This is a genomic window from Blautia sp. DFI.9.10 (assembly GCF_024461705.1).
GTDB lineage: Bacteria > Bacillota > Clostridia > Lachnospirales > Lachnospiraceae > Blautia_A > Blautia_A fusiformis.
In genome coordinates, this window is record NZ_JANGAA010000009.1 from 57,672 (window position 1) to 115,342 (window position 57,671).

Consider the following 57,671-nt stretch of genomic DNA (forward strand, 5'->3'; position numbering starts at 1 on the left):
TTAACGATCCTGTCTTCCAGAGAATGGAATGTAATGATACAGATCCTTCCTCCGTCATCCAGGAGATCGATCATGCCGTCCAGGGAATCCCGGAGCACGTCAAGCTCCCGGTTGAGCTCAATACGTATTGCCTGGAAAGTCCTCTTGGCCGGATGTCCTCCTGTAGCCTGTATTTTCATGGGGATCGCACCCCGTATGATCTCTGTCAGTTCTCCGGTTGTCCGGATCGGTGCCTGCTCTCTGGCAGCCACAATGTGTTTCGCTATATTTTTGGCAAATTTATCTTCGCCGTAATCGCGGATAATCCGATACAGCTCCCGTTCCTCATAACCGTTGACTATATCACCGGCTGTACGGCTCTGTCTTCTGTCCATTCGCATGTCCAGAGGAGAATCGTACCGATAGGAAAAACCTCTCTCTTCATTATCCAGCTGATAAGATGACACTCCCAAATCCAGCAGGATCCCGTCCACCTTCTCAATGCCACGGGATCTCAGCTCATCTGCCATGTAACAATAATTGCTGCGAATGATTGTCACCTGATTAAAGGCTGACAGCCGTTCACTCGCAGCAATTATCGCATCCTGGTCTTGATCTATGCCAATAAATCTCCCCTTGGCAGAAAGTTTCTTACACACCTCTGTGGCGTGTCCCGCTCCTCCTAAAGTGCCATCCACATAGATTCCATCCGGCTTTACCCTTAAGCCGTCAATGGTCTCATTGAGTAATACAGATTTATGCTTAAATTCCATATCCGTCTCCTGTGGGATTTCTACCTGCGTTATGCTCAAATGACGATTCCTATGTTCTGCATGCTTTCCGCAATGCTGTCCATATCATCATAATTGCAGTTCTCGCTCCACTTCTCTTTGCTCCAAACCTCGATCCGGTTCAGATTACCCGTAAGCACCACATCCTTATCCAGACCAGCGAACTGGCGCAGCGTCTGCGGCACCAAGATTCTTCCCTGCTTATCCAGCTGACATGTTGTAGCTCCGGCTACAAAGAAACGTGAAAAGGTTCTTGCGTCTTTATTTGTAAGTGGTAATGCTCGGAGTTTCTCTTCAAAAGCAACCCATTCATCCATCGGATAAATAGAAAGGCAACCATCCAACCCTCTTGTCAGTACGAACTCTTCCCCTAAGAGTTCCCTGAACCTGGAAGGGATGATCAGACGCCCCTTCGCGTCGATCGTATGATTATACTCGCCCATGAACATGAAACCCACCTACTCTCGTGAAACACGATTCTCCCCTTCGTGCTTCCAGGGTGCAAATGGTGTGTTCTGCCACTCATCCCCATTCGCTACCACTATTCACCACTTTCTACCACTTATGTAATCATTCTAAACTATTTACCATGAAAAAACAAGTGCATATCCAAGTTTTTTTTCATTTCATGAAATATCCACAGGTTTTTTTTCAACCTGTTTATTTTCTGTGCATTATTATGAAATGAAAAAGCTTCCGGACAGTCGCCGGAAGCTTTTTTCTGACTTTATGTTCTGTTATTTTATGACATTTTAAAGACCTTTGAACGCAAAGGAAAATTTCATCTTTCCATTGGTATCCAGAAGGTATTCCGGATGGGTGCGGGCACCCCAGCTGTCATCTCCTCCAACACCCATCTGCGCCTTTGCGGCACGGACAACGGTATAATGGATTGCCGGAAGCTCATAGGGATGCATGGCATTTTCCATTTCATGAGGAGTATATGGAAGTGCAGAGAACATCATCGGGCCGTTTTCTTTATCCATCTCAAAGAGCATTCCTCTGCCCTTTCTGTCTGTGATCTTTGCCCAGCGTACTTCCTCCTTGTTTCCGCATTCCTGCGGCACAAGATAGCGTGCCATATTGTCTGTCACGAGATTCTCATAAATACCCAGCTTTGCGCCATGCTTCCGGTCTGCATAAGTCTCTGCCGGTCCCAGGCCGTACCACTGAACATGATCATAATCCGCATTGAATTTAAAGAGTACTCCGAACTCCGGCATATCACCCAGCTCTTTTACAGGATCATAGGTCAGCGTTGTCTTTACTCTTCCATCTCCGGTTACCTCATAGGCAAGACGGCATTCACTGGCAGGCGTAGTTGGCAGTATGTAGGTAAAAGCAACCTCCACGCTGTTTTCGTGAACCGTTGTCTCCGGAGCATTGGCTGGACCATACATGCCTTTTCGGTAATCCTTATGACTTGCGTACATACTGGCGATCTTCCACTGTGCATAGCGCATCTGCATCAGACTTCCGCAATCATTATCTGTAGGTGCTCTCCAGAAGTTGGGCTTCGGAATCGCTTCGATCATTTCTCTTCCTGCATATTTATACGAAACCAAACCACCATTGAGAACGGAGAACAGCACTTCGAAATTTTCCCCGCGGACACCGATGTTATGAAGGCTTCTCACAAGCTCCACGCCACACGCAGGAGCTTCCGGTGTTCCTTCCACCTGATAAACATACTGGCCGAAAGCAACCTCATGTCCTGCCTCTGCCCAAAGTGTTTTTTCTCTGAGAAGGAAGGCTACGGTTACCGTATATTCGCCCTGGCGCTGCTGTTTTCCAAATGGAAGTCTGTAGGTCTGTTGGCTTAAAGGCTCCACCGCTGTATCCAGTGTCTCTGTGCGGAGAACATGACCGTTCTTTGCAAGAGTTACTTCACATCGGAATGTGTCCGTATTTACAAAAAGATTTTTGTTGATGATCTTAACAGAATCCTCACTTACCTGCGCAGTGATATTCTGGTAGTTGAATTTTACCTCCTGCATCTTTGGTGAAGCATCTCTGTCTCCGCCGTATGCGATACCGTTTCCACTGAAATTATAATCTGTAGGACGTTCACCGAAGTCTCCGCCGTATGCCTGGAATTCTTTACCGTAACGGTCTTTTTTGTAAATAGACTGATCAATGTAATCCCAGATAAAGCCACCCTGATATTTCGGTTCTGTATCTGTAAGATCTGTATATTTATGCATTGCACCGCAGGAATTTCCCATTGCATGGGTATACTCACAGCAAATAAACGGCTTGCTGTCATCCTTTGCAAGGAACTCCCGGATCGCTTCTACGGAAGGATACATCTGGCTTTCCATGTCACTAGTGGCATTGTAGCTGCGGTCATGGAAAACCCCCTCATAATGTACCAGTCTTGTAGGATCATTCTTGTGGTAGAACTCAGACATCTCAAAGATATCTTTTCCACCAAAGGATTCATTTCCACAGGACCAGATCAGGATCGCCGGGTGGTTCTTGTCACGCTGATACATGGAATTTACACGGTCCAGCATCATGCCCAGCCATTCCGGTTTGTTGTGCGGAACGATATCCGTGTGATCTCCGGTAAATTCTGCTATATCCCAGGTTCCGTGAGATTCCAGATTGTTTTCTGCGATCATGTAAATACCATATTCATCACAGAGACGGTAGATCGGAGATGCATCCGGATAATGACAGGTACGGATCGCATTGATGTTGTTCTGTTTCATGGTCACGATGTCTTTGAGCAGTTCCTCCCGGGACACATGTCTTCCTGTGACAGAGCTGAACTCATGGCGGTTCACACCCTTGAATACGATACGTTTTCCGTTAAGGGTCATGATACCATCCTTCATTTCAAAACGGCGGAAACCGACTTTCTCCGGGATGATCTCCTGGAGCTTTCCGCTTTCATCACTGATCTCCAGCTCCAGATCATAGAGATTCGGCTCTTCTGCACTCCAGAGAAGGGGATCCTGAATCTCCCAGGTACAGGTATCCTCTCCGTTCAGAGATCTTTCCTCCTGCAAAAGGATCTCTCCCTTTCTGGAAAGTGTAAGCTTCATTTTTCCTTTTCCCCAGGTACTGGTCACGATCTCAAGCTCGGCTTTTTTGAGAGTTTCATCCGGAATGGCACGGATCCTGAGATCATATACATGGACATCCGGTACCGTAAACAGATAAACATCTCTGTAAATTCCGGAAAAACGGTAAAAATCCTGATCCTCGCACCAGCTGCTGGCTGTCCATTTAAACACCTGTGCCGCCAGCTTGTTCTCGCCGTCCTTCAGATATTCCGTAAGCTCGAATTCTGACGGAGTAAAAGAATCTTCACTGTATCCCACAAATTTTCCATTGAGCCACAGAGCCAGGCCGCTCTCTGCTCCCTGGAATGAAACAAATACTCTTTTTCCTTTCATGCTCTCCGGCACATGGAAATATCTCACATAGCTTGCCACCGGGTTAAAACGTTCCGGGATCTGTCCCGGATGAAGTTCTTCATGGCCTTCCCACGGATACTGGACATTGGCATACTGCGGTGCATCATATCCTTCCATCTGGATATGTGCCGGCACATAAATGTCCTCCCAGTCCTTACAGGAATATGCTTCTTCCTCAAAGCCTGGGATAGCAGATGCATAATTCCGTGCATAATGGAACTTCCAGAGACCATTCAGACTGTGACGGAAAGAAGTTTTCCCATCTTCTCTCTCTTCCTCACAGCGATAATATGTATGATCTGAGTGGGCATCCATTCTTCCGTCGCTGAAATACCGGGGATCTTTTAACAGAGAATGATCAAATTTTTTCATTTTTTCCTCCTGCCCGGCAGATTCTGTTTTTTCTGCCGGATCCTTCGTTTTTTATGCTATGATCATTATAGTATAATCCACCGGATTATGGTATAATATGTTTCGCCAAAATATATAACATTTAGAAACAGGTGAATATCATGTCGATCTATTTCAGAAACACTCCGGTCAGTGCTCCCTTCATGTTTGAATCTCTTGGGAACCACTGGAATCAGGTTAATATCTTCCGTCCGGACGGATATCCGTATTATCATTACCTCCAGACTGAAAAGGGTACCGGACGCATTGAAGTCCGTGGAAAATTTTATACTCTCGGAGCCAACGAGGGCATCCTCATCGCCCCCGGTGTCCCTCATTCCTATCACAGGGAGTCTACTTCCTGGACCACGATGTTTGCCACCTTCACAGGAACACTGGCAGGCAGCATTCCTTCCATGACAGACAACCAGGAAGTGATCCTTATCGAAAAGGAACAAGGAGCCAGTATCCGGAAAATGATTTCTTCTACCTTGCGTAAATATCATCAGCCCACACCGGATATGAAATCTCTTTCTTCCGACTGCTATAATTTTCTTATGAATTTTACAGACTGTGCAGCTTCTCCGAAGATACAGGATAATCCGCTCTACCAGAGATATGTGATCCCGGTAATAAAAGAAATCGAAACCGGTTATCAGCAGGATATCACTGCAGCGCAGCTGAGCCGGAGCGTTTTTGTCTCTCCGCAGTATCTTTCCCGTCTGTTCCGCCGTTTTATGGGCTGCTCGGTTTACGAGTACGTTACCATGTACCGCATCAGCCGCGCCCGGGAGCTTCTGCTTTCCAGACCGGATATGAAGATCCAGGATGTTGCCGGCGCTTCCGGATTTTCCGATGCCAGCCACTTTATCGCCATGTTCCGTAAAGTCACAGGCACAACTCCTCTGGATTTCCGAAAGATGTACTGATATATTCCTACTGCACAGCACAAAAACTGCCCTGCCGGAAACGTCGTAGAAGACGTTTTCCTGCAGGGCAGTTTTCTGCTGCTCTTATCAGCCAAATGCCGGTATCCTATCCTATATTCTGATCCATCAGACAAAAGCATCTGTATCCTATATCTGTTTGCTCTCAGTTTCCGTAATATAATTCCAGAATACGGTCAACTCTTTGGCTGGCCTCCAGATTCTTCAGAAGATCGCTCCTGCTCCTGATCTGGCTGTCCAGCTTCTTCCGTTCCTCCTGCAGCTGCTGCAAAAGTGACGCTTTCCGAAGAGCTTCCTCTTTCTTCTGTATCTCGTTCTGATCCATTTTTTTCTCCCTGTACAGTCTCTGTTTCCAGATTCTCTGCTACATTTTCCCGTTGCTGTTCCGCTTCTTTCTCTGCCTGCTGATCTTTCTCGATCCTTCTCATCCGTACTTTTGCCCGCTTTCTGGACATCACGCGTTTCACTGCAACTACCACGGTGCAAAGAACAAAAAGTATTACCGAGATCACCAGTGAAACATCCACGCCGGTTCCCGGAAACAGTATTTTATCTGTGCGGAACCACTGGATCACTGCTCTTCCAAGACCATAGCCTGCCAGATATCTCAGAAAGATCTCTCCCTGAAATACTTTTTTGCGAAGCAGCATCATAAGCATCAAAAGCACAAGCAGACACCAGAGACTTTCATAGAAAAACAAGGGCTGTACCAAAATCCAGGTACCACCGTCCACGGTTTGAAGCTTTTCACGCATAGCCGTGGTGACCTCTCCTGCCCGTACCGCAGTCAGCGGCAGCTGCATGGAAAAAATGTTGTCTGCATATTCCCCGAAAGATTCTCTGTTAAAAAAGCTTCCCCACTTTCCTATTATCTGCCCGATCAGAAGTCCCATGCAGGCAAGATCTGCCATCTGCCAGAAGGATTTCTTTCGGATCCTGCAGTAGACCGCACCACCCAGCACACCGCCCAGAAGTCCGCCATAAAACATAAGTCCTCCGGACCGTATATTCAGAAGCTGTCCCGGATCATTTTTATAAAAGCTCCAGGAAAAAGCCGCATAAAGCAGCCTTGCCCCTGCCACACCGGAAAGCAGCGTTATGATGGCCAGATCCAGATATGCATCCGGATCTTCATGATTTCTTCTGGCTTCCAGTACCACAAAAAAGATTCCCAGAAGCATTCCTATCGCGATCAGGACGCCATAGATCGTGATCTCAAAGCCAAAGATTTCAAAGGATCTCGGCACATGATCCAAAACCAGATTTAATCCGGGAAACCGAATTGACATATCCATAAAATCACCTGTTATAATTTTTCAGCTTACAGCCGGTATTTCACAGACGTTGGTGATCACACGTTAAATCTGAATAAGATCACATCTCCGTCCTGTACAACGTACTCTTTTCCTTCCATACGTACAAGGCCCTTCTCTCTGGCACCTGCATAGGAACCGCAATCCAGAAGATCCTGATAATTCACAACCTCTGCTTTGATAAATCCACGTTCAAAGTCTGTGTGGATCTTACCTGCTGCCTGCGGTGCCTTGGTTCCGATCTTGATAGTCCATGCTCTTGTCTCATCCTCTCCGGCTGTCAGGAAGCTCATAAGGCCAAGAAGGTGATAGCTTGCGCGCACCAGCTTCTCCAGGCCGGATTCTGTCAGTCCCAGATCCTCAAGGAACATCTTTCTCTCATCCTCATCCAGCTCGGAGATCTCCTCCTCGATCTGCGCACAGATCACAAATACCTCGCTGTTCTGTTTGGCAGCATATTCACGTACTGCCTGTACATACTGATTGTTCGCCCCATCATCTGCGATATCATCCTCTGCAACGTTAGCCGCATAGATCACCGGTTTTGCAGTAAGAAGATTATAGGTTGCAAGCCATGCATCCTCATCTTCGTTCTCTGTTTCCAGAGTAATGGCAAGCTGTCCCTCTTCCAGATGCGCCTTTACTTTTTCAAGAAATGTAAGCTCTTTGGCAGCTTCCTTATCCATACGTGCAGTCTTGGTAACCTTGGCAATTCTTCTCTCGAGGATCTCAAGATCAGAGAAAACAAGCTCCAGATTAATAGTCTCGATATCGCGGAGCGGATCAATGCTTCCATCTACATGAACAACATTGGAATCCTCAAAGCAGCGTACCACGTGAACGATAGCATCTACCTCACGGATATTTGCAAGGAACTGGTTTCCAAGTCCCTCTCCCTTAGATGCGCCTTTTACAAGACCTGCAATATCGACGAATTCGATCACTGCCGGTGTTACTTTTTTTGATTTATAAAAATCTCCGAGAAGATTCAGTCTCTCATCCGGAACGGTTACAACACCCACATTGGGGTCGATAGTACAGAACGGATAGTTTGCGGATTCTGCTCCGGCTTTTGTCAGTGAATTGAATAATGTACTTTTTCCTACGTTAGGAAGACCTACGATTCCTAATTTCATCTCTCTATATACGTCCTTTCGATATATTTATTTACAGTATTTTTCAGATACTCTTTAAACAGGCCTTTCCGTTTTTCAGGCCATCCCTGTCCCATATTACCATACACAGCCTGAAATCGCAACTGTGAGGCATTTATTGTTACTGTCAGTCCCTGGACATGATCATCAGAAGCTGCCCGCTTTCATACAGGATCTCTGCGGTTTCTTCCGAAATCTCATTGCTGACGGTCAGGCCACTGTCTTCTACTGTCAGATGATATCCGTTCAGCGGATACTTAAATCCCCTCAGAGTGAGGCCTGTCACATCACCTCCCACAGTAAAGAATGAAACATATTTTCCAAACTGCTCCTCTCTGTGCAGTATGGTTCCGCTTTCTGCAAGTGTGATATAATTCCACTGATCTGCGATCGCAATACGAACGCCCTGTTCCTTACCCATGGAAAGCAGTCCCAGATTCGCCAGCACATGATCCAGCCTTGTGCCGGTAGCTCCCAGGATCAGGATATCCTTTGCACCCTTGCGGATCATCTGGTTTACCGCAGACTGTGTATCCGAATCATCCTTCTCTGGCTTCAGCCTGATGATCTCCGGTCCCTTCAGGCTTTCCATATATTTTTGGCCTTCTTCGGAAAGACTGTCAAAATCCCCAATTGCAAGATCCGGAATAAATTCCCGGTTTTTCATAAACCATTCCATCCCCTTATCTGCAGCAACAAGAGTGATTTTCTCTCCTCGGCTTTCTTCTATTCTTTTTTTTAAAAAATCGAGGGCAAAACCATTCTGGATATTGCCCCCGCTGATTATTATTGTATCGATCATTTTCAGTCCAGCTCTTTTTTGATATTGTGGATTTTTTCTGTAATGTGTCTTACATTGGCTGCCACATCGCCCTTAAATACCCAGGAACCTGCGACCATGAGGTTTGCACCGGCACGCATAACCGTCTCCAGTGTATCATCATTGATACCACCATCTACCTGGATATCAACATCCAGCTCTTCTTCATCAATAAGCTCACGAAGCTCCTGGATCTTCTCTGTGCATTCGTCCATGTATTTCTGTCCGCCAAATCCTGGCTGAACAGTCATTATCAGCACCATATCCACATCTTCAAGAAGATGGCTGATGTCATTTACCGGTGTGGATGGCTTGATCGAAACTGCCGCCTTTACCCCTGCTGCCCTGATCTGCTCCAGTGTACGCTCCAGATCCTCACATGCCTCCGCATGTACAGTAATGGAATCTGCTCCGCATTCTACAAAATCGCGGATATATCTTTCCGGTTCTGTTACCATCAAATGTACGTCGAAAAACATGTTGGATTCTTTCCGGATCGATTTGATCACCGGCATTCCAAAAGAAATGCTGGGAACAAAATCTCCATCCATAACATCAATATGCAGATATTCAACGCCTTCCTTTTCCAGAATTTTGATCTGTTCTCCCAGTCTGTTAAAATCTGCTGATAAGATCGACGGGCACAATCGGTATTCCATGACTCAGTATCTCCTTTTCTCTTTTAATTCCTGGTGCAGCTCCAGATAATCTTCATATCGGAGTCTGCTGATCTCATTGTTCTCAAGGGCTTCCTTAACAGCGCAGCCCGGTTCATGTATGTGACGGCACCCCTGAAAGCGGCACTGTCCTTCATATCTTCGGAACTCCGGAAAGTAATCCTTCAGTTCCTGCTCCTCCATATTTTCAATATATAAGGAGGAAAATCCCGGTGTATCCACAAGGAATGTATCCTGTGCCACCGGTATGATCTGTGCATGGCGCGTAGTATGTTTTCCCCGTTTCAGCTTACGGCTGATCTCACCGGTTTCCATCTCCACTTCTTCCTGAAGGGAATTTGTAAGAGAAGATTTTCCCACGCCGGATGGGCCGGCAACCACAGTTGTCATGCCCTGAAGCACTTCTTCGATCTCGTCGAGTCCTTCTCTCTTCAGGGCACTTGACAGGATCACCTGATAGCCGCAGCTCTGGTATGTTTCATAGAGAAATTCCAGCTCTTCCGTTGTTGCCAGATCTTTTTTGTTAAAACAGATGACTGCCGGAACACCTTCCCTCTCCATCATAATGAGGAAACGATCCAGAAGCATGAAGTTCGGCTTCGGATTATCCATGGCAAATATCACCAGTGCCTGATCTACATTGGCCACAGCCGGACGGATCAGAGAATTCTTCCGCTTGTGGATCTCCGTCACACTTCCCTCCAGTTCCTTTTCATCCAGAACTGTAATGTCCACATTGTCACCTACCAGAGGCTTGAATTTATCCTTACGGAAAATTCCCTTGGCTCTGCATTCATATGTATTACCGTCTTCTGCATATACGTAGTAGAATCCGGCAATACCTTTGATTATCTTTCCCTGCATGATCACTCAGCTTTCTTGAATGTAACCGTGTAGGTTCCAAGCTGCTGATAATCCCCGTCTACCTCTTCATAGAGATAGATGGTTCCTGAGGTAACGCCCTCAGCACCTGAGATATCAAGCTGATACGGGAAGCTGATATTCTGTCCATCAATGATGGTGGATGCCTTAGGCTCACCGTTTACGTCCTGGATCAATTCCAGACGGATCGCGCCTCCATTGTAGCCGGACGGAGTATCCAGTGTCTGTGTACATTTCCAGCCTGTGTTTGCATTGACATCTGCTGTAGATGTAGTTGTGGATACTGTGCTGTCCGCAGATGCTGTGCTGTCTGTAGATGCTGTACTGTCTGTAGATGCTGTACTATCTGCAGATGCTGCGCTGTCTGTGGATGGAGCCTTGTCACCGGAGCTGATGGTAATGCTGATCGGCTGATCCGGGTCTGCTGCCGCATAGGCTTCCGGATCCTGTGCGATAACTGTACCTGCAGCTTCTGTACTCTGCTGTTCTGTTATCTGGATATCAATAAATTTCCCTAAAGTAGTAAGCGCATCATCCTTGGTCATTCCTACAACACTCGGAACCTCAGCATTATCGCCATAATCAACCCCTCGACTGACTGTCAGTGTTACAGAAGAGCTTGCCTGCACAGAAGTACCTGCTGCCGGTTCGACATTGTAAACATATCCCGGATCTACCAGCGCATATCCGTTGTCATCTGTGTCGCTGTATTCTTTCTGGACATTTACCTGAAGTCCAAGATCTTCCAGAGTCTGCTGTGCATCGATTCCTGTACGTCCATCCAGATCTGGGATCGTAACCTGTGCTGTTCCGGTGCTTACCCAGTATTTCACAGTTGTATTGGCTTCAACCTGTGTTCCCGCAGCTGTCTCCTGACGGGAGATCCTGCCTTTTTCCTGATCGGATGCCTCCTCACCGGCCATCTGGACACCCAGATGCGCATCGTTTGCAAGTGTTTTAGCCTCTTCCTCTGTCTTGCCTACAAGATCAGGAACAGTTGCCAGACCGTCAGCTGCTGATTCCTGCTTCGCTTCTGCCTTGCTGCTGTCTGCAGCTCCGCTGCTGCCGGTTCCAAACAGTCCTGCGGCACGTCCAAGCACTACCACAAGAACGATCAGAAGGACTGCACCTCCGATCAGTGCCGCAATCGTCAGGCCTCTTCCGGAACCATGATGCTTCTTTTTCTTTCCGGATCTATGCTCGGATCTCGGTCTGTATTCTTCCTCTGCATCATCGTAATCGTTATCGTCGTATTTTTCTTCCTCAAGTGCGGTGATCTCCGGTTTTGTGATCTGCTTCGGTGTATGTTTGATCTCACCAAGCTCTTCTTCTGAGATCACAACCGTCTTGGCATCGTTGTCAACTGTAGTAAGCTTTACAAAATCACCCTGGGGATCGATCAGAGAATGCTTCAGATCTGCGATCACATCCTCCATACGGCTGTAACGACGATCTACACTTTTCTGTGTACATTTCAGAATGATCTGCTCCAGACTGTACGGAAGGTCCGGTGTATAAACACTTGGCGGAACCATCTCTTCCTGCAGATGCTTGATAGCGATCGCCACAGTGGTATCTCCGTCAAAAGGAACTCTTCCTGTGACCATCTCATACAGTGTGATTCCAAGAGAATAGATATCGCTCTTCTCATCGCTGTATCCGCCTCTCACCTGCTCAGGTGAGCTGTAATGTACAGATCCCATTACATTGGAGCTGATCGTATTGGAAGATGCAGCTCTGGCAATTCCAAAGTCTGTCACCTTTACTTTACCATCTGTGGAGATAATGATATTCTGGGGTTTCACATCTCTGTGAACGATACCATGGCTGTGTGCCGCCTCCAGACCCATAGAAACCTGGATTGCGATACTTGTAGCCTCTTTAATGGAAAGCTTTCCCTTCTTGGAGATGTATTCCTTCAGAGTGATACCCTCGATCAGTTCCATAACAATGTAATAAACACCGCCGTCATCTCCTACGTCAAATACATTGACGATATTCGGATGTGTAAGACCAGCTGCCGCCTGGGCCTCACTTCTGAATTTCTTTATAAACGTGGTGTCTTCCCGAAACTCCGGTTTCAGGACCTTCACTGCAACAAAACGGTTCAGCTTATGGTCCATAGCCTTATAGACATCTGCCATTCCGCCAGTTCCGATTTTTCCTACGATCTCATAGCGCTCGGCTATGATCATTCCCGTCTTCAACATGCTTCCACCTCATTCGTGAATGGCTCTACCAGTACGACTGCAATATTATCCTTACCACCATTCTGATTTGCTTCCCGAAGGAGCGCACTGCCCTTCTGATCAATATCTGCTTCCGGATCGGATATGATCTCCTGGATCTTCTCATCTTCAACCATATTGCTGAGACCGTCTGAACACATCAGGATCGTACATCCTTTTTCAAGTTTCAGATCAAAGAAATCCACATCCACCGTTTTCTCCGCGCCAAGTGCCCTTGTAATGATGTTCTTATCCGGATGATTCCGTGCTTCCGCTTCGCTGATCTCGCCCATTCTCACCATTTCCTGTACCAGGGAATGATCTCTGGTGACCTGGCGGATCCCGTCCTGGATCACATATAAACGGCTGTCACCCACATTGGCTACATAGGCATACTGATCTACAATAGTCGCCACCACCATAGTGGTTCCCATGCCCCGGAGGTTTTCGTCTTCCTGCGCACGGTTTCTGATCTCCGTGTTCGCAGCTTCGATCGCATGACGAATAACCTTCACAGGATTGTAATCCGCATCTTCACGGATTTCATCCACAAGGATCCGTACTGCATGTGAGGATGCATAGTCACCGGCGTTATGTCCGCCCATTCCGTCCGCGACTGTGAAAAGATTAGGCAGATTTCCAACCGGACCTTCAGATGCAAACACGTAATCCTGATTCATCTTCCGCTTCTGCCCTACATCAGTAGCTGAGTATATCCTCATGTCACTTCTCGCTTTCTGTTTTTTCCATGTAACTTTTTCTTAGCTGTCCACAGGCACCGTCGATATCGCTGCCCATTTCCCTTCTAATAGTAACATTAATTCCGTATTTTTCAAGTTTTATTTTGAAATTCTCCACAGCCTGTCGAGTAGACCTCACATAGGAGCGTTCCTTGATGGGATTGACCGGAATCAGATTTACATGGCAATTGATGCCTTTTATACGGCCTGCCAGCTGTCTCGCATCTTCTTCACTGTCGTTGACGCCGGCTACAAGACTGTACTCAAAGGTGATCCTTCGGCCTGTTTTGTCAAAATAATTTCTGCAGGCATCCAGAACCTCATCCATGGAATACTTATTCGCGATCGGCATCAGTTCCTGTCGTTTTTCATCATTTGGAGCATGAAGGGAAAGTGCCAGAGTGATCTGAAGCTTTTCTTCAGCCAGATCATACATCTTCGGCACGATCCCACAGGTAGAAACCGTCACATTTCTCTGACTGATCCCAAGACCGTTTTCGTCGGTAAGGATCCGGACAAAACGGACAAGATTGTCATAATTATCCATCGGCTCACCGGTTCCCATCACAACTACATTGGCCACACGTTCGCCGGTATCTGCCTGGATACGGTAAATCTGATCCAGCATCTCGGACGGTTTCAGGCATCTGGTCAGTCCTCCGATGGTAGATGCACAGAATCTGCATCCCATACGGCAGCCCACCTGAGAAGAAATGCACACAGAATTTCCGTGGTGATACCGCATGAGAACACTCTCGATCACATTTCCATCTTCCAGCTGGAACAGATATTTTCTGGTTCCGTCAATTTTTGAGATCCTTACATCTGCCTGGGTCAGTGCTGTGATCGGATAAGCCGAAAGCTTTTCCCTGAGGCTTTTGGAAAGATTTGTCATTTCATCCCAGGAGGTAACCAGCTGCTGGTGAAGCCATGCATAGATCTGTTTCGCCCGGAAAGGCTTTTCACCGATCTTTGTCATGAATTCCTTCAATTCCTCCATGGTCATGGATTTTACATCTGTCATTTTCTGCTATTTCCTTCTGAATCTGGCAATAAAGAATCCATCTGTCTTATGTATTCCCGGCAGAAGCTGCAGATAGCCAAGCTTCGTGGATTTACAGTGCAGTTCCTCCGGAATATACGGATCCAGGCTTTCCAGCCGGTACGGATAATTCTTTAAAAACCATAATACATTTTCTTCGTTTTCTTCCCGGGCAATGGTACATGTGCTGAAGATCAGCGTTCCATCCGGTTTCACATACTTTGCAGCCTTATCCAGGATCATTCTCTGGAGCATTACGATCTCTTCCTGTTTCTGCGGAGTTGCCCGGTATTTGATTTCCGGTTTCTTGCCGATAACTCCATAACCGGAGCACGGTACATCCGCGATCACAATATCCGCAGCCTGTTCGGAATCCGGATCATATACCGTTGCATCCTGAACTCTGGATTCCACATTGATCACTCCGGTCCTGTGGATGTTTTCTTTGATAAGATCTGCCTTATACTGACTTACATCTCTGGCATCCACATTTCCGTAATCCCCCATTTTGTCTGCCGCATGGATGCTTTTTCCACCTGGTGCAGCGCACATGTCGATGATATGGTCACCTTTTTTCGGACTTGCAGCTTCCGCTACAAGCATAGAGCTTACATCCTGCACCAGGATCTTTCCCTGAAGGAAGGTCTCAAGTGTCAAAATATGATTGTAATCGGAAATCTTCAGTGCATAGGGAAGATAAGGAGCCTGTTCTACTGTCACTCCCTGAGACTTCAAACTGGTGACGATCTCTCTCAGAGACGCCTTATGAGTACGGCACCGTACTGTGATCGGTCTTTCTGTCAGAAAATCCTCCAGGATCTTCTCCGTAGTCTTCACTCCGTAGGCTGCTTTCCATTTTTCTACCAGATATTCCGGCATGGAATATTTCACAGAAAGATAACGGACTTCGTTTTCTTCCCTGGAAGGAAGCTCCAGATCACCGATCTCTCTTGCGATCGTACGGAGCACCCCGTTGACAAAGGGCTTTAGATTATAAAAGCCTTTTCGCTGTGCCAGCTTTACCGCTTCATTGCATACTGCACTGTCCGGAACACTGTCCATAAATTTCAGCTGATATACCGCACTTCTCAGGATCTCACGGATCTGCGGTTTCATCTTGTTTACAGAAACCTTGGAAAAAGAATCGATGACATAATCAATATAGATCCTGTATTCCAGGGTTCCCTCACATACTCTTGTAATAAAGCTACGTTCCTGTTTCGGAAGAAACTGATATTTGGAAAGCGCATTCCGGATCGCAATATGGCTGTGCTCACCCTCCTCCTCGATCTGTAACAGGATCTCAAGGATCAGTTCTCTGGTATTTACTCCGCTGCTAATCACGATCTCTACCTCCTGCAAGGATAATCAGTCTCAGAAGCTGCAGAATAGATGCCGCCAGAGCTGCTACATAGGTAAGCGCTGCCGCTGTAAGTACTTTTCTTGCACCCTTTTTTTCATCTGCACCTAAGATACCTGTACTTTCCAGCATTTTAAGCGCTCTGGAAGACGCATTGATCTCAACCGGAAGTGTCACCAGCTGAAACAGTACTGCCAGTGAAAACAAAACAATTCCCAGAGTTACCAGCGGATCAATGGAAAAGATCAGTCCTGCGATAAACAGCGGCCATGAAAGCTGGGAACCAATATTTGCGGCAGGTACAATGGCTGAACGGATATTCAGTGGTGCATAATTGATCGCATCCTGGATCGCATGGCCACATTCATGTGCTGCCACCCCCACAGCCGCCAGAGAATTTCTTCCATAAATATCTTCTGAAAGGGAAACCGTTTTCGTTCTCGGATCATAGTGATCCGTAAGACTTCCGCGGATCGGAACCACCTGTACGTCTGTGATCCCAGCCGCTCTCAGGATCCTCTGTGCAGCTTCCGCACCGGTGATACCTGAATGACTCCGGACCTTTTTATAGACTGCAAAGGTACTGCGCAGCTTCGCGGATGCCGCAAGAGAAAGAAGCATTCCGATCACGAGCAAAAGAATCGTGGGGTCCATTCCCCATCCGTAATAACCATATCCGTACATAACTCATCACTCCCTGGAATCTCTGAACATGTCTCCTGGTTTCAACTGATATCCCCGAAGGAACGCATCCGCTTCCATGCGTTTTTTGCCTTCCAGCTGCACTTCATGAAGCACGAGTACCTTCTGGCCGCATGCTACCTGGATTCCTCCTTTGTCAGCGGCTATCACAGTTCCCGGTGCTTCCTGTGCCTGTTTTTCCAGAACAGAGCTCTTCCAGACCTTCAATGTTTTTCCATTGATAAAGGTAAAAGCGCTTGGCCATGGATCAAGGCCTCTTACCAGACGCTCCAGTTCTTCCGCATTTTTGCTGAAATCCAGAAGCCCCATTTTTTTGGAGATCATGGCAGCATATGGTGTTGGACTCTCCTCCGGCTGTTTCTCGCGGGTTGCAGTTCCGTCAAAAATGGACGGTAAGGTCTGTACCAGAAGCTCTGCACCTGCCTGTGCGAGCTTATCAAACAAGCTTCCACCTGTCTCATCTTTGGCAAGCGGAACCACGATCCTGGAAATCATATCACCGGTATCCAGACCGGTTCCCATCTGCATAATGGTAACGCCGGATTCTTTTTCACCGTCGATCACCGCCTGCTGGATCGGTGCAGCTCCACGATATTTAGGAAGCAGAGACGCATGGATATTGATACATCCGAATCTCGGCATATCCAGGATGCTCTTTGGAATGATCTGCCCGAATGCCGCAACAATGATGATGTCCGGTGCAAGATTTTTCAGTTCTTCCACAAATTCAGGATCTCTTACCTTCACCGGCTGCAGTACTGGGATCCCGTGTTTCAGTGCTTCTTCTTTTACAGGAGTAGGCATCATAGTTTTGCCTCTGCCCTTCGGTTTGTCCGGCTGTGTGATCACAGCCTCCACTTCATATCCGTTCTCTGCCAGTGCTGCAAGAGGCGCCACCGCAAAGTCCGGAGTTCCCATATAAATAATCTTCATAGTATCCCGCCTTTAGTCTTCTTCATCATAAGTTACCTTGTGAAGTTCTCCCTCCACAAGTTCTGTATACATTTTTCCATCCAGATGGTCAATCTCATGACAGAACGCTCTTGCCAGAAGGCCCTCTCCCTCGTAGATCTGTTCGTCCATATTTACATCAAGTGCTTTTACCTTCACATAGTTCGGACGTGTTACCTGTCCTGCCATTCCCGGAACGCTCAGGCATCCCTCGTCACCGGTCTGCTCGCCGCTTGTCTCAAGGATCTCCGGATTGATCAGCACGATCGGGCCCTCACCTACATCGATGACAACGATACGTTTCAGGATTCCTACCTGTGGTGCAGCGAGGCCAACACCCATTGCATCATACATGGTATCCAGCATATCTGTGATCAGTTCCCCGATCCTCGGTGTCATTTTGTCTACTGTCCGGGATTTTTTTGTCAGTACAGAATCCCCCTGTACACGGATTGTTCTAAGTGCCATTTTTCTTCTCCTTTAATTCATATCAAATTGAATGTATATTTTCCGGAATCCGGAATTTATCTCTATATATTTCTCCAGCTTCTCTCTGACTGCGGTGAGAAAGCTGATATCTCTGTGCTTCAGATGGATCACCTGACGATAAACATCCTTTACCTTGCCTACCGATGCAGCTGCAGGTCCGATCATGTGAAGCTCTTCCTTCGGACTTACCCTGCGGATAAAAACTTCTATATAATACATGGCATTTTTCAGAAGCTCTTCATCCTGGCAGGCGCCAAAAACAGTCATCATATGGGCTGCTGGCGGATAATCCAGAAGCATCCGGTACCCCATTTCTTCTTTATAAAATTTCTCATAATCCTGAATAGCTGCAGCCTGGATACTGTAATGCTCCGGCTGATATGTCTGGATCACCGCCTGCCCCGGGCGGTTACCTCTGCCGGAACGTCCAACTGCCTGAGTCAGAAGCTGGAATGTACGCTCCCCGCAGTGATAGTCATCCATATTCAGTGAAAGATCTGCTGCGATCACTCCTACCAGGGTCACATCCGGAAAATCATGTCCCTTGACGATCATCTGGGTCCCCACCAGAATATCTGCCTCATGCTTTGCAAAAGAATCCAGGATCTTCTCATAGCTGTCCTTGGTCCTTGTGGTATCAAAATCCATTCGGAGTACCCTGGCTTTCGGGAATTCTTTTTCAATGACCTTCTCGATCTGCTGGGTTCCTGCCTTAAATCCACCAATGTGCGGTGAGTCACAGGATGGACAGATTTCCGGCTTCACAGTCTCATAGCCGCAGTAATGACAGATCAGACGATTGCCATTGTGTTCACTTAGAGACACATCACAGTGGGGACATTTCATAACGTGGCCGCAGGCTCTGCAGGAAACAAAGCCCGCATATCCTCTCCGGTTCAGAAACAGCATGGCCTGTTCCCTTCTTTCAAGGACCTGCTCCAGATCCCTTTTCAGCTCCAGACTCAGTACCGAGCGGTTCCCTTTCTTTAATTCTTCCCGAAGATCCACGATCGATACCTGCGGAAGCGGCCTTTCTTCATAACGTGCGTTTAACTTTACCAGAAGATATTCTCCGTCACAGGCATGACTGTAGGCTTCCAATGACGGAGTAGCTGATCCCATGACCACACGGGCATGTTCCATCCGTGCCCTCTCAATAGCGGTCTCACGGGCATGATATCTTGGCGTATTCTCACTTTTGTAGGTGGGTTCATGCTCTTCGTCGATAACGATCAGCCCCAGATCTGCAAATGGCGTGAACAATGCAGATCTGGGTCCTACCATCACCTGGATCTCACCACGTTTTGCTCTTTTGAACTGATCATAGCGTTCTCCCTGGGAAAGTCTGGAGTTCAGAACCGAAACCTTATCTCCGAACATGGCATAAAAGCGCCGGACTGTCTGATAGGTAAGTGCGATCTCAGGGATCAGCACGATCGCCTGTTTTCCCTCCTCCAGCACCTTCTGGATCAGTCGCATATAAACCTGCGTCTTTCCGCTTCCGGTCACTCCGAAAAGAAGCGCAGGTCTTGGATCCGGCTCCTGCCATTCCCGAAAGATCTGCTCTGCCGCCAGAAGCTGTTCCTGGTTCAGACTCAGCTCCATGTCCTCCTTCACCAGGCCGATTCCCTCGGGAATGCGATACATTTCCTGACTTTCAATAGTTATCAGACCTTTTTTTTCAAAAAAATCAAGAACGGAAATGCCGGCACCAAGCTCTTTGGAGGCATAGGTATAATCCAGGCTCCCGGCCTCCAGGATCGCCCGCAGGAACCGCTCACGTGCTTTAAAGCGGCTGCCTTCCAGCTCGCCTAAAAGTGCCTGCCCCTCTTCCTTTTTTCCTGTAAAAAAGATCAGCCTTTTCTCTTTTGCACGGACTTTGTCTTTCACAGGCAGAACTGTTTTCAGTGCCTGGATCATGGTGGAGCCATAGGTCTCCTTCATCCAGGCCGCAAGTGCGATCAGCCGGGATTCTGTTGTCTCACTGTCTGTGGACACACCCCGGATCTCCTTGAGCTTTGACGCATCATATTTTGCCGTTCCGGAGATCCCGGTCACATAGCCTTTCCGAAGGGTATTTCCCTTTCCGAAGGGCACTGTGACCACAACTCCGGGTTTTATTGCCTGTGCCAGTTCCTCAGGTACACGATACTGAAAATCCCGGTCCAGCTTCTCATGAGAAATATCAATGATCACATCTGCATAGATCATCCATTTACGCTTTCTGATCTTCTTCCAGGATCTCCCGGATCAGTACACGCTCATCCATGGGATATTTCTTTCCCTTGATCTCCTGGTAATCCTCATGGCCCTTTCCTGCAAGGACGATGATATCTCCCGGCTCACCATGATGGATCGCATAGGCGATCGCTTCTTTACGATCCGGGATCTCTACATATTTTCCGTCTGTTTTTGCCATTCCGATCTTGATATCATCGATGATGGCCTGCGGATCCTCATCTCGCGGATTATCTGAAGTGATGATGGTCAGATCTGCCATCTTTCCGGAAACCTCACCCATCTCATAACGGCGCAGCTTGGAACGGTTTCCGCCACAGCCAAACAGGCATACCAGTCTGTGCGGATCATATTCCTTCAGTGTTCCGAGAAGGCTCTCCAGCGCCATCGCATTATGTGCGTAATCGATCATCAGTGTAAATTCGTCAGATACCTTGATCATCTCAATACGGCCTTTGACTTTGGCTACCTTCAGAGCTTTGATGATATTCTCCTCAGATACCTTAAAATGACGGCAGATGGCAATGGCTGTCAGAGAATTGTAAATGCTGAATTTACCCGGAATATCGATCTCCACCGGAAAATCCATAAGCCCCTTCACATGGTAGGAAATTCCCAGATAGCCCTTTCTTCCAACGAGTCTGGCGTCCTCTGCACGGAGATCTGCTTTTTCGGAAAATCCATAGGTTTCAAGTTTACAGGTGTGGCCTTCGATAATGCGGTCAAAGTGTTCATCGTCACGATTTACGATACCAACCTTACACTGTTTGAGAAGCATGGATTTGCAGTGCAGATAATCATCAAAGTCCTTGTGCTCATTCGGTCCGATATGATCTGGTTCAATATTTGTGAAAATTCCAAAATCAAACACAAATCCCTGTGTCCTGTGAAGCATCAGTCCCTGTGAGGAAACCTCCATAACGACCGCATCGCAGCCTGCTTCTACCATATCATGAAAATATTTCTGTACCATATAGGATTCCGGTGTCGTGTTGGCTGCCGGGATATGCTTCTCCCCGATAACAGCCTCGATGGTTCCGATCAGACCAACCTTATATCCGGCATTCTCAAGGATCGATTTCACCATATAGGTTGTAGTTGTTTTTCCTTTGGTTCCGGTGATACCGATGGTTTTGAGCTTTTCTGCCGGATGTCCGAACCATGCTGCTGAAATAAAGGCCATGGCGTAACGGGTATCCTCTACCTGGATCACTGTCACATCCTCCGGTGCCTCCACCGCTTCTTCCACGATGAGTGTCTTCGCACCCTTTGCCACAACATCAGGTATAAATTTATGTCCATCCACGACCGCACCTCTGATGCAGATAAAAAGGCTCCCTTCTTCTACTTTGCGGGAATCATATACAACAGAAGAAACCTCCTGCTCTGTACTTCCCTGAAGGCATTTGTATTCAAGATGTTCCAATAAGGATAAAAGATTCATTTTTCTCCTCCATCTTCCCTTTTTCCGGTCTGACGGCAGCACACCGAAGGCGGGAAATATACTGTTCTTATTTTCTGTACATACCATATAGAATAGCACACCTCCCCCCTGTTTTCAACGTTTCTTTGAGGTACGGCCGCCTTGTAAAATATCAGCTTGTTACTGTTCACTCCGTTCTCAGTAACATCAGCTTTTTCCATAAATATCCGCATATTTTTTCCGGAGCCAGATGCCGCCCAGCACAGTCACCAAAGCTGTCACTGCCAGAAGCGTCCACAAATCCCTCCTGGTATCATCTCCGGTCTTCGGATGTGTGGACGCAGTTCTTGCCATCTGTATCTGACCGGAAGCCGGACCCTGGTCATCTCCCTGCAAAGGCAGCCCTTCTTCCGGCGTAATAGCCACCTCTCCTTTTACCATGACAGAAGCGGAGGCCTCCATCAATCGCTCTCCGGTTTCCTGGCTTGTGACCGTCACCTGGTTAAAAAGCTTCTGATCCGCTGTTTTTCCCGGGATCTTCACCACAGCCTGAAGAGAAACTGCCTCTCCCGGCGGGATCTGTTGGATCATTGCCTTTGTACGGCTGCTGTTGAGCGTTACACCTTCCTGCTCCAGAAACTGTGCATGGATCCCTGCTGCCTGAAAGCGCTCCGTTCCCATAACCGAATGAAGCGTTTTTTCACCGGTATTCACGATACATATCTGATAGGTCACAGTCTCACCCGGTGCAGCGGTTTCTTTGTCTGCAGTTTTCTTTACAGAAAGATCCGCCTTCAGTGCCTCCAGACCATTTATAGTGGAAGCGTTCTTCCGGATCACCTCCTCCACTCTGTCCTTCACCCTGGCCTCTGCTTCCACCTGGTGCTCCAGATCTTTTTCCTGTTCATCCAGAAGCGGCGCCTGTACATAAAAGCTCCTGCTCTCTCCGGCTTTTAATTCTGCAAATTCCGCCACAGCCCCTTCTGTTAGAAGTCCTTCTGCATCTTCCCACAGCTGCCGGATCTTAGGGCAGGAAAAGCTGCTGGTCAGACGGATATCTGCAAGATCCAGCTTTCCGGTATTGGCTATCTCCACCTGATAACGGATGGTCTGCCCTGCTTTCATTTTTTCATTCTGTGCAATTACCGACAATTCCATATCAGCCTCAGCAGCCTCCACGTCCAGCATAGGCGAGATTCCCTCTGCGATCACCAGCTCTTCCCCGTTTTCTTCTGTCATGAGAAAGGTTCCCGCACCGGTACAGTCCTTCTGAAGCGGTTCCTCCTGAGTCACAGGATAACTGCTTTTCTCTGCCGGAAAACGGTATTCCTGCCGCAGGATCAGCGGGATACGGAAAAAAATCTCATCCTGCCCGTTCTTCTCCACGTTCAGCACGCTTTCCAGCTTTGTGATCTCTGTAGCTTCACCGCTCTGGCTCCTTACAGAAATCTGCTGTGCAGCCATATTTTTCGGGACAGAATCCGTTTCCGGAACAAAATACTCCGAAATATACGTGACCAGCGTCAGCTTTTGCGTCTCCTCAGACTCACCTTCCTCTTCATTCCCTACATTTTCCCCTCCGGTCGACGTTCCTTCCGGTGTGAGCGGACCCGTTTTCTCCTGCTCTTCATCCTCCGGCTGTACTGTTTCCCCGGATGCCAGCTGCTCCACGTGCTCATATGCTTCCTCCATTTCTATTCCGATTCCTTCCACAACCTTATCCACCGGCAATTCCTGTTCTGCCTTCTCTTCCTGCTGCAAGTCATCCTCCGGCAGCTCCTGCTCTGGCTCCTTTTCCTGCTGCCAATCATCTTCCGGCAGCTCCTGCTCTATCTCTTCTTCCTGCTCCACCGATGGATCTTCAATCTTCTGAAGTTCATCGTCCCACTTCTCATTTTTCTCCTTATCCTCCGAAAACCTTCTCCCGGACAGCCATTCATTCAAGCCGCGAATCCGGATTCCAAGCTCCGCCTGTCCGGATTCTATGTCTTTCCAGAACACACTCTGATCGATAAACGGTGCCTGGCCCGGCAAAAAATCTGCTCCCAGAGTCAGCTCCGGTTCTATTGTTCCTCCCAGCATGGCTCCTGCCAGCACTGTCACAATTCCGACTTTCTTCATCTGTTTCCATATTCTGTTTTTCATGGCTCTTCCTCATTTCTGCCTGATCTGGCATTTCTTATACACATGTTTTTTTTACAGAAACTTACTTTTCCACAGACAAAGGCATCCCTCCCCGGCAAATGGTGCATGATCAATATTTTTTTCGATAAAATAAAATGGATTTCTGCATCGAAACGATGCGTGAACAGATCCCGCAGAATGCAGGATCAAGACTTTTTCAATGTATCACATTTTCAGACCATGCGCAACCGGATATAAAAATTATAAAGTTTGTTTAAACTTTCTTTATAAATTTTCCATTTCTTTTAGATTAACGACATATTTTAAACATATTTTCTCTATATAATAGGTGTTGGATAGATGAAAAACCACTCTCTATCTCCCCCCTCAAAAAATAGTAGGAATCAAACCGTCTGACTGGATCAGGCGGTTTTTCCTGTCTCGGAAAACACTCGATTTTCTATTGCATTTCCCACATAGGTCTTTTATAATAAAATATAATACTCGTGCATCGTTTTCGATGTACTCGTTACTGAATACAGTAACTGATTTCATTCCAATTTTTAAGAGAAACGAGGTATTTCCTATGAGCGAAAAAACCGTAGTAGTTGCATTAGGCCACCGGGCACTTGGCACCACACTTCCAGAGCAAAAAACAGCTACAAAACTCGCAGCGAAGGTAATCGCAGATCTGGTAGAGGAGGGAACCCGCGTAGTGATCTCCCACAGCAACGGTCCGCAGGTAGGGATGATCCACACCGCAATGAATGAATTCGGTAAGGCACATCCTGATTATACATTTGCACCAATGTCCGTATGTTCCGCCATGAGCCAGGGTTATATCGGCTATGACCTTCAGAACGCCATCCGTGCTGAGCTTATCTCCAGAGGGATCTACAAACCGGTCAGCACAGTTCTGACACAGGTTGTCATCGATCCATACGATGAAGCATTTGCAGAGCCGGAGAAGATCATTGGACGTGTTCTTAACGCAGAAGAGGCCGAAGCTGAAGAAGAAAAAGGAAACTTTGTCACAAAGGTGGGCGAGGGCCAGTACAGACGTATCCTTGCAGCACCGAAGCCACAGAAGATCGTAGAGATTGAAACCGTAAAGGTCCTCTCTGCAGCAGAGCAGATCGTCATTGCCGCAGGCGGTGGCGGAATCCCGGTTCTTGAGCAGGGAACTCAGCTGAATGGTGCCAGCGCCATCATCGAGAAAGACCTGGCAGCAGGACTTCTTGCAGAAGAACTGAACGCTGACACTCTGATGATCCTTACAAGCGTCGAGAAAGTAAGCCTTGACCATAATACGGATCACGAATCTTATCTGGATACTATTTCCACAGAAGATGCCAAGAAATATATTGCCGGCAAACAGTTTGCGGCAGGCTCCATGCTTCCTAAGATCGAAGCAGGTGTTTCCTTCGTGGAGAAGGGAACCGGACGCCGTACCATCATCACAGACATGGCCCATGCAAAAGACGGCTACCGTGAGAAGACCGGAACTATCATTAAATGATCATTTTACAGACTCAGAATACAAAGTGAACTATAAAACTTCACTTTACATAAAAATATCCCGCAGACAGCTGCTGGTCTTACCGGCAGCTCTGCGGGATATTTTTTATACTGTCTGGCCCCACATCCGATCACTGTTCCACAGTTGATCGGGCAGCCAGTATTTACATAGATTTTCGCTCAGCGATCTCAGCCATCTTCGCCTCATTCAGGCGGGTATCTCCATGGACACGGCTGTAGGAAAGATATCCGTTCATACGGTCGATCTTGGTCAGGTTTCTGGAACCGCAGACAGGGCATACATCCATCTCCAGTTCCTCATGACCACAATCGTCACAGTATGCAAGAGAAAGGTTCACTCCCTCATAATATCCCAGATCCATGGCTCTGCGGATCAGTGTACGGATAGCTTCCTTATTGTAGCCGATCGGATAACGTACATACTGAATCTTACCTCCATTGCAGAGTTCCCAGAAACGTCCCTCCAGATCCTGTTTCTCGATTGGAGTTACATCCTCTGTTACATGGCAGTGGAAGCTGTTGCTCACATATGGTCTGTCAGAAACGCCCTCAATGATTCCATACATCTTACGGAACTGCTCTACCTGCAGGCCACAAAGACTCTCTGCCGGTGTTCCGTAGATCGCATAAAGATAACCATCTTCCTTCTTGTACTGATTTACCTTGTCATTGATATATTTCAGAACCTCCAGAGCAAACGCCCCATCCTCGGCAATGGATTTGCCATTGTAAAGTTCCTGAAGCTCATTTAACGCTGTGATACCGAAGGAAGCTGTCATAGGCTTCAGGATCTTGCCAATCTTTTCATTCGGTTTCAGATGTCCGCCGTAGAAACCGCCTTCACAGTATGCAAGCGGGTTGGTGGATGCACGCATCTGTCCCAGATATTCGTAAGTGCGAATGTGCAGGTTACGGATCATTTCCAGATAGAAATCCAGAACCTCATAAAAATCTCTGCTCTCCGCTCTGGCCTTTGCAAGGATCATCGGAAGATGAAGGCTTACCGCACCAATGTTAAAACGTCCCACAAAAACAGGCGTATCATTCTCATCCGCCGGCTCCATACCGCCACGCTCATACCACGGACTTAAGAAAGCACGGCATCCCATCGGGCTGATGACCTTCTTGTATTTCCTGTACATACTGGAAATATAGCCTGCGCCGGACATAGACAGCCAGTCCGGATACATGGTTTTGGAGGAACACTCCACACCAGCCTCAAAAATATCCTCACAGCACTTTCCGGGACCATGGATCTCTTTGTCATAAAGGAATACGATCTTCGGGAAAAGTACCGGTTTCTTGTGTCCGGCCTTACCCTGTCCTCCCTGATGGACCTCAAGAAGGGAAATCGTACACATCTTCTCAAACTGCTCGGTTCCGAGACCAAGTGTCACCGTAACAAACGGATAATCACCTCTGGAAGAACCGACGGTATTCAACTTATACTCAATTCCCTGCCAGCCCTGGTCATAATCCCTGCGGACCTTATCAAGAGCATACTCAATAGCTCTCTCCTCACGGCCACTCCAGCTCTCATCCGAGTATTTCATAAATTCGGAAATATATTTATCATAGCTCTTCTTTGCATACGGTGCCAGGATCTTATCAACCTCCGGCACTGTAAAGCCACCATACTGCTGTGCTGCTGTACTGAGAATGATATCCCCCATAACATCAAAGGCTGTATCCAGAGTCTTCGGCTCGTTATACCAGACATTGCCCATCTCAAAACCGCCACTTAAAACAGCTGCCACATCGAACAGACAGCAATTCATGGTATCCAGACGTGCAGACTGGTCATGAATATAAATGTAGCCGTCCTTACATGCCTGAAGCTCATTACGGTTCATAAAAAACTTCCGATAGAGTTCCTTGTTCAGCTCATTAAAGATCAGGCTTCGTTTCGTGGCAACAAGGGTGCTGTCTGTATTGGCATTACTTTTATCACCGATATAACGGATCGCCTGACTCTTGGTATAGACATCATCCATCATATGGATAAAATCCAGCTTGTAATTCCGATAATCACGGTAGCTCTTGGCAACTGCCGGATTCACACGCTCCAGAGCCCCCTCCACGATGTTGTGCATCTCCTGGATCTCGATCTCATTCTTTCCAAGGGAATCCGCATGCTCCTGGGCAAAACGGCAGATAAAATCCTTCTCCTCGTCTGAAAAAGTATAAAGAATACGCTCTGCGGATTTGTTCACGGCAGCCACGATCTTCTGCGGATTAAACTCCTCTCTTGTCCCGTCTTTCTTGATCACATATAACATTGCTCATCCCTCCCTGCGCTATATATAAGTCGCTATGCAAAATACTATATATAGTACCTATATCCTCTATATATTGTTTTTCATCTATATGTTGTGCTAGGCATGAGTATAACACAGCTGAGGAGAAAAGAAAAGGGATATTTCTGTATACACGAAAATACAGACACTTAGCACTGCCTGATCTCACTGCAGAAATATTCTCACAAATTCGTTCCGATCCAGTCTGCAAGAAAATCCCATAATTTCGGAAGCAGAATGGCCAGTGTCACTATAAACCATATGATCCAGCCTGCCCCGCTGCTTTTCTGATCTTTTTTTTGCTGTTTTTTTCCCTGATCTAAAACTTCTGCACGATTTCTGCCCACCGTTGTTTTATTCCTGGTATTAACTGCCGCTGCAGTCTTACGTCCGGCTGCTGCACCTGTATTCCGGCTTCCGGTTAGATTCCGATTCAAATCGGTATTGCGGCTTGCATTCGTATTCCGGTTTATGTTTGTATTCCGGTTCGCGTTCGTATTCCGGTTTACGTTTCCGTTATGTTGTGTTGTTTGATCAGCATCCTGTCCATACTGCCGCATCATATCCCGCACTTTGGCGGAAGCATGTTTATAATGTATCTCCCGGGGCTCATTCAGATGATATAACACCTCATCATTTCTGTAAGGCATCCCACATAATGAACACCTGCCATTTACAACCTTACCCCCACAAACCTGACATCTTTGACCTGCCATAAGCTCCCTCCATTCTATCCGTCAAAACGGATATTTATATTTCCATCGTAAACATAAGCATTCTTTTTTCAGTATATCACACCAGGCATTTAATACCCAGTATTTTTCTACGATACCCCAAAAGACTTCCCCTCTCATTATATTGCCACTCCACCCATTTTCTGCTATAATACCCCACAGAGCAATAAGCCTAAAAATCATCAGGAGGAGCCGATAATGAATACAATCACAATCCCCGCAACCTATCATGCAGACCTGAACCTCCATGACACACAGATTGCGATCAAAACAGTAAAAGATTTCTTCCAGCAGACACTCTCACAGAAGCTGAACCTTCTTCGAGTATCCGCTCCAACATTTGTAGCACCGGAATCCGGCCTTAATGACAACCTTAATGGTGTAGAGCGTCCGGTAAGCTTTGATATCAAGGCTATCGAAGGAAGCAACGCCGAAATCGTACACTCCCTTGCCAAATGGAAACGCTACGCACTGAAAAAATACGGATTTTCTCACGGAGAAGGTCTTTACACAGATATGGTAGCCATCCGCCGGGATGAAGATCTGGACAATATCCACTCTGTTTACGTAGACCAGTGGGACTGGGAAAAGATCATCTCCAAAGAAGAACGTTCCATTGAGACTCTCAAGGAAACCGTACGCACCATTTACAGTGTCCTTCGTAAAACCGAAAAATACATGGCTGTACAGTATGACTACATCGAGGAGATCCTTCCGAAGGATATCTTCTTTATCACAACTCAGGAGCTTCTTGACATGTATCCGGACTGCACACCGAAGGAACGTGAATATCGGATCACCCGTGAAAAGGGTGCCGTATTCCTTATGAAGGTCGGAAAAATGCTCACAAACGGCGAGCGTCACGACGGACGTGCCCCGGACTATGATGACTGGGAACTGAACGGTGATATCCTCGTATACTATCCGGTACTTGACATTGCCCTTGAGCTTTCCTCAATGGGAATCCGTGTTGACGAGGACGCACTTGACCGCCAGCTTACCGAAGCAGGCTGTGATGACCGAAGAGAGCTTCCATTCCAGAAGGCCATCCTGAACAAAGAGCTTCCGTACACCATCGGTGGTGGTATCGGACAGTCCAGGATCTGTATGTTCTTCCTTCGTAAAGTACACATCGGAGAAGTACATGTCTCTCTCTGGCCGAAGGAGATCACAGATGCTGCAGAGACACACGGACTTCAGCTTCTCTAAAACAGCCTACAGATTTATTTATAATTTTCGCGGAAATGAGGTAATAACGTGAACATTCTGTTTTTTCTGATTCCCAAAAGCGAAGTAGCCTACATCTTTGAGGATGAAACTCTTCGCCAGACCCTCGAAAAAATGGAGCACCGCAAGTACTCCTGCATTCCTATCCTCACCATGGACGGCAAATATCTCGGCACCATCTCAGAGGGAGATCTCCTCTGGGGCATGCGCCGTGCAGATATCCACGACATCAAGGAAACAGAGGGAATCCCAATCATGGCGATTCCACGCCGTGCCACCTACAAACCGGTCCATGCAGATTCCAATATGGAAGATCTCCTGGATCGCGCCATTAATCAGAACTTCGTACCGGTGGTAGATGACCAGGGCTCCTTCATCGGAATCATAACCAGAAAATCTATCATCAAATACTGTTACAACGAAATAAAAGCCGCACAAAAAACTGCCGGTGAAGAAATCCACTGAGCAGCGGAAAGAAAAAGGATGGCTTCCGTTCCTGCACAGGTAGGAATCGGAAGCCATCCTTTTTTGATCCGGCAGTTGTATTCCGGATTTTTATTTTATTTTTTCGCGGATCATACTCAGTGCATCTTCATCTGCCACAACCGTGAGATCCGGGTGAAGCTGCAGGATAGATGCCGGAACCTTCGGTGTGATCGGTCCGTACAGGGAATTATACAGGGCTTCTGCCTTGGATGTTCCCGTTGCCACAAGAAGGATCTTTTTTGCAGCCATGATATTCCCGATTCCCATAGTGTAGGCCTGTTTCGGGACCTCATCCATGCTTTCAAAAAACCTTGAATTGGCTCTGATGGTACTTTCTGTCAGATCCACACAATGGGTTTCTTTTTCAAAGGCATCTCCTGGTTCATTGAAGCCGATGTGTCCGTTCCCGCCGATACCAAGCAGCTGCATATCCATACCTCCGGTTTGCCGGATGATTTCGTTATACTGTGCACATGCCTTATCGCTATCCTCTTCCAGTCCGTCAGGCACAAAGGTCCGTGCTTTGTCAATATTTACATGGTCAAAGAGATTATGATCCATAAAATAGCGGTAGCTCTGGTCATTGTCGCCGGAAAGTCCCTTGTACTCATCCAGATTCACACTTGTCACCCTGGAAAAATCCAGATCCCCTTTTTTGTACCATTCTACCAGTTGTGCATACATGCCCACAGGCGTGGAACCGGTAGCCAGTCCAAGAACTGCATCCGGTTTCATGATAATCTGTGCAGACATGATATTGGCTGCTTTTCTGCTTACATCCTGATAATCTTTTCCTGCGTAAATAATCATAGTTTTTTCCTCAGCTCTTATTCTGCGATCAGTTTATCCAGAAGCTCCTTGGCCATACGGATATCTTTTTTCTGTTCCTCACCGGAGATCTCACGCTCAATGGTAATATCTCCCTGATAACCGATCTCTTTCAGCTTTGCAATAAATGCAGAATAATTTACTTTACCCTGGCCAAGGGGAACCTCATCACCCAGATGATGTCCATCTGTTGGATATTTTCCATCTTTTCCGTGAATTCCCATGACATACTCACCGAAAACCTCCAGAGCATCTACCGGATTTGCCTTTCCGTACATGATCAGGTTTGCAGGATCAAGGTTAATTCCCACATTTCCTTTTCCGACAGCTTTCTCAATATCCTGGATCGCACGCTTTAATGTTACAGGAGTCTCCTGTCCTGTTTCAAACAGGAAGTTCTGACCATTTTCCTTACATTTTTCCACAATAGCCTTACATGCAACCAATACTTCCTCGTATTTCGGGTCGTATGGATTTTCCGGCATATAGCCAACGTGTGTTGCCAGGTCTGTCACATGGATCTTTTTCGCAAAGTCAGAACCTTCCATAAGCATCTTCAGTCTCTCAACTCTGTAATCAGACGGAATCAGGCCAAGTGTCAGCTGTCCTTCATAGAAATCCCATACTCTGCGGCCTTCCCATCCGCACCAGAATGCGGTTGCGTGGATCCCGTATTTCTCCAGACCTTTATTAATAGCCTCTGCCATAGCATCGTCCTGAAGTGTTGGACGATCCCAACATACCAGCTGGCAGCTATCCACACCCATTTCCTTCAGCTCCGCAAATTTTGCATCAATATCTGTATTGCTTGTAAATTCGATCAAAACTCCAACTTTCATAGGTTCTGTTCTCCTTCCAGTATTATCTCATATTATACTACTTATACCACCAAGATCAGCCTTTTACCGCACCGGCAGTAATACCACCTACAATATGCTTCTGCATCACAACAAAGAAGATAAGACTCGGTATCATGGACATTACGATTCCGGGAAGTGCATGCTCCCAGTCTGCTGTCTGTGCGGAAAACTGCATGTACAGTGCATTCTGGATATTCATTGCCACTGTGTTTCCGCCAACGATCAGCTGGTTGGTGATGATATCATTCCAGGTTGCCAGTGCATCCAAAACAACGACCGTCGTGAGGATCGGTTTCAGAAGCGGAAGTACAATGCTGAAATAGGTGCGGATCTTACCTGCGCCGTCAATACATGCACACTCTTCCAGATCGATAGGAACATTTTTTACAAATCCATGGATCATGTATACTGCCAGAGGCATACATAAGCCCACACTTACCAGAATATATCCGGTTCTTGTTCCAGTCAGTTTCACGTTGGAAACCAGTCTTGTCAAGGTGATCATGTAAGACTGGAACGGAACCATCATCGGCATGATGATCAGAACAAAGCATATTTTGCTAAGTCTGCTTTTTGTTCTTGCGAGCTTATAGGCTGCCATCGGCGCCATAAGCACTACCAGGATGACAGTGCAGAATGTATAAAGCAATGTATTAAAGATCAGAGACGGGAAATCGAATTTCGTCCAGGTCTCCATATACATCTTCAGGCTCCATGACTTGGGCAGAGCCAGAAAGTCCTGCAGCATATCATTATAGGGTTTAAATGAGTTTATAAAGATCAATACCAGCGGCATCAGCCAGAAGATCGCACATACAAAAATAATGATCGTCAGTGCATTCACCTGCCGCAGGTTCTTTGGTTTCTTCTTCATTATGCCTCAACCTCCTTACTCTTGGTAATCTTCATCTGAATTGCTGTAATGATCAGAACAAATACTACAAATACAAGAGATTTGGCAGTAGCAAGACCATATTTGCTGTTAACAAAAGCTTCCTTATAAATATTATACGCAACGGAAACAGTTGAATTCGCAGGTCCGCCCTTTGTAAATACCATGATAATATCGAATAACTTAAACGCAAATGTCATTGATGTCAGCATACAGATCGAGATCGCAGGCATGATCATCGGAATTGTGATCTTGCGGAATACCTGGAAAGAGGTTGCTCCGTCGATTCTTGCCGCTTCCAGAAGCTCTCCCGGAACTGCAATGATTCCTGCGATATAATTGACCATGTAAAAACCAAGATTCTGCCATACTGCCATGACAACAACCACATAAAAAGCAAGCTTCGGTGTTCCAAGCCAGCTCCAGTTAAAGAATTCCCATCCTGTAACACTGTAAAGAGCCTCAAAGCCAGGTCCCAGGATAAATTTCCAGATCAGACTGATCGCTGTCAGACTGATGATATAAGGAATATAATAAAAAGCACGACCAAGACTGTTCACTTTGTTCTCACGTGCCATTACGATAGCGACTGTGAGAGAAACAATGTTTACGATAACAACATAAAATACTGCAAATTTAAGAGTAAATCTGACACCTTTCCAGAAAAGCGGGTCAGCAGTAAAGATCTTCACATAGTTGGCAAGTCCTACAAATTCCATGTTCTTGCCGATTCCATTCCAATTAAATACCGAATAGTACAGATTCATTACAAATGGAATATCTGTGGCAAACAGTACAAAAACGACTGCCGGAAAGACAAACAATGCAAAAATTGCCAGATCCTTTGTTTTTTTGTTTTTCAATCCTATCCCCTCCAGAAATTCATTTTTTCTTTGGTTTATATTTGGGAAACAGGCAAAGCTGCTGCCTGTCTCCCTCTTTTGTCAGTTACATTCCGTCAGCCCAAAATCAACAAATCTGTTTCTCTTCGGCTCCTGGAGTTCCTTGTTACTCTGCTGATGTCCAGAAATCCTGGAAGAGCTGTGTTACTTCATCTGCGCTCATGTCTCCAAGCATGTAAGACTGAAGATACGGACCACACTCATCTGCGTAGCTGCCAGGAGCAATTGTATGGATCCAGCCGTTTGTCTTTCCAGCATCGATATAGGTCTTAGCATCATTTGCAAGAGCGCCGGTTACTTTCATGTCAGACTTTGCACCAGGAACAGCGCCTACACCTTCTGCCATCCATTTCTGGCCTTCTTCGGAGGTAAGGATAAACTCACAATACTCTTTTGCAAGATCCAGATTCTTGGAATCTTTGTTTACAATATAAGTCCAGTTACAGGAGGATAATACAGTTGCATCATCTTCACCGGAGCCTACCGGGAATGGAAGGAATGCAAGATTTGCATCCGGATTAAAGGAATCCAATGTAGACTGGCACCAGTCACCCATATGGATCATAGCTGCTTCGCCGTTTGCAAGCATATTCTCTGATGTCTCCCAGTCAACCTCAAGCGGCTTATCCGGACCATACTCTACAGCAAGATCGAGAAACTTGTAAAGGTTCTCCCAGTTAGGCATATCTGCAAATGATGTCTCTCCGGATTTGATCGCATCTACTGTCTCAGCAGCTGTTTTGTCTTTGTCGATCATGAAATGTGTTGCAACCTGTCCTAATACCCATGTTTCCTTTGAAGCAAGCGCAAACGGAGTGATACCTGCATCCTTCAGCTTCTTGCATGCCTCTTCCAGCTCATCCATGTTTGTCGGAAGCTTGTCGATACCAGCTTTCTCAAAGCAGTCTTTGTTGTAGATCAGACCCATGTTCTCATAGGTCCATGGAAGAGATTTTACATTTCCCTCATCATCTTTTCCAAGGTTTACAGCGTCCTCATTGAATTTGTCCAGAACCTCTGTATCATTGCTCCAGTCATAAGCGTAATCATAGTACATTTTCGCTTTTGTTCCGGCCTCAGCATCAAATACATCCGGTGTATCTCCGGAGTTTACTCTGGACTGAAGCAGTGTGTCATAATCGTTAGCTGCATGCTGTACGTCAACAGTCACACCCGGATGTGATTCCTCGAAGGCTTTTACCATCTCGTCATACTCATCCAGACCATAAGCATGTGCATCAAATACATTCAGTGTTACATTTTCCTCAGCATGTGCAGTTACCCCTCCTGCAACTACCATTGATGAGATCATTGCTGTTGATAACAGAATAGAAATCACTCTTTTTTTCATTTGCATATCCTCCTTTTGAATAGCTTTTTTATTTTTTCTCACTGCCTTCAGTGAAAATTTCATTATTTACTTTCGTGTGCGTTTACATACTCTTTTGCCGCATTCCACTCTTTAATCCCAAGCTGTACGGATCTTACTCCTTCGATCAGAGGAGCAACCTCTACAGGTTTATCTTCTCTGACGCATTCCTGGAAATATTTGATCTCTGTATAATATGGTCCCAGATTGGAGACATTGATTCCCGCCACATCACTCTCGCCTTCATATTCAGCTTTGAGCTCTGGCGTCTCCACAGTTCCGTCTTTCTTATATACTGTCAGGCTCGGTGACTGAGCACCGTTAAATTCTATCGTAGCATCCTCAAAATGTGCACGGAACGCTGCATGGAACTTCATTGCCGATGACTCATCCCAAATACCCTCTGCTGTAGCAAAAACATCTCCGAATTCATACTCCGTGATGATATGATTGATCATGCCACTTTCAAATCTGCTGGCTTTTACCTGGAAGCTGTCCGGCTCACCCAGCATATAACGCAGAAAATCAAGATCATGTACGTGAAGATCCAGCACAACGGAACCACTCTTTTCTTCATTATGGAACCAGTCCTCAAATCCCCATTTCACATCTCCGCTGATACGCTCCATAGTAATGGATTTCAGCTTTCCGAATTTTTCTGTGTCGTAAGCTTCCTTCAGATATTTATATTCCTCAAAGGAACGTACTACCTGGCCTACCATAACCTTCTTCCCGGATCTTTTTTCTGCTTCAAGAAGCATCTGGCAATCCTCTTCGGTCAGACATACCGGTTTTTCCACCAGTACATTCATCCCTTTTTCCAGTGCCTTCACTGCATGTTCTGCATGCAGATAGCTTGGAAGACAGATATGTACAATATCCAGCTGCTCCTTTTCGATCAGTTCCATTCCGTATTCATATGTGGCAGCTTCCGGAAAATATGATGCCGCTTTGTCCAGAAATTCTTTTCTGCAGTCAGACAGGGCAACTACCTCAACATCATCCTCTTTTTCTGATAAGACTTTCAGGGATAAGTAATGAGTCGTTCCCATTCCGCCGCATCCAATCACGCCTATTCTCATCTCTCTACCTCTCTTTATTTGTCCAGTGACCTAACTAATATTCCAAAAAATAAAAGCTTTTTGCAAAAATGTCTGTGTTTCTTGCTACAAGCTCTCTTTTTTGCTGCTCTTAGCTTGGATTTAGGATAGCATCCTTTGCCGTATCTGTCAACATTCTTTCCCGTTTTTCCGTCTTTCAATGTGCATTTCTTGTATAATAAACAATATTTCAAGTATTTTTTTGTGCATTTTGCGCATTTGTAATCAATTATTCCTGTCGCTGTACTATTTATCTCCATTTTTTTACCAGTCTTCCAAAAAAATGCCTGTGTTATATTGCTCTTCATTTTAGAATTGTCGTATTTTTACATTTTTTCTTCTATGATAGTCAATATTTTCTTTGTACAGCCACATATTGATTATTTTCTGTATCTATGATAGGATATATTTAGTGCGGAGACTTTACTAATATTTTTCGGTACCGTTTATTTTTAAAGGATTGGAGATGAAAAGAAACTATGAAACTTGTTAATCAGCAGGTTATTAAGAACACGAATATGAAACGGCTCTATACTTCCATCTATTCCAGTCCCGGAATATCCAGAGCACACCTTGCCAAGCAGACGAAGCTCAGCAAAACAACCGTATCTACTCTTGTAGATGAACTGATCGAACGGGGATTCATTGTGGACAGCGGTATCGGAGAATCCGACAGCATCGGACGTAAGCCGAACTGCCTTCAGGTCCGGATGAACAGCTACTACGTTGTTGTCATGAACTGGCATGAAAATGCTGTCGAAGCTTATCTTGTGGACATTGCCGGTACTTCCGTCTTTCATGAATCACGGAAGCTTTCCGAAGATGAAAATCATGTCGCATGCTCCGGCTCCTGTTTCCGGGAATCCATTCTGGAACACTGTGCTCCTGACCGTATCCTTGGCATCTGCATAGTAATGTCCGCCATGATCGACGCCTCCAGCAATGAAGTATATTCCACGACCCTGAATCTGCCTTCCATGGAAAGCACTCAGATCATTAAATCTCTGAAGACTGCATTCCCGGGATACCCGGTTGATCTTCTCAATGATACCGCCTGCTATTCCTACGCAGAAAAGGTCTATGGTAATATAAAAGAGAAAAATTTTGCTTTTCTCAATTTCGGCCGCGGCATCGGTGCCACCCTTTTCACAGAAGGGAGTATGCTCGGAACTGCCAGCGGTTCCTTTACCCAGTTCGGCCATTATTCCATTGATCCTCACGGTCCGGAATGTATCTGCGGAAATCACGGATGTCTGGAAGTTATGATCTCGGAGCAGGCTCTGAAAAACAGGATCCCGGAATTCGGACAGATTCCATCCTTAAGCGCACTTTCAGAAATCACCTTCTCAGATCTGGGAAAGGCTGCCACCTTCCGCGATCCAACCGCTCTTGCTATGGTAAAGGAGATGGCATGGGAGCTGTCCATCGCCCTGAGTAATCTGATCAGTACCGTAAATCCATCTCTGATCGTTCTTGGCGGAAAGATTCCGGATCTTGGCGAATATTTTCTCAATGAAGTACGGGAAGACCTGAAAAAAACCGGGTTCCGCAGGATGGTAGATAACGTGACTGTCCGTTACTCCCAGCTCCAGAGTGATTCGTTCCTGAACGGAGCCATGAAATACTTTTTTGATATCCACTATTCTTTTACAAATCAGGATCCGACAAATTTTTTTATCGGATGATATAAGGAGGAAGCCATGAAAAAACTGAAAGCTGCTATTGTAGGCTGCGGCCGTATTTCTGTCTCTTATGCGGATGCATTCCATCGTCTCAGCGATGAAGTAGAATTAGTATATGCCGTTGACAAAGATCCAGCTCTTGCCAAAGCCTTTGCAGAGGAATTTAACTGTTCCTGGACTACGGACTTTGATGAAATCCTGGATAAGGATATTGATGTGGTACATCTCTGTCTGCCGCATTTCCTGCACCCGGTCATGGCCATCAAAGCCATGAAAGCCGGCATTAACGTCCTTACCGAAAAGCCCATTGCCACCTGTCTTCAGGATGCAGACAGAATGATCCGTACCGCCGAAGAAACTCATGTAAAGCTGGGCGTTATCTTCCAGACACGTTACACAAAAAGTGTGGAAAAGCTCCGCGAAATGATCCAGCGGGGTGATTTCGGAAAAATCCTTACCGCACGTTCCTATCTGACCTGGAACCGTCCGCTCGACTATTACAGCGGAAGTGACTGGAAGGGAACATGGGACAAAGAGGGCGGCGGTGTTCTCATCGACCAGGCGATCCACAGCATTGATCGTGTTCGATATATGCTGGATTCCGATGTGGAATGGATCGACGGAAGTATCCATAATTATGTCCACCATTTTGTAAAGGTAGAGGATGCCGCAGACGCTGCTATCATGTTCAAAAACGGCTGTCTTTATAATCTATATGCATGCAACATTTACGGAGCCGATTCCCCGATCAATATTGAACTGATCGGAGAAAAAGGACGCCTGGGTCTTAAGCAGGACATGGGCTATTACGAGCTGGACGGCACCTATGCCGAGATCCGAAACACTTATGAGACCACAAATGTGGGCCCTGATTACTGGGGAAGCAGCCATCACCTGCAGATCCGTGACTTCTATCGTTCCGTCCGTGAGGATCTTCCCGTTGCCATCGACGGACTGGAAGGCAGAAAAACCCTGGAAATGGTAAAAGGAATCTACCTTTCCTCTGCTAGAAGAGAACGCATCTCTCTCCCCTTTGAGGATGTAACCTACAGTGATCTGAACCAGCCGGTGAAATAACTACGTCACTATTCTGTAACTATAAAAAACGGATGCTTTATCTCCTGCAGCATTTCCACAGGAGGATAAAGCATCCGTTTTTAATATTCTTATATTTGTAATGTTATTATAATGTCTTTGAAAGAAACTCTCGAAGTCTTTTATTCTTTGGATTTGCAAAGAATTCCTTAGGAGAATTTTCTTCCTGGATCTTTCCTTCATCAATGAAGAGGACTCTGGTTGCCACCTCGCGGGCAAAGCCCATCTCATGAGTTACCACAACCATGGTCATGCCGGATCTTGCAAGCTCCTGCATCAGTTCCAGGACCTCTCCTACCATCTCCGGATCAAGAGCAGATGTAGGCTCATCAAACAGCATCACGTCCGGATTCATGGCAAGAGATCTTGCAATGGCGATACGCTGCTTCTGACCGCCGGAAAGCATGTCCGGATAGGAATCTGCCTTATCCGGAAGACCTACTCGCTCCAGAAGCTCCAGTGCCGTTTTTTCAGCCTCTTCCTTACTCATAAGATTCAGAGTCACAGGTGCGAGCATAATGTTCTCTTTTACTGTCTTATGTGGAAAAAGATTAAACTGCTGGAATACCATTCCGATCTTCTGACGATGACGGTTGATATCCACCTTGGAATCTGTGATGTCGGTTCCCTCAAAGAGGATTTTTCCCCCGGTCGGCTCCTCAAGGAGATTCAGGGAACGGAGGAATGTAGATTTACCACAGCCGGATGGTCCGATAATGGCTACTACTTCACCTCTGCGGATCTGTGTGGTGATCCCGTTGAGAACCTGATTGCCGCCATAGGCCTTTTCAAGTCCCTGTACATCCAGAAGCACTTCATTACTTACGCTCATTGGTTCTCAGCCTCCTTTCAAGTCTTCCTACCAGATAGGTAAGAAAACAAACGATCACAAGATAGATCGCAGCTACTACCAGCAGCGGGAACAGTGCACTGTAGGTCTGGCTTCGGATAATGTCTCCGCCACGGGTCAGATCCATAAGTCCGATATAACCACTGATGGATGTCTCCTTCAAAAGTACAATCAGCTCGTTTCCAAGGGCCGGCAGGATGTTCTTGACCGCCTGCGGAAGAATGATCTTGATCATAGTCTGTGTATAGTTAAGACCCAAGCTCCGTCCTGCCTCAAACTGTCCCTGATCAATAGACATGATACCGGAACGGACGATCTCAGCCACGTATGCAGCAGAGTTCATACCAAAGGCGATAATGGCAACAACTATCTTACCCGGATCTATGGTTGCAAAAATAACATAAAATACGATCAGCAGCTGTACCATCGTTGGTGTACCGCGGATCACAGTCAGATAAACACGACAGATCACATTAAGGATCTTAAGCTTACCTGTCTTATCATGTGTAGAACGGACAATAGCAATGACAAATCCCAGAAAAATACCAAGAAGTACAGCAAAAAAAGTAATGATGATGGTATTTTTCAGACCGGACAAAATGAACTGCCAGCGATTGTCGTCCAGAAAGTTAAACTGAAACTGTTCAATAAGACTCAAAATTTCCACCCTTTCCAAAACTACAGGTTCCGAAATCCGGAAAACATACCCGGATATCCGGAACCTGATCATTCGCTACTGAACCCTGCAACGAATATCTGTTTCTCAGCTTATCCGTTCAGAATCCTCTGATTTCTCTGTGCAAAATTATTTCTTTACAATAACAACCTGCTCTGCAGTTGTGTACGGATCAGTGAAATCAACGCTCTTTTTACGATCCTCTGTTACTGTCATTCCTGCAGCACCAAAATCAGCTTTTCCGGATTTAACAGAATTTACGATCGCATCAAACTCCATATCCTCGACCTTCAGCTCATATCCAAGCTTGTCGCAGACAGCCTGAGCGATATCAACATCAATACCTACGATCTTATCTCCGTCATAGTATTCGTATGGCTGGAAGGTTGCGTTTGTTGCCATGGTAAGAGTTCCCTTGGAGTGATCTGCTTCCTTAGGAGTCTCATACGGTGTCTTACCTGCATCATCACCGATGTAGTTATCTCTGATGGAATCCAGAGTTCCGTCATCCTTCAGCTCCTTCAACGCTTCGTTGAACTCTTTGGTAAGGTCTGCATTATCTTTGGAAAGACAGATTGCATACTCCTCTTTATCAAAAATATCCTCAACGATCTCAAGATCATCGTTTTTCTCAACAAATTTCTTAGCAGGCTCGCTGTCGATCACTACGCAGTCAATCTTACCCTGTTTCAGAGCCATAACAGCGTCATTACCTTTGTTGTATCTCTCTACTGTTGCGTCTTTAACCTCTGTAGCGTCTGCATCACCGGTTGTTCCAAGCTGAACACCGATCTTCTTACCCTCCAGATCATCTGCGCTCTTGATCTCATCTGCTGCAAAAACAGCGGATGTCATAGAAACTGTCATAGCTGCTGCAAGTGCAAGTGCCATAAATTTTCTCTTCATTTTTTCTTCCTCCTGAATTCTATGTACTTTACGTTAACTGTCTCTCTGCTTGTGTCAGTCCAATTCGTAATGTACAGCATAATTATACATCTCCATGCATATTACTTTGTTTTATGATACCATGTTTCTGACAAAATGCAAGCACATAAAATCCATAAATACGAAAATCCACTTCTAATTTACCGGAATTCCACAGGGAAAATTCACTTTTCGATAACAATTGTCCAATATACTATACTATTAAAGGCAACAAATGGAAAAAACCTGCGTGTTTTTTTCATGTGGGTCTTGTGCTCCAACAGAAAAAACAAGTATAATATTCAGAAACAAGAGGAGGCTACTATTATGAAATTCACGAAAATGCACGGCATTGGAAACGATTATGTATATGTAAACTGTTTTGAGGAAACTGTTAAGGATCCGGCCGCAGTGGCAAAATTTGTCAGCGACCGTCATTTTGGCATTGGTTCCGATGGGCTGATCCTGATCCGCCCGTCGAAGATTGCAGACTGCGAGATGGATATGTACAATCTGGACGGCTCTCAGGGTGCCATGTGCGGAAACGGTATCCGCTGCGTTGCCAAATATGTCTATGACCACGGCATTGTGGACAAAACTTCTTTAAGCATCGCCACAAGAAGCGGTATCAAATATGTGGATCTTACTATCCGCGACGGCAAGGCCTCCATGGTAAAAGTCAACATGGGCTCCCCGATCCTCACTGCAAAAGAGATCCCGGTGGTTTCCGAAACCGAGCAGGTGATCGACGCTCCCATCACCGTCGACGGAAAAGAATATCACATGACCGCAGTTTCCATGGGTAATCCTCATGCCATCATCTACGTAGACGATGTGGACAGCCTTGACCTGGAAAAGATCGGCCCGTCCTTTGAAAATCACGTATGCTTCCCGGACAGAGTCAACACTGAGTTTGTTCAGGTGATCGACCGCCACACCGTAAAGATGCGTGTATGGGAGCGTGGCTCCGGAGAAACCCTTGCCTGCGGCACAGGTGCCTGCGCAGTTACGGTAGCTTCCATCCTCAATGACAAGGTTGATGGCAGTAAGCCGGTTACTGTACAGCTTCTTGGCGGAGACTTAAACATCTCCTGGGAAAGAGATGAAAACCTTGTATATATGACAGGACCTGCAACTACGGTGTTTGACGGAGAGATCGATCTTGGATTTTTAGGTGAATAAATGAAAATGGAGGGAGCTTTTCGAAGCTCCCTCCTGCGTATTATATTTCCGCATATCCCCTCTTCAAATAAATACCAGAATCCTCTCCACGATAAACACCGCCGCACATGCCAGCAGGGCTACTGTGATCAGGCTTTTTTCCTTATATGCAGCAATAAGTGCTACCAGGAAACCTGCTGCACCGGAGATGATGCTGTCTGTGGCCTTCAGGATGGCCGGGAAGGTCATGGCTGCCAGACAGGCATATGGCACATAATACAGAAAGGACTTGATAAACGGGCTTCTGATCTCGTTTTTTGCAAGAGCAAGGGGCAGCATACGGATGAGATAGGTGACAATTGCCATCACCAGGATATAAAGATATACATTATGACTCATGAACGGCTTCCCCTTTCTCTTCCAGCGGGCAGAAATAAGCTGCCAGGCCTGCTACCAGAAGTGTTGTGATAATGATCATAAATCCGGATGATACCTGTTTTAACACCGGTGTCACCGCAAAAACAGTACTGACTGCCATGGATGCCACAACCACCCCAAGAACCGGTCTGCTCTTTTTGGACGGCGGGATGATGATGGCCAGAAACATTCCGTAAATGGCAACGCTCAACGCACTAAGCATAAAATCCGGCAAAAGGCTTCCGGAGATTCCTCCTGCCAGAGTTCCAAGAGTCCATCCGGGAATTGCCACGCACATGGCTCCGTAATTATAAAATACGCTGACCTTTCCCTCCTGAGCCGCACTGATCCCGAAAATTTCATCGGTGATACCAAAAGCAGCGATGTATTTCAGGATACCGGACTCCTCACGCCGGAATTTCTGGGACAGGGAAAATGACATCAGGCAGTATCTCAGGTTGATGATCAGCTGGGTCATTGCCATCTCCCACATGGAGCCTCCCGCAAAAATAATGTCCAGTCCCGCAAACTGACCGGCCGATGTCAGGTTGGTCAGGGAGATCAGAACTGCCTGCCAGATACGCAAGCCGCCGGCAACAGCCATCATGCCAAAGGTAAAGGATACCGCAAAATATCCAAGAGCGATGGGAACTCCATCCTTCATACCTTTTCTGAAACTTTCTCTTTTCATCGATTTCCTCCATTGTATGTACATTCCGTTATAAAACGCAACTATGAAAAGCACCTTTGCAGGCTTCTCCGATCTGTGCAGCGATCACCAGCGTCTCGTCTTACAGCGATCCAATAAATTAGTGCATCGCTATAGTTCGTTGTACATGTAAATAAGAGCGTGCCCGGAAACTTTTCTGTTTCCTGACACGCCCCTTTATTGTAGCATTGCCATATCAAAACTTCAATACTTCACAGCAAACACAGCTGTGCTTTTTCACCGATTTTATGCTTTTTCCACTATTTTATAGTAAGATCTGGCTGTCATGGAGTAGATCAGTCCATAGACCAGCGCAAAGGCCAGAACCGTTCCCGCAGTGCAGCCCACGTACAATTTTGTATTGGCCATTCCGAACAGCAGCAGGAGCCGGCGGATCAGCGGAAATGCCATGGAAATATGCACCATTGCCATCACAAGCGGGATAAAAAATACCAGAAGGATCTGTCTGCGGATAGCTCCTTTCACCTCTCTGCGGCTCATACCTACTTTCTGCATGATCTGGAACCTTCCCTGATCTTCGTAGCCCTCTGAGATCTGTTTGTAGTAAATGATCATCGCCGTTCCCATAAGGAACAGTGCTCCCAAAAAGATTCCAATAAACAGGATCGTTCCATTATCTACATAATACGTTTCGTACTCACTCTGGCGGACACCACCGATCACGATGGTATTCTCTGAAAAGCCACCGCTTCTGCAGTAATCTTTCAGTGCCTGATAAACAGCCTGGCCATACCGGATCTTTTCCTCCCCGCTGCCACGGATATCTACACCCAAATGAACTGTGAGATCTTTTCCAGCCTCGTAGGCATCAAGACCTTCATACATCTTTGTCCGAAGCCCGTCAATATACTCGAAATCGGAATCCGTCACAACAATTGCCGCCATATTGGATACCAGATTGTTCATGGCACTTAAAGGTGCTTTTTCCAGCCATTTTTTTACTGCAAAATCCCGGTCATCAATTTTTAATATGTCTTTTTCCTTTTCAGACGGATACCAGGCAAAGATCTCGCCGTCGTGAAGATCTGTTTTTTCACCGGTAAGTTTCTCATACTCAGACTGACGGATCGTATACAGATCTACGGATTTTCCATCTTCTGAGTAACTGTAAGCCTGTCCGATCATAATACCGTTTTTTTCCTGCCTGCAGCCGATCTCGAGATAAGTTTCGTCCACTGTTTTTTCTGCCGGCACCTGATCATTTTTGATTGCCTGTGCAAAAACTTTCTGAATCTGTTCACTCTGTTCCTGGCTGATGCCCGAAATCCTGGCATCCGTATCAAAAGGATACCGGTTCACCATGATGTCACCCATTCCAAAATACAGCGACACAGTCATAGAAAGAAGCAGGAGCACTCCTGTACTTAAAATACAGATGCTGGCCAGGCCTGCCGCATTTTGTTTCATACGATAGATCATGCCGGAGACACTGATAAAGTTGCCGGTTTTATAGTAGAACTTTTTGTTCTTTCGCAAAAGTTTCAGGATTACAATGCTTCCTGCGGTAAAAAGAAGATACGTTCCTGCCATAACCAGAATCACTGCCAGAAGAAAAATGAAAATTGCCTGGATTGGGGATTCCGTGGTTACTGCCAGATAATATCCCACTCCAAGAGAAATCATCCCCAGAAGTGCCATGAGCCATTTTGCCCGGGGCTCCTTCTCTCCTGTGTTTCCGCCTCTCAGAAGTTCTATGGGGTTATTCATCCTTACTCTGGTAAGATTCAGTGCCAGAATAACAAGAAAAATCCCTCCAAATCCTGCGATGCAAAACAGGATTCCTGTAATGGAAACATAAAATCCCAGCACTGCCGGAACATGAAGAAAACGGAAAAGCAAAAGCAGGGAGAGCTTGCTTCCAAGGATGCCAATCCCGATCCCTGCCGTCAGAGAAAGCAGCGAAGTCATGATTGTTTCCAGAAACATCACTTTTCCGATATGGCCTTTTTCCAGTCCCAGAATGTTGTAAAGCCCGATTTCTTTCTGTCTGTGTTTCATGAGAAAACTGTTGCTGTAGATCAGAAAGATAACGCAGAAAATTCCAACAACCACTTCACCGGTTCCTACGATCATCCTCACTTCTGCTGCCTGGGGCACTGCTTTCTCCAATGTGGGACAGTCCCGCAGAAATTCCATCATATACATCATGGCAATGCAGAAAATGCAGGTAAGCATATAGGGAACATAGGTGCTCCGGTTATTCCGGATGTTCTGCACTGCCAGTTTTCCAAACATTCCTTTACGCATAGGTCTCACCGCCTGTCGTAAGGATCGTCAGGGTATCTGCAATCATCTGGTACATTTCCTGTCTTGTTTTTGTGCCACAGTAGATCTGGTGGAACACTTCGCCATCCTTGATAAAAAGTACTCTGGATGCGTGGCTGGCGGCCTGCGCGCTGTGAGTTACCATGAGAATGGTCTGGCCTTCCCGATTTACCTCATTGAACATGGAAAGAAGATCGGAGGCTGCACGGGAATCCAGGGCTCCGGTCGGTTCGTCCGCAAGGATCAGCTTCGGATCTGTGATCAGTGCCCTTGCAACTGCTGCTCTCTGCTTCTGTCCGCCGGAAACCTCGTAGGGGAATTTTTCCAGAAGCTGGTTGATGTGAAGGGCTTTTGCAATGGGACGGATCTTCTGCTCCATCTCCTGATAATCTTCCCCTGCCAGCACGAGAGGAAGATAAATATTGTCCCGGAGGCTGAAGGTGTCCAGAAGATTGAAATCCTGGAACACGAAGCCTAAGTTCTTCCGACGGAATGCGGAAATTTCTTTTTCTGTCAGGTGAGTAATGCTTTTTCCTTCCAGAAGCACTTCGCCGGATGTGGGGCGGTCCAGGGCTGCCAGAATATTCAGAAGTGTTGTTTTTCCGGAACCGGACTCTCCCATGATCGCCACATATTCTCCTTCTTCCACCGAAAATGTCACATTGAAAAGTGCCTGCACTTTATTTCCGCCGAAGCGGGTGCTGTATATCTTTTTTACATTTGTTACTTCCAGTAATGCCATACGCTAATTCCTTTCTTATCTGTATTTACAGCGATCCAGGGAGTCGTGCATCATGTTCTAAAGCGATCGAACCTGATGTAAGAATTACCCGAAACGCTATGTTATGGTTTCAGTATAAGAAAATTCTCCGGCGGCTGCCATCGAAGTAGCTTACATTTTACGGAGGAAGCTTACATTTGTGTAAGGTTAATACATCTCCAGATCTTTTTTCCACAGGCTCATCCGAACTTCCGTGCCTTTATCCACCTGGGAATCCACAGTGATCTCGTGACCCAGTTTTCTCAGGATCTTCCGGCTTAAATACAGACCGATCCCGGTAGCACGGTTGTCCTCCCGTCCATTGACGCCTGTGTAGCCTTTTTCGAAGATGCGCGGAAGATCCTCCGGCTGGATTCCGATGCCGGAGTCTGCGATGACCAGAGTTGCCGGGGCCGTATTACAAATCCCCGGGGCCGTATTCTGCTTCAAATTTGGATTCTCAGATACCCTGTTTCCACGCTCATCCTCCAGCCAGATTTCAATGCCGCCCGTTCTTGTATATTTCAACGCATTGGAAAGAATCTGTCCAATGACAAAACCAAGCCATTTTTCATCGGTAAGAACGATCGCATCTGTCCCCTCATATGATAACGAAAGCTTTTTTGACACAAAGATCCCTGCGTATTTATGGATCTGCTCCCGGATGATCCGATCCAGCGAGCATCGGGTCAGCTTCAGATCGGCAGACATGTCCTCCGTGCGAAGGTAGCCCAGCACCATCTCCACATACTGTTCAATGCGAAAAAGCTGTGCCAGGGACTCCCGGTTCTCCTCCGGCTCCTCCCGAAGCAGCAGGCGTAGAGCAAAGATCGGCGTCTTGATCTGATGTGCCCACATAGTGTAGTAATCGGTCATTTCTTCCAGAGAACGCTGCCGTTCTGTCTCCGCACCCATCCGCATGCCGTCCAGTTTCCGGATGATATCCCTGTAAAGAAGCTCCACCTCATCGGTGGTCTCGCCCAGCCGGTCCAGATTAATCTCCGGAGCTTTTTCCACCAGGATTAAGTTCTGCACCTTCTGTCTGTAACAGGCATAACCGTATAAAAAAACGGCAGCTCCTGCTCCCAGCCACAGAACTGCCAGATAGACCGCCGCCTCCAGGGGAAGCTGGTACAGGCAGATCACTGCTGTCGACACAGCCGCCATAAAAACACAGGCGATGAAAAAAATTTTTGTCTGTTTTAAATATGCTCGAAATGATTCCATAAAAACCTCACACCATATATCCAAGACCTTTTCGCGTGATGATAAAATCCACAAGGCCTGCCGCCTCCAGTTTTTTGCGAAGGCGTGTAATGTTTACGGTCAGGGTGTTGTCATCCACAAAGCTGTCACTTTCCCACAGTTTTGTCATAATGGCATCTCTGGATACCGGTTTCCCTGCCTGGGAAAAAAGCAGTTCCAGGATACGCAGTTCATTTCTGGTCAGTTCCGTCTCCTCCCCGTTCCAGGTCAGTGTCGCTCTGGAAAGATTGAGAACCGCGCCTTTATGTTCCAGGACATTTCCCGGGTTTCCGAAGGAATAGGTTCTGCGGAGGATTGCCTGGATCTTGGCCACCAGTACGTCCATATCAAAAGGCTTGGCAATAAAGTCATCGGCTCCACGGCTCATGGCCATGACCATGTTCATGTTATCCGCTGCGGAGGAGATGAAGATCACCGGCACCTGGGAAACCTTTCGGATTTCCTCACACCAGTGAAAGCCATTATAAAATGGAAGTTTCAGATCCAGAAGAACAAGCTGAGGATCTTTCCCCGCAAATTCCTGCAGTATATTGGAAAAATCCTCAGCCAGAAAAACGTCATATCCCCAGGAACTGAGATGCTTTTTCAGAAGATTCGCGATTGTTTCGTCATCTTCTACAATAAAAATACGATACTTCATTCCTGTTTGTCCCTTTTATGCGATTGATTACGCCTCTGCTTCTCCATCCGGATCTACCAGGCGGTTCAGAACCTGGAATCCATTGTTACGGAGAACACTCTCTGCAACCAGAAGATCCTCACAGTGCATGATCGCTACCGGAACTTTCAGGCCTCTGTGGAAGAAGGTGTAGATGTAATGAAGGTTTACGTTGCTGTCGCCCATGACACTAAGAAGCTTGTCTAACCCACCGATCTCATCCTGAAGGTCTACCAGTATAGCCTGTGTGATACGAGTCATGTATCCATGCTCAGCCATGATCTCATCTGCTCTTTCCGGATTGTCGCATACCATACGGAAGTTTGCAAACTCCGGTGCGTCAAAGCAGCCGAAACCGTAGATATCGATCTGATTCTCTGCAAGAATCTTTGTAACTTTCTGAAGACTGCCTGGAGTGTTTTCTACGAAGACGATGTTCTGTTTTACCATAATAATTTTCCTCTTTTCTGTTATTCTTTTTTATTTTCTTTTTTTATTTTAGCATGAAATTTGGTGGAAGTGAATCCCTTCCCCAGCGGGGCCCTTCCGGGATGGAGCGTTTCGCGTATACATTCATACGTTAAAGCGTAACGCTTTTAATCATTAAATTCAGGTATAAGTATACCCATCTCGACATGAAATGTCAACCATCTTTTCCAGGCCCCAAATCTCAAACATAAAATATCATAACATAAAATTCCCAATATAAAAAAGGCCAGACACACATCCAACAGACATGCGTCCAGCCATCCATTTTTTACTTACAGTTATTTTGGCAAAAAACTCAATCCAACTCTTCGTCTACATACTTCTGTATATTAGAAGCATTCACATACTTCCTAACCTTCGCCCCGTCAGTAATGACAAGCGTCGGGGCCTGACGGATCCCATACTGCTTGACAAGCTCGGGATTCTGCTCAGCATCGATGATCTCCAGTTCTTCGCCTTCCAGCATTTTCTTTGCCATACGGCAGTTCGGACAAGTGCTGGTCGTAAAAAGATATTTATGAGATTCCACAGGCTGGATCTCCACCTCGTCACCCTTCATGGTCATCACACTGGTGTGGACCTTTTTCAGATGGGAATGGGTAATATCATAGAGGGTACGGTTCTTGTACTCCTGGGTCTTACCATCGTTCCAGTTCTGTACAGGACGGTAATATCCTGTGATACGGCTGTAAACCTCAGCCTTCTTTCCACATTTCGGGCAGGTGAAATGCTCGCCGCTGATGTAGCCATGCTCCTGACATACAGAATAGGTCGGTGAGATGGTGTAATAGGGCAGGCGATAATTCTCTGCGATCTTACGTACCAGCGCTGCCGCTGCCTTCCAGTCCGGAAGCTTCTCCCCAAGGAATGCATGGAATACGGTTCCTGAAGTATACAGAGTCTGCAGATCGTCCTGAATATCCAGTGCGTCAAAAATATCCGCAGTGTAATCAACCGGCAGATGAGAGCTGTTTGTGTAATACGGAGTGTCGCCCTCTTTTCCCGCTGTTTTGATATCCGGATAACGGCTTCTGTCGTGTTTGGCAAGACGGTATGCAGTGGACTCTGCCGGTGTTGCCTCCAGGTTGAAAAGCTCTCCCGGATACTGTTCCTGATAGTCTGAAAGACGGTTTCTCATATGCTCCAGAACCTCTTTTGTAAACTTCTGGGTTTCCGGATCTGTCATGTCTTTTTTCAGCCAGCAGGCATTTAAGCCCGCTTCGTTCATTCCCACAAGACCGATGGTAGAAAAATGATTGTCAAAGCTTCCAAGATATCTCTTCGTGTACGGATACAGTCCCTCATCCAGAAGCCTGCTGATCACATCTCTCTTGATATGAAGAGATCTTGCGGAGATATCCATCATGTGGTCCAGGCGCTGATAAAATTCCTTCGGCGTTCTGGAAAGGTATGCGATACGCGGCATATTGATGGTAACAACGCCTACAGAACCTGTACTCTCACCGGAGCCAAAGAATCCACCACTCTTTTTGCGGAGCTCACGGAGATCCAGACGGAGGCGGCAGCACATGCTGCGGATGTCGCTTGGCTTCATATCACTGTTGATATAATTGGAAAAATACGGAGTACCGTACTTGGAAGTCATCTCAAAGAGAAGACGGTTGTTCTCGGTATCAGACCAGTCGAATTCCTTTGTGATGGAATAGGTCGGGATCGGATACTGGAATCCACGTCCGTTGGCATCTCCCTCGATCATGGTCTCGATAAATGCCTTGTTGACCATATCCATTTCTTTCTTACAGTCCTTATATTTGAAATCCATGTCCTTGCCGCCTACGATAGCCGGAAGCTCTGCAAGGTCGTCCGGAACGGTCCAGTCCAGTGTAATGTTGGAAAATGGTGCCTGAGTGCCCCAGCGGCTTGGAGTATTTACGCCATATACAAAGGACTCAATGCATTTCTTAACCTCTGGATAGGAAAGGTTGTCTGCCTTTACAAAAGGTGCCAGATAAGTATCAAAGGATGAAAATGCCTGTGCGCCCGCCCACTCGTTCTGCATGATACCCAGGAAATTCACCATCTGGTTGCAGAGTACACTTAAATGCTTTGCAGGTGCAGAAGTGATCTTACCCTCAATACCACCAAGTCCCTCTCGGATCAGCTGCTTCAGGGACCAGCCTGCACAGTAACCGGTCAGCATGGACAGATCATGGATATGGATATCTGCATTTCTGTGTGCATCTGCGATCTCGTTGTCGTAGATCTCAGACAGCCAGTAGTTTGCGGTAACTGCTCCGGAGTTGCTTAAGATCAGACCTCCTACAGAATAAGTAACCGTTGAGTTCTCCTTTACACGCCAGTCCTCAACCTTTACATAGCTGTTTACGATCTCTTTATAGTCAAGGATGGTGGATTTCATATTGCGGATCTTCTCACGCTGCTTACGATAAAGGATATACGCCTTGGCAACATCAGAATATCCGGCCTGGATCAGTACGTTCTCCACACTGTCCTGGATATCCTCAACAGAAATCCGGTTGTTCTCGATCTTATTCTGAAAATCCGCTGTAACACGAAGTCCCAGAAGATCGATCATATCCGAACTGTAATTCTTACCTTTGGCATCAAATGCCTTATCAATTGCCGCGGTGATCTTCCCCATTTTAAATTCGTCTAATTCACCGTCTCTTTTTACTACCTGAAACATAAGAAAATGCCTCCCTCATGCATTTATTTATAAGCGGATATTCCATTCCGACTCACTTGCCTGCTTACGAACACACTCCGTTTCACGATCTGTGTTCAAATCGCTGTAGGCTTATTGTATCAGACACGCCTCTTTGCGTCAACATAAAAAGTACCATATATAGTGCCCGTTTTGTTCACGGTACTATATATGGTACTGAGTAGATATTTTAACATTATGTGACTTTCGGATAGATTTCCCGCGGAACTCTTGCTTTTACAGCAATCCCTCCTTCGGTATACTCTTCCGAAAGAAGCTGTCCATACTCACGGATCAGCTGGATCTGACCGGCCTCCGAATAAGGAAAAAGCCGTTCCATATAAATCTGTCCTTCTGCCAGTATCTCAGAAAGAAGCTGCTTAAATTCCTCAAGCCCCTCTCCTGTCCGTGCGGAAATCTTCAGCGTATGGTCTGCTCGGAGATCCCGAAAGCTCTCCCCGGAAACACGGTCCTGCTTGTTAAAAAGTGTGATCGTCTTTTTTCCCAGAGCACCAAGCTCTTTCAGGGTTTCATATACGATATGCATCTGTATCTCCGCCTGAGGATTGGATGCATCTACCACATGAATGATATAATCCGCATATTTGGCTTCCTCCAGAGTACTTTTGAAGGCTTCCACCAGATTGTGGGGAAGCTTGCGGATAAAGCCTACGGTATCCGTAAGAAGAAGCTGCTGTCCGTCATCCAGTGTCAGAAGACGGGTAGTCGGATCCAGTGTGGCAAACAGCTTATCCTCCGAAAGCACCGAAGCGCCTGTCAGTGTATTCAGAAGCGTTGACTTTCCTGCATTGGTATAGCCAACAATGGCTGCTGTCTTCAGATTTCCCACAGCTCTTCTGGAACGGATCAGCTCTCTGTGCTTTTCTACCTGGGAAAGCTCCTGCTTCAGTGCGGATATCCTGTTCCGGATCAGACGACGGTCTGTCTCCAGCTTTTTCTCACCAGGGCCTCTGGTTCCGATTCCTCCTCCAAGTCGCGAAAGAGAAGAAGGTAGTCCCACAAGACGTGCAGACCGGTAACGAAGCTGTGCAAGCTCTACCTGGATCTTGCCTTCACTTGTGACGGCACGCTTCGCAAAAATGTCAAGGATCAGCAGGGTACGATCCATAACCTTGCACTCCAGCTCCCGCTCCAGATTATTCATCTGGGCAGGAGAAAGCTCATCGTCACAGATCACACCATTGGCATCCAGGGCATAGAGAAGACCTTTTACCTCTTCGATCTTGCCTTTTCCGATATAGGTGCCCGGATGTACGGCCTCACGATTCTGAATGATCCTGCCTGCAACCGCCGCACCTGCCGTAACCGCAAGTTCTCCAAGCTCATCCAGGGATTCCTCCATGTCATCCCCCCGATCTGCCTGGACACCGATCAGGATAACCCTGTCCTGTATTTCCTCAAAATATTCCATATCAGCCCTCCGAAGACGTTCTGGTTTTCAGGAAAGCCCGCTCTTTTTTTGCAGCGGAATCTTCAGGGAACATCTCAATATATTCCTGGACCTTGGTCAGTGCAGTAGCAAAATCCAGCTTTTTTTCATAGGCTACGATCTCATTGAACAGAAGACTCTGCATCTCGTCTGTGGTAGCTGTCGGAAGGCCTTTTGTGATGTTATCAAGAGCGGAATCATAATCTCCGCTTCGGATATCGCACAGTGCCAGACCATTATAGCCCTTGGCGGAATCACCCACTGCGGAAATATACTGCTTGTACATTGCCTGAGCATTTTCCACATCATCCTGGGCCAGATATACCATTCCCAGAAGAAGCAATGCTTCCGTATTATCCTTCTTGGTTGCTTCCAGAAGCTCTTTTTTTGCGTTGCTGTAGTCTTCCATATAGTAGTAGACACGGCCTCTGTCACAGTGGTCCTGGGCATCCTTGGCCTCAGAAGAAAGAGCAGCTTCCAGATATCTGGTTCCGTCCGCTTCCATATCCTTGTCCAGATATGCCTCATAGATCTCGATCGCCATATCATAGGTGGAATCTTCTCCATAGGCCTGTTTGAAGTTAGATGCGGCTTCTTCGTAGGAATCCATGGCAAGGGCAACCTTTCCGGTGAGAAAATAACTGCCTGCATCCATGGAAAAATCTTCTCCAAGTGTCTGGCAGTCTGCCATGGCATCCTCGTATTTTCCAGACTTCAGCTCTGCAGTAGCCCGGTAGGACAGGATATCCTTACGAAGGCTTTTGCTTACTTTATCGCAGTTCAGAGCTTCCGTGAAGCTATTCACCGCATCCTCATATTTGCCAAGACGCAGGCTTGCGATACCTGCCCCGCGATAGGACTGTGCCAGCTTCACTCCGTTCTGGATCGAGCTCTGGTACTCCTCCAGGGCATACTTGTAGCTTCCCTGGGAAAGATCCTTTCCGGCCTGTTCATATATTTTTGTTTTTTCACTGCCGCAGCCGCCCAGAAGCAAGGCTCCTGTAACGGCTGCAAGAATCAATACGGTCTTTGTTTTTTTCATGGAATTCCTTATTCTACAACAAGCCCTTCGGCTTCCATCACATCAACAACACTATCTACATATTTATGGCAGAGATCATCCGTTCCCGCTTCTACCATAACACGGATCAGCGGCTCTGTACCACTCTCACGTACCAGGATACGTCCGTCATCGCCAAGTGCCTCTGCGGCTGCCTCAATGGCTGCTTTTACCTTTTCGTTCTCCAGTGCTGTTTTCTTGTCGGAAACACGCACATTCCGGAGAAGCTGCGGATAAACCTTCATCTCCTTTGCAAGGTCGCAGAGTGTGGCCTTCTGATCCACACATGCCTCCATGATCATAAGAGAAGTCAGGATCCCGTCACCGGTAGCGGAATAGCGGCTAAAGATGATATGTCCGGACTGTTCACCACCGATACTGTAATTGTTTTCCATCATGTTCTCAGCAACGTATTTGTCACCAACTGCAGTCTGCTCATAGTCGATGCCTTCACGCTCCAGAGACTTGTAAAGACCAAGATTGGACATAACGGTTGTTACAACTGTATTTCCGTTGAGCTGGCCTTTCTCTCTTAAATATTTGCCGCACACATACATGATCTTATCACCGTCAATGATGTTTCCGCGGTGGTCTACGGCGATACAGCGGTCTGCGTCACCATCATATGCAAAACCGATATCCAGGCCTTTATCTACCACGAACTGTCTCAGAACTTCAATGTGTGTGGAACCGCAGCCACGGTTAATGTTGGTTCCGTTTGGCTCATTGTTGATCACATAGGTTTTTGCACGAAGTGCGTCAAAAACGCTCTTAGCAATGGCGGATGAGCTTCCGTTGGAACAATCCAGCCCAACCTTGATATTTTTGAAATCATGGCATGGGATAGAGATCAGATGTCCGATATAACGGTTTCTTCCGGATGCAAAATCCACAGTACAGCCGATATCTTCTCCGGTTGCCAGCGGAAGCTCCTCGATCTCGCCGTCCAGATATGCCTCGATACGTGCTTCAATATCTGCGGAAATCTTCTGTCCGTTCTCATTAAGGACCTTGATTCCATTATCATTAAACGGATTATGGCTTGCGGAAATCATGATACCGCAGTCAAAATCTTCTGTACGTACCACATAGGATACACTTGGAGTTGTGGTTACATGAAGCAGATAGGCATCTGCTCCGGATGCGGTAAGTCCTGCCGCAAGGGCATACTCAAACATGTAACTGCTTCTTCTTGTATCCTTGCCGATCACGATCTTCGCCTTGTGATCTCTGCCGTAATACCAGCCGAGATAACGTCCCACGCGAAATGCATGATCTGCTGTAAGTTTTACATTTGCTTCACCACGAAAACCATCTGTTCCGAAATATTTACCCATAATGTTCTCCTTTATTACTGATACAGTCCTTCCGGATAAACGCCGTCATCTGTAAGTTTTTTGAATGCAGCCTGTACAGATGCCTTATCCTCCTGATAGGTAACACCGAACCACTCGTCCTTTGTCTCAAGAACATCTACCGCTGCTTTTCCGGAATGGATCAGCTGGTCGATAAGCTCAGGAAGAAGATACTCTTTTTTGATGTCTCCTTCTTCGATTCCACCAAGGAACTCAACGAAGCCTTTCTCAAGGATCTCCATAAATTCTGGTGTCAGTCCCCACATATTCATAGAAACAAGGCTCTTTGTATCCAGTGTTTCTGCTGTACCATCGTCATTTCTTGTCTCTGCGCCGTCTGCTGTCTTGAAGATGTTATGTGTCTCTGTAACGCCCACAAGCTTGCCGTCCTCAATATGGCACACTCCTCTTGTGACGCTTCCGTTGTCACTTAATGTATTTCCAAGGCGGAAACCTGCCATGCAGATGTGCATCGGGCCATCCTGCGGATGATCCTGTACCAGGTAGTCATGCACCTTTACGTAGGCTTCTTTTCCGTAGTAGTCATCTGCATTGATCACAGCGAATGGCTCGGAAAGGACTTTCTTTGCTGCCAGTACAGCGTGTCCGGTTCCCCATGGCTTGGTACGGTCCGCCGGTTTTGTAAAATTGCCCGGAAGATCGTCGATCTCCTGGAATGCATAAGCAACTTCTGTAATGTTGGAGATACGGTCTCCGATCACTTTTTTGAATTCATCTTCAAGGTCTTTGCGGATGATAAATACGACCTTGTTGAATCCTGCCTCCAGTGCATCATGGATGGAATAGTCCATAATGATCTCACCCTTCGGGCCTACCGGTGCAAGCTGCTTGATTCCTTTTCCAAAACGGCTGCCGATACCGGCTGCCATGATCACCAGTGCTGTCTTTTTCATTTTCGTTTCCTCCTGATTTATTATAATTTTTTGAACTCTGTAGCTGTAATCAGCGCTTACTCCTGTTCATTCAGCTTTGTCAGCTTTACTGCCTGGTCTGCTGCGATCAGACTGTCAATGATCTCATCCAGATCTCCGTTAAGGATATTCTCAAGACGATGAAGGGTAAGCTTGATCCTGTGGTCTGTTACACGTCCCTGAGGGAAGTTGTAGGTACGGATCTTCTCGGAGCGGTCACCTGTACCGATCTGGCTTCTCCTTGCCTCTGCCTCAGCGTCATGCTGCTTGGCAAGCTCCATCTCATACAGACGGGAACGGAGCACACGGAGTGCTTTATCCTTATTCTTAAGCTGAGACTTCTCATCCTGGCAGGAAATCACGATTCCTGTAGGGATATGAGTAAGACGTACTGCGGAGTCTGTGGTGTTGACACACTGACCACCGTTTCCGGATGCACGGAACACATCGAATTTACACTCATTGAGATCCAGATGGAAATCAATTTCTTCCGCCTCCGGCATGATCGCTACCGTACAGGTAGAGGTATGGATCCTTCCGCCGGACTCTGTCTCCGGTACTCGCTGTACACGGTGAACACCGCTTTCGTATTTCAGTCTGGAATATGCACCCTCACCCTTGATCATGAAGGTAACCTCCTTAAAGCCGCCGATGCCGTTCTCATTGAGGCTGAGCATCTCGGTTTTCCAGCGGCGGGACTCCGCGTATTTTACATACATACGATAAATCTCTGCTGCAAAAAGTGCTGCCTCATCACCGCCTGCACCTCCACGGATCTCAACGATAACGTTCTTGCTGTCGTTAGGGTCCTTCGGAAGAAGAAGGATCTTCAGCTCATGCTCCAGCTCCTCCACTCTCTTTTTTGCATCGGAAAGTTCTTCCTTCAGCATTTCACGCATCTCTTCGTCCTTCTCGCTCTCCAGCATGGAAAGACTGTCCTCGATGGTTTCCTTATTTTTCTTATATTCTTTATATGCGTCAACGATTGGCTGCAGGTCGCTCTGCTCCTTCATCAGCTTCTGAAAATGTGCCGGATCGTCGGTTACTCCCGGTTCTCCCAGCTCATTGAGAAGCTCTTCAAAACGTACCAGCAGATCATCCAGTTTATCAAACATGTATTTCCTCCTGTTTCTGTCCAAGCACCACACGGTCAAGGCCCGGCAGATCCTTTACGATCTGAACCCCGGTAAACCCGGCTGCTTTCATCATTGTACTGACTGCCTCACCCTGGGTGCAGCCGATTTCATACAGAAGCCATCCGCCTGGTTTCAGGTACCTTCCGGCCTCTGCTGTGATCTTTCTGTAA

General features: G+C 46.6%; 51 protein-coding genes (2 of these 51 cut by a window edge). 7 read left to right on the forward strand and 44 right to left on the reverse strand.

Annotation, left to right across the window (positions count from 1 at the left end; translation table 11 throughout):
- The 3 genes from rsmH to NE671_RS07445 form a co-directional block, all read right to left on the reverse strand.
- Nucleotides 1-752, reverse strand: the 5' portion of a protein-coding gene (gene rsmH / locus NE671_RS07435; RefSeq protein WP_015526106.1) for a 16S rRNA (cytosine(1402)-N(4))-methyltransferase RsmH. 184 nt of this gene lie to the left of the window's left edge; 752 of the gene's 936 nt are visible here — the first part of the coding sequence; the start codon lies at nucleotides 750-752; its stop codon lies beyond the left edge, outside the window.
- A gap of 35 nt (nucleotides 753-787) precedes the next feature.
- Nucleotides 788-1,219, reverse strand: coding sequence for a division/cell wall cluster transcriptional repressor MraZ (mraZ, locus tag NE671_RS07440; RefSeq protein WP_021651636.1), 432 nt, complete (start codon nucleotides 1,217-1,219; stop codon nucleotides 788-790).
- A gap of 303 nt (nucleotides 1,220-1,522) precedes the next feature.
- Nucleotides 1,523-4,567: a glycoside hydrolase family 2 TIM barrel-domain containing protein gene (locus NE671_RS07445; protein ID WP_092071237.1), complete on the reverse strand. Its 3,045-nt coding sequence runs from the start codon at nucleotides 4,565-4,567 to the stop codon at nucleotides 1,523-1,525.
- Nucleotides 4,568-4,707: 140 nt separating this feature from the next.
- Between NE671_RS07445 and NE671_RS07450 the strand changes: the two genes are divergently transcribed.
- On the forward strand, nucleotides 4,708-5,514 hold the full coding sequence (locus tag NE671_RS07450) for a helix-turn-helix domain-containing protein (protein ID WP_015526109.1): 807 nt from the start codon (nucleotides 4,708-4,710) through the stop codon (nucleotides 5,512-5,514).
- 194 nt (nucleotides 5,515-5,708) lie between these two features.
- Here NE671_RS07450 and lgt read toward each other — a convergent pair whose 3' ends face one another.
- The 16 genes from lgt to NE671_RS07530 form a co-directional block, all read right to left on the reverse strand.
- Nucleotides 5,709-6,827 carry a prolipoprotein diacylglyceryl transferase gene (gene lgt, locus NE671_RS07455; protein ID WP_195274321.1) on the reverse strand — a complete coding sequence of 373 codons (1,119 nt, stop codon included), beginning with the start codon at nucleotides 6,825-6,827 and terminating at the stop codon, nucleotides 5,709-5,711.
- Nucleotides 6,828-6,883: 56 nt separating this feature from the next.
- Entirely contained in the window at nucleotides 6,884-7,981 is a 1,098-nt protein-coding gene (gene ychF, locus NE671_RS07460; RefSeq protein ID WP_022426886.1) for a redox-regulated ATPase YchF, read from the reverse strand.
- Nucleotides 7,982-8,126: 145 nt separating this feature from the next.
- Nucleotides 8,127-8,801, reverse strand: a complete 675-nt coding sequence (locus NE671_RS07465) for a thiamine diphosphokinase (RefSeq protein ID WP_021651620.1) — start codon at nucleotides 8,799-8,801, stop codon at nucleotides 8,127-8,129.
- A 2-nt stretch (nucleotides 8,802-8,803) separates the two neighbouring features.
- Nucleotides 8,804-9,478: a ribulose-phosphate 3-epimerase gene (gene rpe / locus NE671_RS07470; protein WP_015526113.1), complete on the reverse strand. Its 675-nt coding sequence runs from the start codon at nucleotides 9,476-9,478 to the stop codon at nucleotides 8,804-8,806.
- Nucleotides 9,479-9,481: 3 nt separating this feature from the next.
- Nucleotides 9,482-10,360, reverse strand: coding sequence for a ribosome small subunit-dependent GTPase A (rsgA, locus tag NE671_RS07475; protein WP_173740615.1), 879 nt, complete (start codon nucleotides 10,358-10,360; stop codon nucleotides 9,482-9,484).
- A gap of 2 nt (nucleotides 10,361-10,362) precedes the next feature.
- Nucleotides 10,363-12,588 (reverse strand): Stk1 family PASTA domain-containing Ser/Thr kinase, encoded by a 2,226-nt coding sequence (gene pknB, locus NE671_RS07480; protein ID WP_173733432.1) that lies wholly within the window; start codon nucleotides 12,586-12,588, stop codon nucleotides 10,363-10,365.
- On the reverse strand, nucleotides 12,582-13,328 hold the full coding sequence (locus tag NE671_RS07485; RefSeq protein ID WP_021651617.1) for a Stp1/IreP family PP2C-type Ser/Thr phosphatase: 747 nt from the start codon (nucleotides 13,326-13,328) through the stop codon (nucleotides 12,582-12,584). The genes pknB and NE671_RS07485 overlap by 7 nt, the downstream gene beginning before the upstream one ends.
- A gap of 1 nt (nucleotide 13,329) precedes the next feature.
- The gene (rlmN, locus tag NE671_RS07490; RefSeq protein WP_015526117.1) at nucleotides 13,330-14,370 is read right to left on the reverse strand and encodes a 23S rRNA (adenine(2503)-C(2))-methyltransferase RlmN; all 1,041 of its coding nucleotides are present in this window, start codon (nucleotides 14,368-14,370) and stop codon (nucleotides 13,330-13,332) included.
- Between the two features lie 6 nt (nucleotides 14,371-14,376).
- Nucleotides 14,377-15,729 (reverse strand): 16S rRNA (cytosine(967)-C(5))-methyltransferase RsmB, encoded by a 1,353-nt coding sequence (rsmB, locus tag NE671_RS07495; protein WP_173740637.1) that lies wholly within the window; start codon nucleotides 15,727-15,729, stop codon nucleotides 14,377-14,379.
- Nucleotides 15,725-16,432, reverse strand: coding sequence for a zinc metallopeptidase (locus tag NE671_RS07500; RefSeq protein ID WP_015526118.1), 708 nt, complete (start codon nucleotides 16,430-16,432; stop codon nucleotides 15,725-15,727). Before NE671_RS07500 ends, rsmB begins: the two co-directional genes overlap by 5 nt.
- A gap of 6 nt (nucleotides 16,433-16,438) precedes the next feature.
- Nucleotides 16,439-17,383, reverse strand: coding sequence for a methionyl-tRNA formyltransferase (gene fmt, locus NE671_RS07505; protein WP_118623414.1), 945 nt, complete (start codon nucleotides 17,381-17,383; stop codon nucleotides 16,439-16,441).
- Nucleotides 17,384-17,395: 12 nt separating this feature from the next.
- Nucleotides 17,396-17,869: a peptide deformylase gene (def, locus tag NE671_RS07510; RefSeq protein ID WP_022426881.1), complete on the reverse strand. Its 474-nt coding sequence runs from the start codon at nucleotides 17,867-17,869 to the stop codon at nucleotides 17,396-17,398.
- A 12-nt stretch (nucleotides 17,870-17,881) separates the two neighbouring features.
- Nucleotides 17,882-20,101 carry a replication restart helicase PriA gene (gene priA, locus NE671_RS07515; protein ID WP_256163827.1) on the reverse strand — a complete coding sequence of 740 codons (2,220 nt, stop codon included), beginning with the start codon at nucleotides 20,099-20,101 and terminating at the stop codon, nucleotides 17,882-17,884.
- A gap of 4 nt (nucleotides 20,102-20,105) precedes the next feature.
- Nucleotides 20,106-21,572 (reverse strand): UDP-N-acetylmuramoyl-L-alanyl-D-glutamate--2,6-diaminopimelate ligase, encoded by a 1,467-nt coding sequence (locus NE671_RS07520; RefSeq protein ID WP_256163828.1) that lies wholly within the window; start codon nucleotides 21,570-21,572, stop codon nucleotides 20,106-20,108.
- Nucleotides 21,569-21,772 (reverse strand): hypothetical protein, encoded by a 204-nt coding sequence (locus tag NE671_RS07525; protein WP_256163829.1) that lies wholly within the window; start codon nucleotides 21,770-21,772, stop codon nucleotides 21,569-21,571. The genes NE671_RS07520 and NE671_RS07525 overlap by 4 nt, the downstream gene beginning before the upstream one ends.
- Complete coding sequence (locus NE671_RS07530; RefSeq protein ID WP_215638563.1) at nucleotides 21,759-23,696, reverse strand: DUF11 domain-containing protein; 1,938 nt, start codon at nucleotides 23,694-23,696, stop codon at nucleotides 21,759-21,761. The genes NE671_RS07525 and NE671_RS07530 overlap by 14 nt, the downstream gene beginning before the upstream one ends.
- A 565-nt stretch (nucleotides 23,697-24,261) precedes the next feature.
- Between NE671_RS07530 and arcC the strand changes: the two genes are divergently transcribed.
- Nucleotides 24,262-25,194, forward strand: a complete 933-nt coding sequence (arcC, locus tag NE671_RS07535; RefSeq protein ID WP_015526125.1) for a carbamate kinase — start codon at nucleotides 24,262-24,264, stop codon at nucleotides 25,192-25,194.
- A 163-nt stretch (nucleotides 25,195-25,357) separates the two neighbouring features.
- Here the strand turns inward: arcC and nrdD are convergent, their stop codons facing one another.
- On the reverse strand, nucleotides 25,358-27,493 hold the full coding sequence (nrdD, locus tag NE671_RS07540) for an anaerobic ribonucleoside-triphosphate reductase (protein ID WP_256163830.1): 2,136 nt from the start codon (nucleotides 27,491-27,493) through the stop codon (nucleotides 25,358-25,360).
- A 200-nt stretch (nucleotides 27,494-27,693) separates the two neighbouring features.
- A complete protein-coding gene (locus tag NE671_RS07545) occupies nucleotides 27,694-28,227 on the reverse strand; it encodes a hypothetical protein (RefSeq protein WP_195274327.1) in 534 nt (177 codons plus the stop codon).
- A 216-nt stretch (nucleotides 28,228-28,443) separates the two neighbouring features.
- Between NE671_RS07545 and asnA the strand changes: the two genes are divergently transcribed.
- Nucleotides 28,444-29,454 (forward strand): aspartate--ammonia ligase, encoded by a 1,011-nt coding sequence (gene asnA / locus NE671_RS07550; protein ID WP_256163831.1) that lies wholly within the window; start codon nucleotides 28,444-28,446, stop codon nucleotides 29,452-29,454.
- Between the two features lie 48 nt (nucleotides 29,455-29,502).
- Nucleotides 29,503-29,937, forward strand: coding sequence for a CBS domain-containing protein (locus NE671_RS07555; protein WP_021651604.1), 435 nt, complete (start codon nucleotides 29,503-29,505; stop codon nucleotides 29,935-29,937).
- Between the two features lie 90 nt (nucleotides 29,938-30,027).
- Here NE671_RS07555 and nagB read toward each other — a convergent pair whose 3' ends face one another.
- From nagB to NE671_RS07585, 6 genes are all read right to left on the reverse strand, one after another.
- Entirely contained in the window at nucleotides 30,028-30,768 is a 741-nt protein-coding gene (gene nagB, locus NE671_RS07560; RefSeq protein WP_173740609.1) for a glucosamine-6-phosphate deaminase, read from the reverse strand.
- 17 nt (nucleotides 30,769-30,785) lie between these two features.
- Complete coding sequence (locus tag NE671_RS07565) at nucleotides 30,786-31,625, reverse strand: sugar phosphate isomerase/epimerase family protein (protein ID WP_022426873.1); 840 nt, start codon at nucleotides 31,623-31,625, stop codon at nucleotides 30,786-30,788.
- 55 nt (nucleotides 31,626-31,680) lie between these two features.
- Nucleotides 31,681-32,520 (reverse strand): carbohydrate ABC transporter permease, encoded by an 840-nt coding sequence (locus NE671_RS07570; protein WP_256163832.1) that lies wholly within the window; start codon nucleotides 32,518-32,520, stop codon nucleotides 31,681-31,683.
- A complete protein-coding gene (locus NE671_RS07575) occupies nucleotides 32,520-33,401 on the reverse strand; it encodes a carbohydrate ABC transporter permease (RefSeq protein WP_173740608.1) in 882 nt (293 codons plus the stop codon). Before NE671_RS07575 ends, NE671_RS07570 begins: the two co-directional genes overlap by 1 nt.
- Before the next feature lie 145 nt (nucleotides 33,402-33,546).
- Entirely contained in the window at nucleotides 33,547-34,791 is a 1,245-nt protein-coding gene (locus tag NE671_RS07580; protein WP_244095971.1) for an ABC transporter substrate-binding protein, read from the reverse strand.
- Nucleotides 34,792-34,853: 62 nt separating this feature from the next.
- Nucleotides 34,854-35,891 (reverse strand): Gfo/Idh/MocA family protein, encoded by a 1,038-nt coding sequence (locus NE671_RS07585; RefSeq protein WP_173740606.1) that lies wholly within the window; start codon nucleotides 35,889-35,891, stop codon nucleotides 34,854-34,856.
- A 497-nt stretch (nucleotides 35,892-36,388) separates the two neighbouring features.
- Here NE671_RS07585 and NE671_RS07590 point away from each other — a divergent pair, with 497 nt between their 5' ends.
- Complete coding sequence (locus tag NE671_RS07590; protein WP_173740605.1) at nucleotides 36,389-37,594, forward strand: ROK family transcriptional regulator; 1,206 nt, start codon at nucleotides 36,389-36,391, stop codon at nucleotides 37,592-37,594.
- A 15-nt stretch (nucleotides 37,595-37,609) separates the two neighbouring features.
- On the forward strand, nucleotides 37,610-38,668 hold the full coding sequence (locus NE671_RS07595; RefSeq protein WP_173740604.1) for a Gfo/Idh/MocA family protein: 1,059 nt from the start codon (nucleotides 37,610-37,612) through the stop codon (nucleotides 38,666-38,668).
- A 106-nt stretch (nucleotides 38,669-38,774) separates the two neighbouring features.
- Here the strand turns inward: NE671_RS07595 and NE671_RS07600 are convergent, their stop codons facing one another.
- From NE671_RS07600 to NE671_RS07610, 3 genes are all read right to left on the reverse strand, one after another.
- On the reverse strand, nucleotides 38,775-39,518 hold the full coding sequence (locus tag NE671_RS07600) for an amino acid ABC transporter ATP-binding protein (protein WP_021651603.1): 744 nt from the start codon (nucleotides 39,516-39,518) through the stop codon (nucleotides 38,775-38,777).
- Complete coding sequence (locus tag NE671_RS07605; RefSeq protein ID WP_059086976.1) at nucleotides 39,505-40,197, reverse strand: amino acid ABC transporter permease; 693 nt, start codon at nucleotides 40,195-40,197, stop codon at nucleotides 39,505-39,507. Before NE671_RS07605 ends, NE671_RS07600 begins: the two co-directional genes overlap by 14 nt.
- A gap of 144 nt (nucleotides 40,198-40,341) precedes the next feature.
- Nucleotides 40,342-41,118 carry a transporter substrate-binding domain-containing protein gene (locus NE671_RS07610; RefSeq protein WP_173740603.1) on the reverse strand — a complete coding sequence of 259 codons (777 nt, stop codon included), beginning with the start codon at nucleotides 41,116-41,118 and terminating at the stop codon, nucleotides 40,342-40,344.
- A 345-nt stretch (nucleotides 41,119-41,463) separates the two neighbouring features.
- Between NE671_RS07610 and dapF the strand changes: the two genes are divergently transcribed.
- Complete coding sequence (dapF, locus tag NE671_RS07615; protein WP_256163833.1) at nucleotides 41,464-42,318, forward strand: diaminopimelate epimerase; 855 nt, start codon at nucleotides 41,464-41,466, stop codon at nucleotides 42,316-42,318.
- A 63-nt stretch (nucleotides 42,319-42,381) separates the two neighbouring features.
- Here dapF and NE671_RS07620 read toward each other — a convergent pair whose 3' ends face one another.
- From NE671_RS07620 to prmC, 14 genes are all read right to left on the reverse strand, one after another.
- Nucleotides 42,382-42,696 carry an AzlD domain-containing protein gene (locus NE671_RS07620; RefSeq protein ID WP_256163834.1) on the reverse strand — a complete coding sequence of 105 codons (315 nt, stop codon included), beginning with the start codon at nucleotides 42,694-42,696 and terminating at the stop codon, nucleotides 42,382-42,384.
- Complete coding sequence (locus tag NE671_RS07625; RefSeq protein ID WP_015526136.1) at nucleotides 42,686-43,405, reverse strand: AzlC family ABC transporter permease; 720 nt, start codon at nucleotides 43,403-43,405, stop codon at nucleotides 42,686-42,688. Before NE671_RS07625 ends, NE671_RS07620 begins: the two co-directional genes overlap by 11 nt.
- 264 nt (nucleotides 43,406-43,669) lie before the next feature.
- The gene (locus NE671_RS07630) at nucleotides 43,670-45,691 is read right to left on the reverse strand and encodes an ABC transporter permease (protein ID WP_114002101.1); all 2,022 of its coding nucleotides are present in this window, start codon (nucleotides 45,689-45,691) and stop codon (nucleotides 43,670-43,672) included.
- Nucleotides 45,684-46,451 (reverse strand): ABC transporter ATP-binding protein, encoded by a 768-nt coding sequence (locus NE671_RS07635; protein WP_173740600.1) that lies wholly within the window; start codon nucleotides 46,449-46,451, stop codon nucleotides 45,684-45,686. The genes NE671_RS07630 and NE671_RS07635 overlap by 8 nt, the downstream gene beginning before the upstream one ends.
- A gap of 186 nt (nucleotides 46,452-46,637) precedes the next feature.
- Nucleotides 46,638-47,696 (reverse strand): sensor histidine kinase, encoded by a 1,059-nt coding sequence (locus tag NE671_RS07640; protein ID WP_114002100.1) that lies wholly within the window; start codon nucleotides 47,694-47,696, stop codon nucleotides 46,638-46,640.
- Nucleotides 47,697-47,703: 7 nt separating this feature from the next.
- Nucleotides 47,704-48,375, reverse strand: a complete 672-nt coding sequence (locus NE671_RS07645; RefSeq protein ID WP_022426863.1) for a response regulator transcription factor — start codon at nucleotides 48,373-48,375, stop codon at nucleotides 47,704-47,706.
- A gap of 27 nt (nucleotides 48,376-48,402) precedes the next feature.
- Nucleotides 48,403-48,843: an ACT domain-containing protein gene (locus NE671_RS07650; protein WP_015526141.1), complete on the reverse strand. Its 441-nt coding sequence runs from the start codon at nucleotides 48,841-48,843 to the stop codon at nucleotides 48,403-48,405.
- Between the two features lie 334 nt (nucleotides 48,844-49,177).
- The gene (locus tag NE671_RS07655) at nucleotides 49,178-51,550 is read right to left on the reverse strand and encodes a ribonucleoside triphosphate reductase (RefSeq protein WP_173740599.1); all 2,373 of its coding nucleotides are present in this window, start codon (nucleotides 51,548-51,550) and stop codon (nucleotides 49,178-49,180) included.
- A 214-nt stretch (nucleotides 51,551-51,764) separates the two neighbouring features.
- Complete coding sequence (gene hflX / locus NE671_RS07660) at nucleotides 51,765-53,000, reverse strand: GTPase HflX (RefSeq protein WP_256163835.1); 1,236 nt, start codon at nucleotides 52,998-53,000, stop codon at nucleotides 51,765-51,767.
- Between the two features lies 1 nt (nucleotide 53,001).
- Entirely contained in the window at nucleotides 53,002-54,060 is a 1,059-nt protein-coding gene (locus NE671_RS07665) for a tetratricopeptide repeat protein (RefSeq protein WP_022426860.1), read from the reverse strand.
- 8 nt (nucleotides 54,061-54,068) lie between these two features.
- The gene (gene glmM / locus NE671_RS07670; RefSeq protein ID WP_015526146.1) at nucleotides 54,069-55,415 is read right to left on the reverse strand and encodes a phosphoglucosamine mutase; all 1,347 of its coding nucleotides are present in this window, start codon (nucleotides 55,413-55,415) and stop codon (nucleotides 54,069-54,071) included.
- A 14-nt stretch (nucleotides 55,416-55,429) separates the two neighbouring features.
- Nucleotides 55,430-56,347 (reverse strand): nucleotidyltransferase family protein, encoded by a 918-nt coding sequence (locus NE671_RS07675; protein WP_147603297.1) that lies wholly within the window; start codon nucleotides 56,345-56,347, stop codon nucleotides 55,430-55,432.
- Between the two features lie 56 nt (nucleotides 56,348-56,403).
- Nucleotides 56,404-57,480 (reverse strand): peptide chain release factor 1, encoded by a 1,077-nt coding sequence (gene prfA / locus NE671_RS07680; protein WP_015526148.1) that lies wholly within the window; start codon nucleotides 57,478-57,480, stop codon nucleotides 56,404-56,406.
- Nucleotides 57,473-57,671, reverse strand: the end of a protein-coding gene (prmC, locus tag NE671_RS07685) for a peptide chain release factor N(5)-glutamine methyltransferase (RefSeq protein ID WP_022426857.1). 689 nt of this gene lie beyond the right edge of the window; 199 of the gene's 888 nt are visible here — the last part of the coding sequence; its start codon lies beyond the right edge, outside the window; its stop codon occupies nucleotides 57,473-57,475. Before prmC ends, prfA begins: the two co-directional genes overlap by 8 nt.

Excerpts from the sequence above, each read along its gene's own strand:
- mraZ (WP_021651636.1), bottom strand. The coding sequence starts at position 1,219 with ATGTTCATGGGCGAGTATAATCATACGATCGACGCGAAGGGGCGTCTG.
- NE671_RS07445 (WP_092071237.1), bottom strand. The coding sequence starts at position 4,567 with ATGAAAAAATTTGATCATTCTCTGTTAAAAGATCCCCGGTATTTCAGC.
- NE671_RS07450 (WP_015526109.1), top strand. The coding sequence starts at position 4,708 with ATGTCGATCTATTTCAGAAACACTCCGGTCAGTGCTCCCTTCATGTTT.
- lgt (WP_195274321.1), bottom strand. The coding sequence starts at position 6,827 with ATGGATATGTCAATTCGGTTTCCCGGATTAAATCTGGTTTTGGATCAT.
- ychF (WP_022426886.1), bottom strand. The coding sequence starts at position 7,981 with ATGAAATTAGGAATCGTAGGTCTTCCTAACGTAGGAAAAAGTACATTA.
- NE671_RS07465 (WP_021651620.1), bottom strand. The coding sequence starts at position 8,801 with ATGATCGATACAATAATAATCAGCGGGGGCAATATCCAGAATGGTTTT.
- rpe (WP_015526113.1), bottom strand. The coding sequence starts at position 9,478 with ATGGAATACCGATTGTGCCCGTCGATCTTATCAGCAGATTTTAACAGA.
- rsgA (WP_173740615.1), bottom strand. The coding sequence starts at position 10,360 with ATGCAGGGAAAGATAATCAAAGGTATTGCCGGATTCTACTACGTATAT.
- pknB (WP_173733432.1), bottom strand. The coding sequence starts at position 12,588 with ATGTTGAAGACGGGAATGATCATAGCCGAGCGCTATGAGATCGTAGGA.
- NE671_RS07485 (WP_021651617.1), bottom strand. The coding sequence starts at position 13,328 with ATGAGGATATACTCAGCTACTGATGTAGGGCAGAAGCGGAAGATGAAT.
- rlmN (WP_015526117.1), bottom strand. The coding sequence starts at position 14,370 with ATGACAGATGTAAAATCCATGACCATGGAGGAATTGAAGGAATTCATG.
- NE671_RS07500 (WP_015526118.1), bottom strand. The coding sequence starts at position 16,432 with ATGTACGGATATGGTTATTACGGATGGGGAATGGACCCCACGATTCTT.
- fmt (WP_118623414.1), bottom strand. The coding sequence starts at position 17,383 with ATGAAGATTATTTATATGGGAACTCCGGACTTTGCGGTGGCGCCTCTT.
- def (WP_022426881.1), bottom strand. The coding sequence starts at position 17,869 with ATGGCACTTAGAACAATCCGTGTACAGGGGGATTCTGTACTGACAAAA.
- priA (WP_256163827.1), bottom strand. The coding sequence starts at position 20,101 with ATGATCTATGCAGATGTGATCATTGATATTTCTCATGAGAAGCTGGAC.
- NE671_RS07520 (WP_256163828.1), bottom strand. The coding sequence starts at position 21,572 with ATGAATCTTTTATCCTTATTGGAACATCTTGAATACAAATGCCTTCAG.
- NE671_RS07525 (WP_256163829.1), bottom strand. The coding sequence starts at position 21,772 with ATGGAAAAAGCTGATGTTACTGAGAACGGAGTGAACAGTAACAAGCTG.
- NE671_RS07530 (WP_215638563.1), bottom strand. The coding sequence starts at position 23,696 with ATGAAAAACAGAATATGGAAACAGATGAAGAAAGTCGGAATTGTGACA.
- arcC (WP_015526125.1), top strand. The coding sequence starts at position 24,262 with ATGAGCGAAAAAACCGTAGTAGTTGCATTAGGCCACCGGGCACTTGGC.
- nrdD (WP_256163830.1), bottom strand. The coding sequence starts at position 27,493 with ATGTTATATGTGATCAAGAAAGACGGGACAAGAGAGGAGTTTAATCCG.
- NE671_RS07545 (WP_195274327.1), bottom strand. The coding sequence starts at position 28,227 with ATGGCAGGTCAAAGATGTCAGGTTTGTGGGGGTAAGGTTGTAAATGGC.
- asnA (WP_256163831.1), top strand. The coding sequence starts at position 28,444 with ATGAATACAATCACAATCCCCGCAACCTATCATGCAGACCTGAACCTC.
- nagB (WP_173740609.1), bottom strand. The coding sequence starts at position 30,768 with ATGATTATTTACGCAGGAAAAGATTATCAGGATGTAAGCAGAAAAGCA.
- NE671_RS07565 (WP_022426873.1), bottom strand. The coding sequence starts at position 31,625 with ATGAAAGTTGGAGTTTTGATCGAATTTACAAGCAATACAGATATTGAT.
- NE671_RS07570 (WP_256163832.1), bottom strand. The coding sequence starts at position 32,520 with ATGAAGAAGAAACCAAAGAACCTGCGGCAGGTGAATGCACTGACGATC.
- NE671_RS07580 (WP_244095971.1), bottom strand. The coding sequence starts at position 34,791 with ATGAAAAAAAGAGTGATTTCTATTCTGTTATCAACAGCAATGATCTCA.
- NE671_RS07585 (WP_173740606.1), bottom strand. The coding sequence starts at position 35,891 with ATGAGAATAGGCGTGATTGGATGCGGCGGAATGGGAACGACTCATTAC.
- NE671_RS07590 (WP_173740605.1), top strand. The coding sequence starts at position 36,389 with ATGAAACTTGTTAATCAGCAGGTTATTAAGAACACGAATATGAAACGG.
- NE671_RS07595 (WP_173740604.1), top strand. The coding sequence starts at position 37,610 with ATGAAAAAACTGAAAGCTGCTATTGTAGGCTGCGGCCGTATTTCTGTC.
- NE671_RS07600 (WP_021651603.1), bottom strand. The coding sequence starts at position 39,518 with ATGAGCGTAAGTAATGAAGTGCTTCTGGATGTACAGGGACTTGAAAAG.
- NE671_RS07610 (WP_173740603.1), bottom strand. The coding sequence starts at position 41,118 with ATGAAGAGAAAATTTATGGCACTTGCACTTGCAGCAGCTATGACAGTT.
- dapF (WP_256163833.1), top strand. The coding sequence starts at position 41,464 with ATGAAATTCACGAAAATGCACGGCATTGGAAACGATTATGTATATGTA.
- NE671_RS07620 (WP_256163834.1), bottom strand. The coding sequence starts at position 42,696 with ATGAGTCATAATGTATATCTTTATATCCTGGTGATGGCAATTGTCACC.
- NE671_RS07625 (WP_015526136.1), bottom strand. The coding sequence starts at position 43,405 with ATGAAAAGAGAAAGTTTCAGAAAAGGTATGAAGGATGGAGTTCCCATC.
- NE671_RS07630 (WP_114002101.1), bottom strand. The coding sequence starts at position 45,691 with ATGCGTAAAGGAATGTTTGGAAAACTGGCAGTGCAGAACATCCGGAAT.
- NE671_RS07635 (WP_173740600.1), bottom strand. The coding sequence starts at position 46,451 with ATGGCATTACTGGAAGTAACAAATGTAAAAAAGATATACAGCACCCGC.
- NE671_RS07640 (WP_114002100.1), bottom strand. The coding sequence starts at position 47,696 with ATGGAATCATTTCGAGCATATTTAAAACAGACAAAAATTTTTTTCATC.
- NE671_RS07645 (WP_022426863.1), bottom strand. The coding sequence starts at position 48,375 with ATGAAGTATCGTATTTTTATTGTAGAAGATGACGAAACAATCGCGAAT.
- NE671_RS07650 (WP_015526141.1), bottom strand. The coding sequence starts at position 48,843 with ATGGTAAAACAGAACATCGTCTTCGTAGAAAACACTCCAGGCAGTCTT.
- NE671_RS07655 (WP_173740599.1), bottom strand. The coding sequence starts at position 51,550 with ATGTTTCAGGTAGTAAAAAGAGACGGTGAATTAGACGAATTTAAAATG.
- hflX (WP_256163835.1), bottom strand. The coding sequence starts at position 53,000 with ATGGAATATTTTGAGGAAATACAGGACAGGGTTATCCTGATCGGTGTC.
- NE671_RS07665 (WP_022426860.1), bottom strand. The coding sequence starts at position 54,060 with ATGAAAAAAACAAAGACCGTATTGATTCTTGCAGCCGTTACAGGAGCC.
- glmM (WP_015526146.1), bottom strand. The coding sequence starts at position 55,415 with ATGGGTAAATATTTCGGAACAGATGGTTTTCGTGGTGAAGCAAATGTA.
- NE671_RS07675 (WP_147603297.1), bottom strand. The coding sequence starts at position 56,347 with ATGAAAAAGACAGCACTGGTGATCATGGCAGCCGGTATCGGCAGCCGT.
- prfA (WP_015526148.1), bottom strand. The coding sequence starts at position 57,480 with ATGTTTGATAAACTGGATGATCTGCTGGTACGTTTTGAAGAGCTTCTC.